At 73.9% G+C, this 56,634-nt stretch carries 50 protein-coding genes (1 of these 50 cut by a window edge); 19 read left to right on the top strand and 31 right to left on the bottom strand.

Translation table 11 applies throughout. The annotated features are described in order from the left end of the window. Positions 1 to 27: 27 nt before the first annotated feature. The 5 genes from IE295_RS01155 to IE295_RS01175 form a co-directional block, all read right to left on the bottom strand. A complete protein-coding gene (locus IE295_RS01155; protein WP_190061498.1) occupies positions 28 to 2,154 on the bottom strand; it encodes a 3-hydroxyacyl-CoA dehydrogenase NAD-binding domain-containing protein in 2,127 nt (708 codons plus the stop codon). Next, entirely contained in the window at positions 2,151 to 3,371 is a 1,221-nt protein-coding gene (locus IE295_RS01160; protein ID WP_190061499.1) for a thiolase family protein, read from the bottom strand. Before IE295_RS01160 ends, IE295_RS01155 begins: the two co-directional genes overlap by 4 nt. Positions 3,372 to 3,584: 213 nt before the next feature. Further along, positions 3,585 to 4,862: an HRDC domain-containing protein gene (locus IE295_RS01165; protein ID WP_190061500.1), complete on the bottom strand. Its 1,278-nt coding sequence runs from the start codon at positions 4,860 to 4,862 to the stop codon at positions 3,585 to 3,587. A 78-nt stretch (positions 4,863 to 4,940) separates the two neighbouring features. Continuing rightward, entirely contained in the window at positions 4,941 to 5,600 is a 660-nt protein-coding gene (locus IE295_RS01170; protein ID WP_071963467.1) for a response regulator transcription factor, read from the bottom strand. Between the two features lie 270 nt (positions 5,601 to 5,870). Beyond that, positions 5,871 to 6,527, bottom strand: coding sequence for a DUF3000 domain-containing protein (locus IE295_RS01175; protein WP_190061501.1), 657 nt, complete (start codon positions 6,525 to 6,527; stop codon positions 5,871 to 5,873). Between the two features lie 91 nt (positions 6,528 to 6,618). Here IE295_RS01175 and hemE point away from each other — a divergent pair, with 91 nt between their 5' ends. Then, positions 6,619 to 7,695, top strand: a complete 1,077-nt coding sequence (gene hemE, locus IE295_RS01180) for a uroporphyrinogen decarboxylase (RefSeq protein WP_190061502.1) — start codon at positions 6,619 to 6,621, stop codon at positions 7,693 to 7,695. 3 nt (positions 7,696 to 7,698) lie between these two features. Here the strand turns inward: hemE and IE295_RS01185 are convergent, their stop codons facing one another. From IE295_RS01185 to IE295_RS01200, 4 genes are all read right to left on the bottom strand, one after another. Next, the gene (locus tag IE295_RS01185) at positions 7,699 to 9,069 is read right to left on the bottom strand and encodes an FAD-dependent oxidoreductase (protein WP_190061503.1); all 1,371 of its coding nucleotides are present in this window, start codon (positions 9,067 to 9,069) and stop codon (positions 7,699 to 7,701) included. A 37-nt stretch (positions 9,070 to 9,106) separates the two neighbouring features. Beyond that, on the bottom strand, positions 9,107 to 9,655 hold the full coding sequence (gene pcaG / locus IE295_RS01190; protein ID WP_190061504.1) for a protocatechuate 3,4-dioxygenase subunit alpha: 549 nt from the start codon (positions 9,653 to 9,655) through the stop codon (positions 9,107 to 9,109). Between the two features lies 1 nt (position 9,656). After that, entirely contained in the window at positions 9,657 to 10,400 is a 744-nt protein-coding gene (gene pcaH / locus IE295_RS01195) for a protocatechuate 3,4-dioxygenase subunit beta (protein WP_190061505.1), read from the bottom strand. Positions 10,401 to 10,494: 94 nt separating this feature from the next. Next, the gene (locus IE295_RS01200) at positions 10,495 to 11,688 is read right to left on the bottom strand and encodes a thiolase family protein (RefSeq protein WP_190061506.1); all 1,194 of its coding nucleotides are present in this window, start codon (positions 11,686 to 11,688) and stop codon (positions 10,495 to 10,497) included. Between the two features lie 114 nt (positions 11,689 to 11,802). On the opposite strand from IE295_RS01200, the gene hemG reads away from it, so the two are divergent. Next, entirely contained in the window at positions 11,803 to 13,248 is a 1,446-nt protein-coding gene (gene hemG / locus IE295_RS01205; RefSeq protein ID WP_190061507.1) for a protoporphyrinogen oxidase, read from the top strand. Continuing rightward, positions 13,241 to 13,954: a hydrogen peroxide-dependent heme synthase gene (hemQ, locus tag IE295_RS01210; protein WP_190061508.1), complete on the top strand. Its 714-nt coding sequence runs from the start codon at positions 13,241 to 13,243 to the stop codon at positions 13,952 to 13,954. The genes hemG and hemQ overlap by 8 nt, the downstream gene beginning before the upstream one ends. Before the next feature lie 46 nt (positions 13,955 to 14,000). Here the strand turns inward: hemQ and IE295_RS01215 are convergent, their stop codons facing one another. The 3 genes from IE295_RS01215 to IE295_RS01225 all read right to left on the bottom strand — a co-directional run bounded on the left by IE295_RS01215 (position 14,001) and on the right by IE295_RS01225 (position 17,570). Next, a complete protein-coding gene (locus IE295_RS01215; protein ID WP_190061509.1) occupies positions 14,001 to 15,563 on the bottom strand; it encodes an alpha/beta hydrolase in 1,563 nt (520 codons plus the stop codon). 166 nt (positions 15,564 to 15,729) lie between these two features. After that, complete coding sequence (locus IE295_RS01220) at positions 15,730 to 16,758, bottom strand: DUF1996 domain-containing protein (protein ID WP_190061510.1); 1,029 nt, start codon at positions 16,756 to 16,758, stop codon at positions 15,730 to 15,732. 5 nt (positions 16,759 to 16,763) lie between these two features. Continuing rightward, positions 16,764 to 17,570, bottom strand: a complete 807-nt coding sequence (locus IE295_RS01225) for a DUF4142 domain-containing protein (protein ID WP_190061511.1) — start codon at positions 17,568 to 17,570, stop codon at positions 16,764 to 16,766. A gap of 364 nt (positions 17,571 to 17,934) precedes the next feature. Between IE295_RS01225 and IE295_RS01230 the strand changes: the two genes are divergently transcribed. Further along, complete coding sequence (locus tag IE295_RS01230; RefSeq protein WP_190061512.1) at positions 17,935 to 18,624, top strand: nuclease-related domain-containing protein; 690 nt, start codon at positions 17,935 to 17,937, stop codon at positions 18,622 to 18,624. Between the two features lie 28 nt (positions 18,625 to 18,652). Here the strand turns inward: IE295_RS01230 and IE295_RS01235 are convergent, their stop codons facing one another. Further along, positions 18,653 to 19,054, bottom strand: a complete 402-nt coding sequence (locus IE295_RS01235; protein WP_190061513.1) for a BlaI/MecI/CopY family transcriptional regulator — start codon at positions 19,052 to 19,054, stop codon at positions 18,653 to 18,655. 121 nt (positions 19,055 to 19,175) lie between these two features. Between IE295_RS01235 and IE295_RS01240 the strand changes: the two genes are divergently transcribed. After that, on the top strand, positions 19,176 to 21,290 hold the full coding sequence (locus IE295_RS01240) for a transglycosylase domain-containing protein (RefSeq protein ID WP_190061514.1): 2,115 nt from the start codon (positions 19,176 to 19,178) through the stop codon (positions 21,288 to 21,290). A gap of 24 nt (positions 21,291 to 21,314) precedes the next feature. Here IE295_RS01240 and IE295_RS01245 read toward each other — a convergent pair whose 3' ends face one another. Both IE295_RS01245 and IE295_RS01250 read right to left on the bottom strand, forming a co-directional pair. After that, entirely contained in the window at positions 21,315 to 22,580 is a 1,266-nt protein-coding gene (locus tag IE295_RS01245; RefSeq protein ID WP_224322942.1) for a polysaccharide deacetylase family protein, read from the bottom strand. A gap of 43 nt (positions 22,581 to 22,623) precedes the next feature. Next, positions 22,624 to 23,346 carry a peptidyl-tRNA hydrolase gene (locus IE295_RS01250; protein ID WP_190061515.1) on the bottom strand — a complete coding sequence of 241 codons (723 nt, stop codon included), beginning with the start codon at positions 23,344 to 23,346 and terminating at the stop codon, positions 22,624 to 22,626. A 23-nt stretch (positions 23,347 to 23,369) separates the two neighbouring features. Here IE295_RS01250 and IE295_RS01255 point away from each other — a divergent pair, with 23 nt between their 5' ends. The 4 genes from IE295_RS01255 (at position 23,370) to IE295_RS01270 (ending at position 27,129) form a co-directional block, all read left to right on the top strand. After that, a complete protein-coding gene (locus IE295_RS01255; protein WP_190061516.1) occupies positions 23,370 to 24,215 on the top strand; it encodes an ABC transporter ATP-binding protein in 846 nt (281 codons plus the stop codon). Further along, on the top strand, positions 24,212 to 24,880 hold the full coding sequence (locus IE295_RS01260) for an ABC transporter (RefSeq protein WP_190061517.1): 669 nt from the start codon (positions 24,212 to 24,214) through the stop codon (positions 24,878 to 24,880). The genes IE295_RS01255 and IE295_RS01260 overlap by 4 nt, the downstream gene beginning before the upstream one ends. A gap of 94 nt (positions 24,881 to 24,974) precedes the next feature. Then, positions 24,975 to 26,768: a malto-oligosyltrehalose trehalohydrolase gene (gene treZ / locus IE295_RS01265; protein WP_190061518.1), complete on the top strand. Its 1,794-nt coding sequence runs from the start codon at positions 24,975 to 24,977 to the stop codon at positions 26,766 to 26,768. Positions 26,769 to 26,838: 70 nt separating this feature from the next. Next, positions 26,839 to 27,129 (top strand): hypothetical protein, encoded by a 291-nt coding sequence (locus IE295_RS01270; RefSeq protein WP_190061519.1) that lies wholly within the window; start codon positions 26,839 to 26,841, stop codon positions 27,127 to 27,129. A 34-nt stretch (positions 27,130 to 27,163) separates the two neighbouring features. Here the strand turns inward: IE295_RS01270 and msrB are convergent, their stop codons facing one another. The 4 genes from msrB to IE295_RS01290 form a co-directional block, all read right to left on the bottom strand. Continuing rightward, positions 27,164 to 27,571 carry a peptide-methionine (R)-S-oxide reductase MsrB gene (gene msrB / locus IE295_RS01275; protein ID WP_190061520.1) on the bottom strand — a complete coding sequence of 136 codons (408 nt, stop codon included), beginning with the start codon at positions 27,569 to 27,571 and terminating at the stop codon, positions 27,164 to 27,166. 26 nt (positions 27,572 to 27,597) lie between these two features. Beyond that, positions 27,598 to 28,992 carry a UDP-N-acetylmuramate--L-alanine ligase gene (gene murC, locus IE295_RS01280; protein ID WP_190061521.1) on the bottom strand — a complete coding sequence of 465 codons (1,395 nt, stop codon included), beginning with the start codon at positions 28,990 to 28,992 and terminating at the stop codon, positions 27,598 to 27,600. An 81-nt stretch (positions 28,993 to 29,073) separates the two neighbouring features. Next, complete coding sequence (locus IE295_RS01285; RefSeq protein ID WP_190061522.1) at positions 29,074 to 29,715, bottom strand: response regulator; 642 nt, start codon at positions 29,713 to 29,715, stop codon at positions 29,074 to 29,076. Beyond that, complete coding sequence (locus IE295_RS01290) at positions 29,712 to 30,950, bottom strand: sensor histidine kinase (protein WP_190061523.1); 1,239 nt, start codon at positions 30,948 to 30,950, stop codon at positions 29,712 to 29,714. Before IE295_RS01290 ends, IE295_RS01285 begins: the two co-directional genes overlap by 4 nt. Positions 30,951 to 31,125: 175 nt before the next feature. Here IE295_RS01290 and IE295_RS01295 point away from each other — a divergent pair, with 175 nt between their 5' ends. Continuing rightward, the gene (locus IE295_RS01295) at positions 31,126 to 32,190 is read left to right on the top strand and encodes an ABC transporter permease (RefSeq protein WP_190061524.1); all 1,065 of its coding nucleotides are present in this window, start codon (positions 31,126 to 31,128) and stop codon (positions 32,188 to 32,190) included. Continuing rightward, positions 32,187 to 32,954, top strand: coding sequence for an ABC transporter ATP-binding protein (locus IE295_RS01300; RefSeq protein WP_190061525.1), 768 nt, complete (start codon positions 32,187 to 32,189; stop codon positions 32,952 to 32,954). The genes IE295_RS01295 and IE295_RS01300 overlap by 4 nt, the downstream gene beginning before the upstream one ends. Here the strand turns inward: IE295_RS01300 and IE295_RS01305 are convergent. Together IE295_RS01305 and IE295_RS01310 are read right to left on the bottom strand one after the other, a co-directional pair. After that, positions 32,903 to 33,400, bottom strand: coding sequence for an indole-3-glycerol phosphate synthase (locus tag IE295_RS01305; RefSeq protein ID WP_190061526.1), 498 nt, complete (start codon positions 33,398 to 33,400; stop codon positions 32,903 to 32,905). The two genes, IE295_RS01300 and IE295_RS01305, sit on opposite strands and share 52 nt — an antisense overlap. Positions 33,401 to 33,601: 201 nt before the next feature. After that, on the bottom strand, positions 33,602 to 34,375 hold the full coding sequence (locus tag IE295_RS01310; RefSeq protein ID WP_190061527.1) for a pyrimidine reductase family protein: 774 nt from the start codon (positions 34,373 to 34,375) through the stop codon (positions 33,602 to 33,604). Between the two features lie 72 nt (positions 34,376 to 34,447). Between IE295_RS01310 and zapE the strand changes: the two genes are divergently transcribed. Continuing rightward, positions 34,448 to 35,575 carry a cell division protein ZapE gene (zapE, locus tag IE295_RS01315; protein ID WP_372478789.1) on the top strand — a complete coding sequence of 376 codons (1,128 nt, stop codon included), beginning with the start codon at positions 34,448 to 34,450 and terminating at the stop codon, positions 35,573 to 35,575. Positions 35,576 to 35,609: 34 nt separating this feature from the next. Then, positions 35,610 to 36,494 (top strand): polysaccharide deacetylase family protein, encoded by an 885-nt coding sequence (locus IE295_RS01320; RefSeq protein ID WP_224322943.1) that lies wholly within the window; start codon positions 35,610 to 35,612, stop codon positions 36,492 to 36,494. A 55-nt stretch (positions 36,495 to 36,549) separates the two neighbouring features. On the opposite strand, the gene treY is transcribed toward IE295_RS01320, so the two are convergent. Together treY and glgX are read right to left on the bottom strand one after the other, a co-directional pair. Next, positions 36,550 to 38,955 carry a malto-oligosyltrehalose synthase gene (treY, locus tag IE295_RS01325; RefSeq protein ID WP_190061529.1) on the bottom strand — a complete coding sequence of 802 codons (2,406 nt, stop codon included), beginning with the start codon at positions 38,953 to 38,955 and terminating at the stop codon, positions 36,550 to 36,552. 45 nt (positions 38,956 to 39,000) lie between these two features. Then, positions 39,001 to 41,133, bottom strand: a complete 2,133-nt coding sequence (gene glgX / locus IE295_RS01330; RefSeq protein WP_190061530.1) for a glycogen debranching protein GlgX — start codon at positions 41,131 to 41,133, stop codon at positions 39,001 to 39,003. 281 nt (positions 41,134 to 41,414) lie between these two features. On the opposite strand from glgX, the gene IE295_RS01335 reads away from it, so the two are divergent. The 3 genes from IE295_RS01335 (at position 41,415) to IE295_RS01345 (ending at position 44,649) form a co-directional block, all read left to right on the top strand. Then, on the top strand, positions 41,415 to 42,665 hold the full coding sequence (locus IE295_RS01335; RefSeq protein ID WP_224322944.1) for a DUF5919 domain-containing protein: 1,251 nt from the start codon (positions 41,415 to 41,417) through the stop codon (positions 42,663 to 42,665). Between the two features lie 134 nt (positions 42,666 to 42,799). Continuing rightward, complete coding sequence (locus IE295_RS01340) at positions 42,800 to 43,504, top strand: 3'-5' exonuclease (protein WP_190061532.1); 705 nt, start codon at positions 42,800 to 42,802, stop codon at positions 43,502 to 43,504. Positions 43,505 to 43,710: 206 nt separating this feature from the next. After that, the gene (locus tag IE295_RS01345) at positions 43,711 to 44,649 is read left to right on the top strand and encodes a zinc metalloprotease (RefSeq protein ID WP_224322945.1); all 939 of its coding nucleotides are present in this window, start codon (positions 43,711 to 43,713) and stop codon (positions 44,647 to 44,649) included. A 10-nt stretch (positions 44,650 to 44,659) separates the two neighbouring features. Here IE295_RS01345 and IE295_RS01350 read toward each other — a convergent pair whose 3' ends face one another. Further along, on the bottom strand, positions 44,660 to 45,532 hold the full coding sequence (locus IE295_RS01350) for a phosphotransferase enzyme family protein (protein ID WP_224322946.1): 873 nt from the start codon (positions 45,530 to 45,532) through the stop codon (positions 44,660 to 44,662). 94 nt (positions 45,533 to 45,626) lie between these two features. Between IE295_RS01350 and IE295_RS01355 the strand changes: the two genes are divergently transcribed. Together IE295_RS01355 and IE295_RS01360 are read left to right on the top strand one after the other, a co-directional pair. Next, positions 45,627 to 46,835 (top strand): macrolide family glycosyltransferase, encoded by a 1,209-nt coding sequence (locus tag IE295_RS01355; protein WP_224322947.1) that lies wholly within the window; start codon positions 45,627 to 45,629, stop codon positions 46,833 to 46,835. A 112-nt stretch (positions 46,836 to 46,947) separates the two neighbouring features. Further along, a complete protein-coding gene (locus tag IE295_RS01360) occupies positions 46,948 to 47,586 on the top strand; it encodes a LysE family translocator (RefSeq protein ID WP_190061534.1) in 639 nt (212 codons plus the stop codon). Between the two features lie 13 nt (positions 47,587 to 47,599). Here the strand turns inward: IE295_RS01360 and IE295_RS01365 are convergent, their stop codons facing one another. Then, entirely contained in the window at positions 47,600 to 50,452 is a 2,853-nt protein-coding gene (locus IE295_RS01365) for an NACHT domain-containing protein (protein WP_190061535.1), read from the bottom strand. Positions 50,453 to 50,509: 57 nt separating this feature from the next. On the opposite strand from IE295_RS01365, the gene IE295_RS01370 reads away from it, so the two are divergent. After that, positions 50,510 to 50,659: a hypothetical protein gene (locus IE295_RS01370; RefSeq protein WP_190061536.1), complete on the top strand. Its 150-nt coding sequence runs from the start codon at positions 50,510 to 50,512 to the stop codon at positions 50,657 to 50,659. Here IE295_RS01370 and IE295_RS01375 read toward each other — a convergent pair. The 6 genes from IE295_RS01375 to cysD form a co-directional block, all read right to left on the bottom strand. Continuing rightward, complete coding sequence (locus IE295_RS01375) at positions 50,649 to 51,401, bottom strand: sirohydrochlorin chelatase (RefSeq protein ID WP_190061537.1); 753 nt, start codon at positions 51,399 to 51,401, stop codon at positions 50,649 to 50,651. The two genes, IE295_RS01370 and IE295_RS01375, sit on opposite strands and share 11 nt — an antisense overlap. Before the next feature lie 12 nt (positions 51,402 to 51,413). Further along, positions 51,414 to 52,310 carry an ABC transporter permease gene (locus IE295_RS01380; RefSeq protein WP_190061538.1) on the bottom strand — a complete coding sequence of 299 codons (897 nt, stop codon included), beginning with the start codon at positions 52,308 to 52,310 and terminating at the stop codon, positions 51,414 to 51,416. Further along, positions 52,297 to 53,130, bottom strand: a complete 834-nt coding sequence (locus IE295_RS01385) for an ABC transporter ATP-binding protein (protein ID WP_190061539.1) — start codon at positions 53,128 to 53,130, stop codon at positions 52,297 to 52,299. Before IE295_RS01385 ends, IE295_RS01380 begins: the two co-directional genes overlap by 14 nt. Positions 53,131 to 53,185: 55 nt before the next feature. Continuing rightward, positions 53,186 to 54,295 (bottom strand): aliphatic sulfonate ABC transporter substrate-binding protein, encoded by a 1,110-nt coding sequence (locus tag IE295_RS01390; RefSeq protein ID WP_190061540.1) that lies wholly within the window; start codon positions 54,293 to 54,295, stop codon positions 53,186 to 53,188. 210 nt (positions 54,296 to 54,505) lie between these two features. Then, positions 54,506 to 55,837 (bottom strand): sulfate adenylyltransferase subunit 1, encoded by a 1,332-nt coding sequence (locus IE295_RS01395; RefSeq protein WP_190061541.1) that lies wholly within the window; start codon positions 55,835 to 55,837, stop codon positions 54,506 to 54,508. Between the two features lies 1 nt (position 55,838). Next, positions 55,839 to 56,634, bottom strand: partial view of a sulfate adenylyltransferase subunit CysD gene (gene cysD / locus IE295_RS01400; protein ID WP_190061542.1) — the 3' portion only. 122 nt of this gene lie beyond the right edge of the window; 796 of the gene's 918 nt are visible here — the last part of the coding sequence; its start codon lies beyond the right edge, outside the window — the gene reads right to left on this strand; it ends in the stop codon at positions 55,839 to 55,841.

The following is a 56,634-nucleotide window of genomic DNA, read 5'->3' on the forward strand; positions in this document are numbered from 1 at the left end:
CACCCCCTCGTGCGTTCGTTCCGTGCCTTACGCCGGGACGCTCGCCACGCCCTCGGCCAGGAAGCGGCGGCCGATGACGCGCTCGGAGACGCCCTCACGGTCCAGGTACGGCGTGATGCCGCCCAGGTGGAAGGGCCAGCCGGCGCCGGTGATCAGGCACAGGTCGATGTCCTGGGCCTCGGCGACGACGCCCTCGTCGAGCATCAGGCCGATCTCCTGCGCGACCGCGTCCAGGACGCGGGCGCGGACCTGCTCCTCGGTCAGGACGCTGTCGCCCTGCACCAGAAGGGCGGCGACCTCCGGGTCCAGCTCCGGCTTGCCGGAGTCGTAGACGTAGAAGCCGCGCTTGCCCGCCTTGACCACGGCGGCCAGGTTGGGGGAGACCGTGAAGCGGTCGGGGAAGGCGCCGTGCAGCGTCTCGGAGACGTGCAGGCCGATCGCCGGGCCGACCAGCTCCAGCAGCACCAGCGGGGACATCGGCAGACCGAGCGGCTCGACGGCCTTCTCGGCGGTGGCCACCGGGGTGCCCTCGTCGATGACGTTCTGGATCTCGCCCATGAAGCGGGTCAGGATGCGGTTGACGACGAACGCCGGGGCGTCCTTGACCAGCACCGCGGTCTTCTTCAGCTTCTTGGCGACGCCGAAGGCGGTGGCCAGCGAGGCGTCGTCCGTCTGCTCGCCGCGCACGATCTCCAGCAGCGGGAGGATCGCGACCGGGTTGAAGAAGTGGAAGCCGACGACCCGCTCGGGGTGCTTCAGCTTCGAGGCCATCTCGGTGACGGACAGCGAGGAGGTGTTGGTGGCGAGGATGGCGTGCGCCGGCACGACCGCCTCGACCTCGGCGAACACCTTCTGCTTGACGCCCATCTCCTCGAACACGGCCTCGATGACGAAGTCCGCGTCGCCGAAGGCGGCGGCCTTGTCGAGGACACCGGTCACCAGGCCCTTGAGGCGGTTGGCCTTGTCCTGGTTGATGCGGCCCTTGCCGAGCAGCTTGTCGATCTCGCCGTGGACGTAGCCGACGCCCTTGTCCACGCGCTCCTGGTCGATGTCGGTCAGCACGACCGGCACCTCGAGGCGGCGGGCGAAGAGCAGCGCGAGCTGCGAGGCCATCAGGCCGGCACCGACGACACCGACCTTGGAGACCGGGCGGGCCAGCGACTTGTCCGGGGCGCCGGCGGGGCGCTTGCCGCGCTTCTGCACCAGGTTGAAGGCGTAGATGCCGCTGCGCAGCTCGCCGCCCATGATCAGGTCCGCGAGGGCCTGGTCCTCGGCGTCGAAGCCCTGGCGCAGGTCGCCGTTCTTGGCGGCGGCGATGATGTCCAGCGCGCGGTAGGCGGCCGGGGCGGCGCCGTGCACCTTGGAGTCGGCGATGAAGCGGCCGCGCTCGACGGCCTGGTCCCAGGCCTCGCCACGGTCGACCTCGGGGCGGGCGACCTCGAGCTCGCCCTTGAGGACGGAGGCCGTCCACAGCAGCGACTGCTCGAGGAAGTCGGCACCCTCGAAGATCGCGTCGGCGATGCCCAGGTCGAAGACCTGCTTGCCGCGCAGCTGCTTGTTCTGGTTGAGCGAGTTCTCGATGATCACCGAGACCGCGCGGTCCGCGCCGATGAGGTTCGGCAGCAGGGTGCAGCCGCCCCAGCCCGGGACCAGGCCCAGGAAGACCTCGGGCAGCGAGAAGGCGGGGATCGCCTTGGAGACCGTGCGGTAGGTGCAGTGCAGGCCGACCTCGACGCCGCCGCCCATCGCGGCACCGTTGTAGTACGCGAAGGTCGGGACGGCCAGGGAGGACAGGCGCTTGAAGACGTCGTGGCCGCCCTTGCCGATGGCCAGCGCGTCCTCGTGCTTCTTCAGCAGCTCGACGCCCTTGAGGTCGGCGCCGACCGCGAAGATGAACGGCTTGCCGGTGACGCCGACGCCGGTGATCTCGCCCGCCTTCGCCTCCGCCTCGACCTGGTCGATCGCGACGTTGAGGTTGGCGAGGGACTTGGGGCCGAACGTGGTCGGCTTGGTGTGGTCGAAGCCGTTGTCCAGCGTGATGAGCGCGAAGCGCCCGGCGCCGGGGAGGTCGAGGTGGCGCACGTGCGCCTGGGTGACGACCTCGTCGGGGAACAGCTCGGCCGCGCCCTTCAGGAGCTCAGCGGTGGTGCTCACTTGTTGCCTCCGTCGAAGTGCGGGTTCTCCCAGATGACCGTGCCGCCCATGCCGAAGCCGACGCACATCGAGGTGATGCCGTAGCGGACGTGCGGCTGCTCCTCGAACTGGCGGGCCAGCTGCGTCATCAGACGCACGCCGGAGGAGGCCAGCGGGTGACCGAAGGCGATGGCGCCGCCGTACTGGTTGACGCGCGGGTCGTCGTCCGCGATGCCGTAGTGGTCCAGCAGAGAGAGCACCTGGACGGCGAAGGCCTCGTTGATCTCGAACAGACCGATGTCGTCGATCGACAGGCCGGCCTTGGCCAGGGCCTTCTCGGTCGCCGGGACCGGGCCGATGCCCATGACCTCGGGCTCGACGCCCGCGAAGGCGTAGGAGACCAGGCGCATCTTGACCGGCAGGCCCAGCTCGCGCGCCACGTCCTCGGCCGCGATCAGGGAGGCGGTGGCACCGTCGTTGAGACCGGCGGCGTTGCCCGCGGTGACCCGGCCGTGCGGACGGAAGGGGGTCTTCAGGCCGGCCAGGTTCGCCAGCGTGGTGCCCGGGCGCATCGGCTCGTCGGCGGTGGCCAGGCCCCAGCCGGTCTCGCCGCCCTCGGGCGAGGTGCGGCGGACCGAGATCGGCACCAGGTCGGCCTGGATCTTGCCGTCGGCGTAGGCCTTGGCGGCCTTCTCCTGGCTGCGGACCGCGTACTCGTCGGCGCGCTGCTTGGTGATGTGCGGCAGACGGTCGTGGAGGTTCTCCGCGGTCATGCCCATGAACAGGGCGGACTCGTCGACCAGCTTCTCCGAGACGAAGCGCGGGTTCGGGTCGACGCCCTCGCCCATGGGGTGACGGCCCATGTGCTCGACGCCGCCGGCCAGGGCGATGTCGTAGGCACCGAGGGCGACGCCGCCCGCGACGGACGTCACGGCGGTCATCGCGCCGGCGCACATGCGGTCGATGGAGTAGCCGGGGACCGACTGCGGGAGGCCCGCGAGGATGCCGGCCGTGCGGCCCAGGGTCAGGCCCTGGTCGCCGATCTGCGTCGTCGCGGCGATGGCGACCTCGTCGATCCGGGCCGGGTCGAGGTCCGGGTTGCGGCGCAGCAGCTCCCGGATGACCTTGACGACCATGTCGTCGGCGCGGGTCTCGTGGTAGATGCCCTTCGGGCCCGCCTTGCCGAACGGGGTGCGGACGCCGTCGACGAAAACGACGTCCCTAGCGGTACGAGGCACGTTGGCTCTCCTCCAGGTGCGGATCGCTGCGCGCGGGCATGCCAGATACGGCTCCGCCGCGGTGCGGGCTGACACCGTCATGCTACTTGCGGGTAACCATGCTGCCCAGACCCTTCGGCGGGAGCGGCGAAGGTCACACTCCGCAGTCGGCGCCGGGTACGCGAAAGCCCCGGCCCGCCGGGCCGGGGCTTTCGCGGGGGTCGACGGGCCGGGTCAGGCCGCGGTCTCCGCGAGGGCCTTCACCAGAACCGGAGTGACCTGCTCCACCTGCCACGCCCGCGCACCGTGCGCGAAGAGGATCTCCGCGACGGTGTCCGGGGTCGCCACCTTCGGCGGCTCCCAGCACAGCCGGCGGACCGTGTCCGGGGTGATCAGGTTCTCCTGGGGCATGGTGAGCCGCTCGGCGAGCTCCGAGACCGCCGCGCGCGCGGCGGTCAGGCGGGCGGCGGCCACCGGGTCCTTGTCCGCCCAGGCGCGCGGCGGGGGCGGGCCGGTCAGGGGCTGGCCGGGCTGCGGCAGTTCCGCCTCGGGGAGCGCCTTGGCGCGCTCGACCGCGGACTGCCACTGCTCGAGCTGCTTGCGGCTCATCCGGTTCCCGAAGCCGGGCAGGGCGGCGAGCGCGTGGGCGTTCGGCGGCATGTTCAGGGCGGCCTCGACGATCGCGCCGTCGCCGAGCACCTTGCCGGGCGAGACGTCGCGGCGCTGGGCGATGAGGTCGCGCGCGGTCCACAGCTCGCGCACCACGGCCATCTGGCGGCGCCGGCGCACCTTGTGCATCCCGGAGGTGCGGCGCCAGGGGTCCTTGCGGGGCGGGGCCGGCGGCGCGGAGGCGATGGCGTCGAACTCCTGGCGGGCCCACTCGAGCTTGCCCTGCCGGTCCAGCTCCTCCTCCAGCGCGTCGCGCAGGTCGACCAGCAGCTCCACGTCCAGTGCGGCGTAGCGCAGCCACGGCTCCGGCAGCGGGCGGGTGGACCAGTCGACGGCGGAGTGGCCCTTCTCCAGGGCGTAGCCCAGGACGTTCTCGACCATGGCGCCGAGCCCCACGCGGGCGAAGCCCGCGAGCCGTCCCGCCAGCTCCGTGTCGAAGAGCCGCGTCGGCGTCATCCCTATCTCGCGCAGGCAGGGCAGGTCCTGCGTGGCGGCGTGCAGCACCCACTCGGCGTCGGCGACGGCCTTGCCGAGGGTGGACAGGTCGGGGCAGCCCACCGGGTCGACGAGCGCGGTCCCGGCGCCCTCGCGGCGCAGCTGGACGAGGTAGGCGCGCTGGCCGTAGCGGTAGCCGGAGGCGCGCTCGGCGTCGACGGCGACGGGGCCGGTGCCCGCGGCGAAGGCCGCGACCACGGCGGCCAGGGCGTCGGCGTCGGCGACGACCGGGGGGATTCCCTCGTGCGGCTCCAGCAGGGGGATCGGCGCCGAATCGACGTCGTCCGGGGGGCCGCCCCCGGTGGTTCGCAGTGCAGTGTCTTCTGCGGTCTCTTGGGCGTCGGTCACCGCTCAAGGGTATCCGTGGATGGCAAGCGCCCGTCGCCGGAACGTTCCGGCGACGGGCGCGGCGCGCCGGGGAGGCGGTCAGTGGATGATGCCGGTGCGCAGCGCCACCGCCACCATCCCGGCCCGGTCGCCCGTGCCGAGCTTGCGCGCGATGCGGGCGAGGTGGCTCTTGACGGTGAGCGCCGACAGGCCCATGGAGACGCCGATGGCCTTGTTGGACTGGCCCTCCGCAACCAGCCGCAGGACCTCGACCTCGCGTCCGGACAGTTCGCGGTAGCCGCCGGGGTGGCCGGGGGCGCCGGGCGGGCGCCGCTGCATCCGGGCGGCGGCGGAGCCGATGGGGGCGGCACCGGGGCGGCCGGGGACGCCGAGGTTCGTGCGGGTGCCGGTGACGACGTAGCCTTTGACGCCGCCCGCGAGGGCGTTGCGCACCGCGCCGATGTCGTCGGCGGCGGAGAGGGCCAGGCCGTTGGGCCAGCCCGCGGCGCGGGTCTCGGAGAGAAGGGTCAGGCCGGATCCGTCCGGAAGGTGGACGTCGGCCACGCAGATGTCGCGCGGGCTGCCGATGCGCGGCCGGGCCTCCGCGATGGACGACGCCTCGATCACGTCGCGCACTCCCAGCGCCCACAGGTGGCGGGTGACGGTGGAGCGGACCCGGGGGTCGGCGACGACGACCATGGCGGTCGGTTTGTTCGGGCGGTAGGCGAGGCTAGCGGGTTGCTCGAGGAGTACGGACACCAGGCCTCCAGTTGGGGGAGTGGCGGGGACGGGTGCCGACTTGGGGATAAGCCGGGGCGATCCGTATGGGAAGGGTCACAAGGTCCTTCGGCAGCGAAACGGTCCGGCTTTAGGGAATGATCACGAATTGATGAGTAACAATTCGGGCAATTCAGACGGTTGACCGATCAACTTGCTTCGCGTTGCGACACGGATCCGCAGTTCAGCGGCGCGCGGCGGCGTACATCGTCGGTACATCGCCGTACGAGGGGGGAGGAGCGGGGGCGCGGCTCAGCGGCTGTGCGGACCCCGACGCTGCGGCAGCGTCACGATGCCCGCCTCGGGCGCGCCGCCCGGCGGCAGCCCCGCGATCTGGCACAGCAGGTCGCACCACGCCGACAGGTGGGCCGCCGTGTCCGGCACGCCCGTGGCCCCCGGCCCCGCGGGCGGGACCGCCGGCGACCACGACGCCCGGATCTCGATCCGCGTCGAGGGCTCCCGCTCGCGCAGCCCGCCGAAGTAGTGGGAGCCCGCCCGCGTCACCGTGCCGCTGATCGCCGCGTACGGCACCCGGCGCGCCTCCAGCGCACCCGTGAGCCAGGACCAGCACACCTCCGGCAGCAGCGGGTCCGCCGCCATCTCCGGCTCCAGCTCCGCGTGCACCAGCGTCACCATGCGGAACGTACCGCCCCACGCGTCATGCCCCGCCGGGTCGTGCAGCAGGATCAGCCGCCCGTCCGCCAGCTCCTCGTCGTCCACGACGACCGCCGCCTCCAGGGCGTAGGAGTACGGGGCCAGCCGCTGGGGCGGCGGGGTGGCGTCCAGCTCGATCTCGGGCCGCAGGCGCACCCCTTGCAGCCCCGCGACCGCCTGCCGGAAGACGGACGGGGTGCCCTCCCCATCCGCGTCGTCCGGACCGTCCGAGAGGTGTCCCTGCGCCGCAGCCATGCCCGGAAGACTAGGCGGAACCACCCCCGGTTCCGGGTAGGGACACCCACACGGGCGGGTCACTCGTTCGGCCCGTGCGAAGATTTGGGGCATGAGTGAGCGCAGCCAGCAGCAGACGGGCCGCACCGCGGCACACGACGCGGTCCACGATTCGGCGTTCCTGAGGGCCTGCCGCCGCGAACCCGTCCCGCACACCCCGGTCTGGTTCATGCGGCAGGCGGGGCGCTCGCTGCCCGAGTACCGCAAGGTCCGCGAGGGCATCCCCATGCTCGAGTCCTGCATGCGGCCCGACCTCGTCACCGAGATCACCCTGCAGCCGGTGCGCCGCCACGGCGTCGACGCCGCCATCTTCTTCAGCGACATCGTGGTGCCGCTCAAGGCCATCGGCGTCGACCTCGACATCAAGCCCGGCGTCGGCCCCGTCGTCGCCGAGCCCGTGCGCACCCGCGCCGACCTCGAGCGGCTGCGCCCCCTCGACCCCACCGACGTCCCCTACGTCACCGAAGCCATCGGCATGCTCACCGCCGAGCTGGGCGCCACCCCGCTCATCGGCTTCGCCGGCGCGCCGTTCACGCTGGCCAGCTACCTCATCGAGGGCGGCCCGTCGCGGACGTACGAGAACACCAAGGCCATGATGTACGGCGACCCCGAGCTGTGGGCCGACCTCGTCGACCGCCTCGCCGGCATCACCTCCGCGTTCCTGCGCGTCCAGATCGAGGCCGGCGCGAGCGCCGTCCAGCTCTTCGACTCCTGGGCCGGCGCCCTGGCCCCGGCCGACTACCGCCGCTACGTCATGCCGGCCTCCCGCAAGGTCTTCGACTCCGTCGCGGGCTACGGCGTGCCGCGCATCCACTTCGGCGTCGGCACCGGCGAGCTGCTCGGCCTGATGGGCGAGGCCGGCGCGGACGTCGTCGGCGTCGACTGGCGCGTCCCCCTGGACGAGGCCGCCCGCCGCGTCGGCCCCGGCAAGGCGCTGCAGGGCAACCTCGACCCGACCGTCCTGTTCGCCCCGCGCGAGGCGGTGCGCGCCAAGACCGACGAGGTCCTGGCGGCGGCGAGCGGCCTCGAGGGCCACGTCTTCAACCTCGGCCACGGCGTGATGCCGACGACCGACCCGGACGCGCTCACCCACCTCGTCGAGTACGTCCACGAGCGCTCGGCGCGCTAGGGCCTAGCGGATCGCGGTGGCCGCCTTCCGGGCGGCCACCAGCACCGGATCCCACACGGGCGAGAACGGCGGCGCGTACCCGAGGTCCAGCGCCGTCATCTGCTCCACCGTCATCCGCGCGGTGAGCGCGACCGCCGCGACGTCCACCCGCTTCGCCGCGCCCTCCCGCCCCACGATCTGCACGCCCAGCAGCCGGCCCGTGCCCCGCTCGGCCAGCATCTTCACCGTCATCGGGCGGGCGTCCGGGTAGTAACCCGCCCGGCTCGTCGACTCGATCGTCGCCGTCACGAAGCGCAGGCCCACCGCGCGGGCGTCCTTCTCGCGCAGCCCCGTGCGGGCGATCTCCAGGTCGCACACCTTGCTGACGGCCGTCCCCACCACGCCCGGGAACGTGGCGTACCCACCGCCCACGTTGGTGCCGATCACCTGGCCGTGCTTGTTGGCGTGGGTGCCCAGCGCGATGTGCCGGGTGCGCCCCGACACCAGGTCGAGGACCTCCACGCAGTCACCCCCCGCCCAGATGTTCCCCTGCCCGCGCACCCGCATCGCCAGGTCCGTCAGCAGCCCGCCCGACTCGCCGAGCGGCAGCCCCGCCGCCGCGGCGAGCGACGTCTCGGGACGCACGCCCAGGCCGAGGACGACCACGTCGGCGGGGACGTCCCCCGCTTCCGTCGCCACCCCCACGGCCTCGCCGTCCGCTCCGGTGTGAATGCCCGTCACGGACGTGTCCGTGACCACCTCGATGCCCATCCCGCACATCGCCTCGCGGACCAGCGCGCCCATGTCCGGATCCAGCGTCGCCATCGGCTGCGCCGAACGCTCCACGACCGTCACCGCGCAGCCCCGCCGGACGAGGGCCTCCGCCATCTCCACGCCGATGTACCCGGCGCCGATCACCACCGCGCGGCGGCCCGCCGTCCGTTCCAGGCCCTCCAGCAGCGCCCGCCCGTCCTCGAGGTTCTGCACCCCGTACACCCCGCGCGCCTCGATGCCCTCGAGCGGCGGGCGCACCGGCCGGGCGCCCGTGGCCAGGACCAGGTCGTCGAAGCCGTGCCAGGACTCCTGGCCCGACGTCAGGTCCCGGGCCCGCACCCGCTGTCCGTCCACGTCGAGCTCGGTCACCTCGGTGACCATGCGCACGTCGATGCCGCGCTCGCGGTGCGCCTCGGGCGTCCGGGCGACGAGCGCCTCGGGGCCGTCGACCACGCCGCCGGTCCAGTAGGGGATGCCGCAGGCGGAGTACGAGGTGAAGCGGCCGCGCTCGAACGCGGTGATCGCCAGCTGCTCCCGGTCCCGCAGCCTGCGGGCCCGGGACGCGGCCGACATGCCCGCCGCGTCGCCCCCGACGACCACCATCCGCCGCTGCCCGGCCATCGCGCCTCCCGTCGACCCACCTCTCGTGCGGCTCACGCTACGGGGCCCCGCCGAAGTGGAGGAACACCGTCTCCGCGTGGTGCTCGTCCCCCTGGAGGCGGACGTCGAAGCGGTACGAGCGCGGCCGCGCCGCGTCGTGGGCGGCCAGCAGCGTGGCGCGCCGCTCGGCCGGCAGCGCGGCCAGCAGCGGGTCGTCCCCGGGCGGGCGGACGTAGACGCGGGTGAAGAGGTGGTGGGGCAGCCCGCGGGCGAAGAGGCACAGCGCCAGGTAGGGCGCCCCGCCCGGCAGCAGGGTGCGCAGCGCGTAGTGGCCGTCCTCGCCGGTGGACACGCGTGCGAAGCCGGTGAAGGCGTCCCCGTCACGGCGCGGGCCGGCGGCGGCACCGGCCGGCGAGCCGTCCGGCGCGGCCTGCCAGAACTCCAGCAGCGCGTCCGGCACCGGCGCGCCCGGGCCGTCGAGGACGTACCCGTGCAGGGTGACCGCGTCGGGGTGGCCGGCGGGGGCGAGGTCGGCGCCGCCGGGGAAGGGCAGGGCCATGGCGAAGTAGGGCCCGATGGTCTGGGAGGGCGTGGGGGCCAGCGGCATGTCAGCGGCCCCCCTGCGCGGGGACGGACGCGGGGGCCGTCCAGGTGGCGGCCGGACCGTCCAGAACGATGTCCCAGTGGTAGCCGAGCGAGAGCTCCGGTTCGTTCAGGTCGGGGTCGTAGACGGCGACCAGCCGGCGCCGGGCGTCCGGGTCGGGGAGGGCGTTGCGGATGGCGTCGTAGGGCAGCAGCGGGTCGTTCGGGAAGTACATCTGGGTCACCAGGCGCTGGGTGAAGGCCGTGCCGAACAGGGAGAAGTGCAGGTGGGCGGGGCGCCAGGCGTGGGGGTGGGAGGCCCAGGGGTAGGCGCCGGGCCGGATGGTGGTGAAGCGGTAGCGGCCGCTGTCGTCGGTCAGGCACCGGCCGGTGCCCGTGAAGTTGGGGTCGAGCGGGGCCCGGCGGTCGTCGAGGCGGTGGGCGTAGCGGCCGGCGGCGTTGGCCTGCCACAGCTCCACCAGCTGGCCGCGCACCGGACGGCCCCTGCCGTCCAGGACCCGGCCGCTGACGGTGATGCGCTCGCCCAGCGGCTCGCCCGGGTGCTGCCGCGTCAGGTCCGCGTCGAACGGGCCGACGTCACGGGTGCCGAAGAGCGGGCCGGCCAGCTCGACCGCGCCGGGGGCGAGGACGACCGGCACCGGTGGCTGCCGGGGTCTGCGCTCGACGACGCCGACGTACGCCGGCGCCTCGCCGAAGCCGTCCACACGCCGGGTCTCTCGCCGTTCCCGTGCCGGTCCGTTCGCTGCCATGGCCTTGCCCTACCCCGGTCCGGCACCCGTGATCCCCGCCCGGACGGCCGTTATCGGTCAGGCTCGCCGGGGCGCGGCCGGCCGGGGCGGGCGGTCAGCGCTCGAGGACGAGGGCCTGGCCCTGACCGACGCCGATGCACAGCGCCGCCATCCCCGTGCCCGACCCGGCGGCCGCCAGCTGGTGGGCGACCGAGCCCGCCAGCCGGGCCCCGGAGCAGCCCAGCGGGTGGCCGATCGCGATCGCCCCGCCGCGCGGGTTGACGACGTCCGGGTCGAGCTCCGGCCACTCGGCCAGGCAGCCCAGCGCCTGCGCGGCGAAGGCCTCGTTGAGCTCGAGGACCGCGAGGTCGGCGAAGGTGCGGCCGGCCGCGGCCAGCGCCCGCCGCGCCGCCTCCACGGGACCGAGCCCGTAGAGGTCCGGCTCGATGCCGGTGACGGCCGACGCCCGCACGCGGGCCAGCGGCTCCCGGCCCGTGGCCGCGAGGCCCGCCTCGTCGCACAGCAGCAGGGCCGCGGCGCCGTCGTTCAGCGGCGAGGAATTGCCCGCGGTGACCGTGCCGCCGTCCATGCGGAACGCGGGCTGCAGCGCGGACAGCGCCTCGAGGGAGGTGCTGTCGCGGATGCACTCGTCGCGGGTCAGGTCCACCCCGGGCAGCGGCACGACCTCGCCGTCGTAGGCCCCCTCCTTCCAGGCCCGCGCGGCCTTCTCGTGGCTGGCCAGCGCGAACGCGTCCTGGCTCGCCCGGGTGATGCCGTGCCTGTCGGCGATGCGCTCCGCGCCCTCGCCGAGGGAGACGGTCCAGCGCGGGGGCATCCGCGGGTTCGTCATCCGCCAGCCGAGCGTGGTCGAGTACATCTCCTGGGGGCCCGCGGGGAAGGCCCGGTCGGGCTTGCGCATCACCCAGGGGGCGCGGCTCATCGACTCCACGCCGCCCGCGATCACCACGGAGGCGTCGCCGACCGCGATGGCGCGGTAGGCCTGGACGACCGCCTCCAGGCCCGAGGCGCACAGCCGGTTGACGGTCGCACCCGGCACGGTCACCGGCAGCCCGGCCAGCAGCACGGCCATGCGGGCCACGTCGCGGTTCTCCTCGCCGGCGCCGTTGGCGTTGCCGAGCACCACGTCGTCGACGCGGGCCGGGTCCAGGGCGGGCGAGCGGTCGACCAGCGCCCGTACGACGTGGGCCGCGAGGTCGTCGGGACGTACGCGGGAGAGGGCGCCGCCGTACTTGCCGACCGGGGTGCGGACGGCGTCGACGATGTACACATCCCGGATGCGGTCGTTCATGGGGTCTCCGTCAACGTTCGGGTGATCGTGTGCGCGCGAGTCTTCGGCCGGGCGCCCGGCGGTGTCAATGGGGTGGCCCCGAGAGGGCCGACGGCGGTCTGAGACAGTGGGGCCATGAGTTCAGCGCACTCTCCCTCGCGGCACGTGGTGGTCATCGGCGGCGGCATCTCGGGGCTGGCGGCGGCCCACCGGCTGCTGGAGGGCGGTGCGCGGGTGACGGTCCTGGAGGCGTCGGACCGCGTCGGCGGCAAGCTGTACGCCGGGGGGATCGCGGGCATGCCCGTGGACCTGGGGGCCGAGTCGATGCTGGCGCGGCGGCCCGAGGCCGTGGGCCTGGCCCGTGCCGTCGGGCTCGGCGACCGGCTGCAACCGCCGGCCACCGCCACGGCGGGCATCTGGTCGCGCGGCGGTCTGCGCCCCATGCCCAAGGGGCACATGATGGGCGTGCCCGGAGACCTCGCCCCCCTGGCCGCGTCCGGGGTCCTCTCCGACGAGGGCGTCGCCCGGGTCGCCCGGGACGCCGAGCTGCCGCGCACCGAGGTCGGCGACGACGTCGCCATCGGTGAGTACGTGGCCGCGCGGATGGGCCGCGAGGTCGTCGACCGGCTGGTGGAGCCCCTGCTCGGCGGCGTGTACGCGGGCGACCCGTACCGGATCTCGATGCGGGCGGCGGTCCCGCAGCTCTTCGAGATCGCCCGCACGCACCGCTCGCTCATCGAGGGCGTGCGCGAGGCCCAGGCGCGCGCCGCCGCGCGGCCGGCGGCCGACGGCCCGGTCTTCATGGGCCTCGACGGCGGCATCGGCACGCTGCCGCTCGCCGTCGCGGACGCGGTGCGCGCGGCCGGCGGGGCCGTCCGCACCGGCGCCGAGGTCACCGGGCTCGCCCGTGGCACGGACGGCTGGAGCGTCGCCCTGGGCGGGGAGACGCTGACGGCCGACGCCGTCGTCGTCGCCGCCCCGGCCGGGCACACGGCCCGTCTGCTCGCCCCCCACGCCCGGGCGGCCGCCGACGAGCTGGCGGCGGTCGAGTACGCCTCCATGGCCCTGGTGACCATGGCCTTCCGCCGGGACGACGTCGAGGGGCTGCCCGCAGGCAGCGGCTTCCTCGTGCCGCCCGTCGACGGCCGGAAGATCAAGGCCTCCACGTTCTCCAGCAACAAGTGGCGCTGGAACGCGGACGCCGACCCGGACCTCTTCGTCCTGCGTACCTCGATCGGGCGGTTCGGCGACGAGGGCGACCTGGAGCGCGAGGACGCCGAGCTGGTGGCGATGTCCCTCAAGGACCTCGGCGAGGCCGTGGGCCTCGGCGCCACGCCGGTGGAGACGCGCGTCACCCGCTGGCACCAGGGGCTGCCGCAGTACCCGGTGGGCCACCTCGACCGGGTCGCCCGCATCCGCGAGCACGTCGCGCGCCTGCCGGGGCTGCGCGTCTGCGGCGCCGCCTACGACGGCGTGGGCATCCCGGCCTGCGTCTCGAGCGCGCACCGGGCGGCCGACGAGCTTCTCGCGACCCTGGCCGAGGGCGCGGGGGACGGCAGGGGAGAATGGAGACATGACTGACGCGCAGAAGACCCCGAACGCCGGCAAGAAGGCCAAGGACCTCAACGAGGTCATCCGCTACACCCTCTGGTCGGTGTTCAAGCTGCGCGACGTGCTGCCGCAGGACCGCGCCGGCTGGGCCGACGAGGTCGAGGAGCTCTTCGCCCAGCTCGCCGAGAAGGACGTCACCGTCCGCGGCACCTACGACCTGTCCGGCCTGCGGGCCGACGCCGACGTGATGATCTGGTGGCACTCCGAGACCTCGGACGCCCTCCAGGACGCGTACAACCGCTTCCGCCGCACCCGGCTGGGCCGCGCGCTGGAGCCGGTGTGGTCGAACATGGCCCTGCACCGCCCCGCCGAGTTCAACAAGTCGCACATCCCGGCCTTCCTCGCCGACGAGACGCCGCGCGACTACGTCAGCGTCTACCCCTTCGTGCGCTCGTACGACTGGTACCTGCTGCCCGACGAGGACCGCCGCCGCATGCTCGCCGACCACGGCAAGATGGCCCGCGGCTACCCCGACGTCCGGGCCAACACGGTCGCCTCGTTCTCGCTGGGCGACTACGAGTGGATCCTGGCCTTCGAGGCCAACGACCTCTACCGCATCGTCGACCTCATGCGGCACCTCCGCGCCTCCGAGGCACGCATGCACGTCCGCGAAGAGGTGCCGTTCTACACCGGTCGCCGCAAGGCCGTGGCGGACCTGGTGGCCGGGCTCGCCTGACGCGGACCCGGTGGCGGGGCTCTCCTGAGCCCCGCCGGGGGGTTCCTTACGTCGTCGCGCGCGGTTCCGCGCGCGGTGCGCAGTAGGCGCGCCGCGCCGGGAGCTTGCCGTCGAGCAGGTACTCCTCCAGGTAGCGGTTGACGCAGGCGTTGGGGCCGCCGCCGATGCCGTGGGTGCCGGCGCCGCGCTCGGTGACCAGGGCCGAGCCGCCCAGCCTGCGCTGCAGCTCGAGCGCCCCCTGGTACGGCGTGGCCGCGTCCCGCTCGGCGGCCAGCAGCAGCACGCCCGGCAGCCCGGCCTTCCGGTCGGTCCTGACGTCGAGCGGCTTCTGCTGCGGGCCCTTCCAGAACGCGCACGGCAGGTTCATGAAGGCGTTGCTCCACGTCTCGAACGGGGCCTTGCGGGCCAGCCGGTCGTTGTCGCGCTCCCACGTCGGCCAGGAGTGCGGCCATGGGGTGTCGTTGCACTCCACGACGGTGTAGACGGCGTTCTCGTTCTCGGCGGCCCGCGCGCTGTCGGCGTGCGGCGCGGCCAGCGCGATCAGCGGCTTGTCGTCGCCGCGCAGGTACGCCGAGAGCGCCTGGGCGTCGCGGGCCCAATGGCTGTCGGCGTAGCCGGACTTCAGGAAGGCGGACTGCAGCTGGCCCGGGCCCACCGTGCCGCCCGCGGGCCGCTTGGACAGGCGCTTGCTCGCCTTCTCGTACGAGGCCAGCACCTCCTGGGGGTTGCGTCCCAGGTGGTAGACGGCGTGGTGGCGGGCCGCCCAGCGCCGCCAGTCGGCCCAGCGCCGTTCGAAGGCCGCCGACTGGTCGAGGTTGTTGCCGTACCAGACCTTGCGCGGGTCGGGGTTGACGACGCTGTCGAAGACCATGCGGCGTACGTGGGTGGGGAACATCTCCGCGTACAGGGCCCCGAAGTAGGTGCCGTACGACGCCCCCATGTAGGTGAGCTTCTTCTCGCCGAGCGCGGCCCGCAGGACGTCGAGGTCGCGGGCGTTGTTGAGGCTGGTGAAGTGGCGCAGGCCGGCGCCGCCCCGGCGGGCGCAGCCGCGCGCGTACGCCCGGGCCTTGGCGAGCTGCCGCTTCTTGTACGCGTCGGAGGGGTGCTGCGGCGCGTCGGTGGGGCCCTTCTCGAAGCCGGCCGGGTCCACGCAGGACAGCGGCGCGGAGCGGCCGACGCCGCGCGGGGCGTAGCCGATCAGGTCGTACGCGTCGGAGATGTCGCGCCACTGCGGCAGGCGGGTGAGCAGGGGGTAGAACATGCCGTTGCCGCCCGGCCCGCCGGGGTTGAAGACGATGGCCCCCTGGCGCTCGTCCTCGTCGCCGGCCGCGCGGGCGCGGCTGACGGTGAGGCGGATGTGCTTGCCGTTGGGGTGCGCGTAGTCCAGGGGGACGGAGACGGTGCTGCACTCGATGGGGTCGGGCAGGCCCTCGACGGCCGGGCAGTCGCCGAAGTCGATGCCCTTGGCGGCGGCCCGGTGGGCGGCCACGGCCACGCCCCGGGCCTCGGCGAGGCCGGGGTCCAGGGCGTGGGCGGGGGCGGCGGGCAGTCCGGTGAGCCCGGTGAGGATCAGAGATCCGAGGGTTCCGTACAGGGCTGCTGATCTCACGGGGGAATATCCCTTCATATGCAATACGGCAAAAGGGATAATTCGGAAAGCGGAAGGCGAAGTAAAGCACTGGGTGCGATGTCGGACGGGAATGCGCCCGAAGAGAGCCCGCGCCCGGTGCCGAAGGCCGCCCGTCTGTCCGCCGTCCTCCGTGGCCGGCCGCCCGTCAGCCGCAGCGGCGGCCGCCGTTGATGCAGCGCACGGCGGTGTCCATGAGCCGCTCCGGCATGACGTTGGCGAAGTCGGCGTGGTCCGTGACGGGCTTGCGCAGCTGCTCGGGGAAGCTGTCGACGGCGAACACCGGTCCCTGGGGCACGCTGTAGGTCAGCTCCATCCGCAGCTGCGGCACGGGCCGGAAGCCGCCGGCGCAGCGGCCGGTCCGCGGGTCCGGGAAGACGATGTGCGCGCGGTGGTCGCCGCTGTCGGTGTTCCGGCCGTCCCAGCAGCTGGGGAAGTCCAGCAGCCGTACGACCTTGCTGCCGCGCGGGCAGAGCGGGTACGCGTCCGTGAAGTGCCGGCCGGCGACGCCCGTGCAGCCCCAGCGGGCCCGGGCGTTGCCGGGGCCGGAGGTGAACGCCTTGGCGTCGCCGGTGATCACCCGCAGCCCGGGCGGCATGGCGGCGACCTTGGCCGCCGGGTTGCCGCGGAACGTGAGGGAGGCGCTGTCGGGGGTCAGCACGCGGCCGGTGTTGCCGTCGCGGCTCTCGGCGCCCTTCTCGCCGGTCAGACGCAGGACCGGCCAGAAGTAGGCGGACTTGTCGCCCTGGGCGCAGGTGGTGCCCGCGGCGCGCAGCGAGGCGTCGGTGGAGAAGGCGTCGGTGGAGCGGTTGCCGACGTAGTCGTGCAGGTGGTGGGCGCCGTTGGTGACGCCCGGCGTGACGATGAAGTTGTCGGGGTTGCGGTGGCCGTTCTCGTTGCGGCCGCAGCGGGTGGTGAAGACGCCGGTGGAGGCGGAGGCCTGGTTCCGGGGCGGCGGCGCGTCGGGGCGGGCGCGGCGGATGTCGGCGAAGTCGGTGGGGGAGGGGCCCGCGTGGGTGTGACTGTCAGTGGGGGGTGTCACTCTGGGTGACGAGGTCGGGCGGGCGGAGGCGCTGCCGGTCACGGCGGCGAACGTGCCCGCCGAGCCGAGCAGCGCCAGTAAGGCGATGACGATCAGGTGCTTGGCGCCCAGTCGGCGCCGGTGACTGGCCGGCATGGGGATCAGCTCTCTTCGGAGGGAGACGGGGATGAGGGGGAGAGGGATGGGACCGGGGGCGTGGTCGCGGCCGGGTCCGGGCCGGGGGAGGCCGGTTCGGGTGCGTCGTGGGCGTGGGACGCGGCGGGCGGGAGGGCCGGGGTCACGGCGGGGGCGGGCGGCGGCCCGGCTCCCCGGCCGGGCGGAGCCGGCGGGGGCGGGCCGGACGCGAGGGCGTCGAAGTCGACCAGCCCGGTCTCCTCGAGCACCTTCATGTGGTCCAGGACGGTCGTGGCGGCGTCGTCGGCCAGCTCGCGCACCGCGGAGTTGCGGGTGCCCGCGCGCACCTGCCCGACGAGGGCGAAGACCTTGCCGTGGGCGAAGCGCAGGATGTTGGCGAACTCCCGGTCGTACGCCCCGCCGTGCGCGGCGTCGAGCCGGGTCAGCCAGCGACGCTGCTCGGCCGTGGGCTGGCTGGGCAGCTCGAGGCCGAGCCGCTGCCCCACGTCGCGCACGTGCTGGTCGAGGGCGGTGTGGCCGTCGACGAGGTGCCGGCCGGCCAGCTTGACGGCGGCCGTGGTGCCCCGCTCCAGCGCCTGCTGGCCGGCGGGGGTCTCCCAGAGCCCGGCCAGCCGGACCCGTTCGACGAAGTCGCGGTCGGCCGCGGACAGCGGGCCGAACCGCGTCGGGACGGAACCGGCCGTCGGGTCGGCGGCGGCCGCGCCCGCGGCCGTGCCGGTGCGGTCGGCGTAGGACCAGAGGGGGAACAGCAGAGCGGCCAGGGTCGCCGTGAGCGCGGTGACGATCAGGCCGGTGCCGGTGAGGGATCGCATGGGACCTCCTTGTGCGCGACCGCACGCTAGAGGCCCGGAACTGATCGGCAAGCGGATTCGGCGGATCCGTGGGCGGGGGCGGGGCCCGGATTCCCGTGCCGGCCTGCGCGTTCGGTCCGTCCGAGAAAAACCGGAGGGGAATGTGGGCTGCGTCACGGCGCGGGCAAGGCGGCCCGGGGCGGCGGGGGCGGTTGGTACGTTGTGCGGTTTCGCCGGGGGGCGCGGGGGCGTGCGCGGGCGGCGCCGGGATGTGGTGAGGCCCCGCGGTCGGGGGGACGCCGCGGGGCCTCACATCACCCAACGGGTGGTCGATTGGGTTGGTTCCCGCGCTTCTGCGGCAGTATGGCGGGTGGGGGTGATGGGCGTGCGTGAACGGCCGGAAGCGAAGAGGGGCGCGAACGGAAAGCGGTACGACCCCGAAAGGCTCTTTCTGCCCCCCGACGACGATCTCGCCCCGAACAGGCCGGGCGAGACCCTCCGGGCCCGGCTCGAGACCTCCCGGGCGGGCCGGGCGCGCCTGGTGATCGCCCGGCTGCTCGGGCGGCGGCCCGTGGAGGACTCCTGGCGCCGCGCGCTGGCCGCCGAGCAGCTCGTCGGGGCGGAGCTGGAGGGGCTGACGCCGGGCGGCTGGGAGGTCGTGCACTCCATCGTCCTGCCCGGCGAGGCCGTCATCTCCCATCTGCTGATCGGGCCCGGCGGCGTCTTCAGCGTGGCCGCCGAGCAGATCCGCGGGGGACGGGCCGAGGTGGACGACGCCTCGGTCCGGGTGCCGGGGGAGCGCCATCCGCTGCCGTACGTGCGCCGCGCGCGGCACAGCGCGCGCCGGTCCACGCAGGTGCTTTCGCGGGGCTGCGGGTTCCCGGTGCGGGTGCTGCCGGTGCTGGTGCTCGTCGGCGCGGACGGCGTGGAGGTGGCGGACTCGCTGCGGGACGTACGGGTGCTGCGGGAGGAGGAGGTGCCGGGGCTCGGCGCGCTGGGCGGGGTGCTGCACCCGGACCGGGTGGACCGCATCCACACGGTGGCGCGCAACCGGCGGGTGTGGCTCCGGGCGTAGGGGCGCGCGGCCCCCGCCGGGCCGGTGTCTACCAGGGGCCGGGGACGGGTCCGGTCAGCAGCCGGCACAGCAGTGCCGCGTCCTCGTCGGTCAGCCCGTCGGCGAAGCGGGTGAGCACGACCTCCCGGTCGGGGCGGCCGTCGAGGACCTTGTGCATCCGCCGGGCGGCGAGGCCCGCCTCGTCGGTCAGCGGCGCGTAGGCGTAGGCCCGGCCGCGCGGGGTGCGGGTGAGCACCTCCTTGCCGTGCAGCCGCGACAGGATCGTCACCACGGTGCTGTACGTCAGCTCGCCCGAGAGCGTGGCCTGCACCTCGCGCGGGGTGAGCGGGGCGCCCGCCCGCTGCAGTGCGGCGAGGACCTCGCCCTCCAGGGCGCCGCTGGCGCGGCGCCTGCCCTGGCGCGCGACGACGGTGGGGGTGGGCGTTGCCATGGGTGTCGATGATCCTTCGATAAACCTTCGCAAGTCTTCCGCTTGCCTCTACAGGAGTGTAAAGGCTCCCTAAGGTATTGAGAGAACCCTGAGTAATCTGACTGAGCTTCAGATTCCGGTTATGGCAGACTCGCCCCAGAATCGAGCTGTAGACGCAGCGACGGATGTTCGGACGGGGTCGGGTCAAGCGGTGGGCGAGCGACGGAAAAATGGGGCACATGCGAACAAAGGCTCCGTATTTGCCTATGGTCGCCGGGGGAAGCGGGGGACCTCCCGCAGCGTCGCGCTGAACCGTTTCCGTCCCGCCTACCCCCGCCCCGGGCGCACGGGCTACCGCCGCTGGATCCCCTCGTGGCGCCAGGTCCTGGGCTCCTTCGGCATCCTCGCCGGCGCGCTCACGGCCACCGTCGCGATCCTCTACGCGCGCACCGGCATACCCGCCGACCTCAACGCCTTCGCCACCCAGCAGGACAACGTCTACTACTGGGCCGACGGCACCGAGATGGCCCGCACGGGCCCCGTCGACCGGCAGGACACGGCCCTGGAGAAGGTCCCCGAGAAGGTGCGCTGGGCCGCGCTCGCCGCCGAGAACGAGACCTTCTACTCCGACAGCGGCATCTCCGTCAGCGGCATGACGCGCGCCGTGTCCAGGATGCTCACCGGCGGTGACACCCAGGGCGGCTCCACCATCACCCAGCAGTACGTGAAGAACGCCTACCTCAACCAGGAGCAGACCTTCACCCGCAAGCTCACCGAGATGTTCATCGCGATCAAGCTCGACAACAAGATGAGCAAGCCGGACATCCTCGAGGGCTACCTCAACACCAGCTGGTACGGGCGCGGCAGCTACGGCATCCAGCGCGCCGCCCACGCCTACTACGGCAAGGACGTCTCGCAGCTCGACGCCAGCGAGGGCGCCTTCCTCGCCTCCCTGCTCAAGGGCGCCGCCCTCTACGACCCGGCGGTCAGCGCCAAGAACCACGAGCGGGCGGTGGAGCGCTGGAACTGGATCCTCGACCGCATGGTCGCCATCGGCAGGCTCTCGCCCCAGGAGCGGGCCGGCTACACCCGCTTCCCCGAGCCCAAGGCGCCGCCCAGGCCCGCCGGGCTCAGCGGCCAGACCGGCTACCTCGTCGACACCGCCCGCGCCTACGTGAGCGCCCACACCGAGGTCTCCGACGCCGACTTCGACCTCGGCGGCTACCAGATCCGCACCACCTTCCGGAAGCCCGACACCGAGGCGCTGGCCAAGGCCGTCGAGGACGTCCGCAAGGGGCTGGACCCCGACAAGCGCGAGAGCGACAAGAACGTACGCGTCGGCGCCGCCTCCGTGACCACCGACGGGCGCATCCTCGCCCTCTACGGCGGCCCCGACTACCTCAAGCAGGGCTTCAACGACGCCAACTCCACCGTCGTCCCGGCGGGCACCACCTTCGGTCCCTTCGTCTACGCGGCCGCCCTGCGCGACGGCATCCAGCGCGTACGAGGCGGCCCGCGCGTCCCCGTGACGCCCGCGACCCTCTACAACGGCGACGACAAGGTGGCCATCCGCACCCCCGAGGGCCCCTACTGGGACCGCTCGGGGAAGATCGTCAAGGCGTCCAACGACGGCGGCAGGTCCTACGGCCGGATCACCCTCAAGGACGCCGTCGCGCGGTCCGTGAACTCCCCGATCATGCAGCTGGGCATGGACGTGGGCCTGGACCGGGTGGGCAGGGTGGCCGTGCAGACGGGCCTGCTCGCCGAGAGCCTGGGCGCCAAGGTGCCCGCCTTCTCCCTCGGCACCAGCACGCCCAGCGCCATCCGCATGGCCGGCGCCTACGCCACCTTCGCCGCCAAGGGCATGAACAGCGAGCCGTACTCCGTGGAGCGGCTCAGCCGCAACGGCGACCCCGTGGACGTGGAGAAGCCCACCGCCGAGCGCGCCCTGCCCGTGAGCGTGGCCGCGGCGGTGGACGACGCGCTGCACGACGCCGTCCGGCGCGGCACCGCGACGGCGGCCGGGGCCGCCGGGCCCGGCGTGGCGGGCACGAACGGCACGGGCCCGGACAACAAGTCGGCGTGGTTCGCCGGCTACCGCGGCCGGACCGCGACCGCCGTCTCGCTCTTCCGCATCGACCCCAGGACCCAGGAGCCGCTGCGGCTGGACGGCCTGGGCGGCGCCGCCGCGTCGGTGCGCGGGAGCACGTACCCCCTCGCCATCTGGACCCGGTACATGAGCCACGCCGGGAAGTGAGAGGGGGCCGGCGGCCCGCGCCGGCTACTTGGTGAAGGTCTTCCAGTCCGGGGCCTGCGCGGGGTCCAGCCCGCGCAGCTTCGCCAGCACCTTCGGGTCCTGGGCGTCCAGCCAGTCGGCCACCTGCCGGAAGGAGACGCAGCGCACGCCGTCCCGGCGACAGACGTCCTTCATCACGTCCTCCATGGCCTTCATGTAGATCCCCCCGTTCCAGGTCTCGAAGTGGTTGCCGATGAACAGCGGGGCGCGGCTGCCGTTGTAGACGCGGTTGAAGCCGTTGAGGTACCCCTCGCGCGTCAGCTTCTGCCATTCGGCGCGCTTGGCGGGATCGCCGTTGGTGTTGTCACCGGACTGGTTGAAGAGGAAGTTGAAGTCCATCGAGAGGACCTGGCGCTCGCTCTTGGGGTAGGGCAGCAGCTGCAGCGGGAAGTTCCAGATGCCGTCGTTCTTCGTCGGCCACAGCTGGAAGTCGCCGGGCGAGCTGGCGTCGTAGCGCCAGCCGAAGGTCTTCGCCGCCGGTATCAGCGTCTTCTGCCCCTCCAGGCAGGGGGCGCGGCCGCCGACGAGCTCCTTCTCGTAGTCGAAGGGCAGCGGGTCGACGTTCTTGAAGCCGGTGTTCGTCTTCCAGTTCTGGACGAAGGAGTAGGACTGCTCTATCTCCTTCTTCCACTCCTGCGAGGTCCAGTCCCCGCCGCCGTTCTTGCCGCAGAAGTGACCGTTGAAGTGCGTGCCTATCTCGTTGCCCTCCAGCCACGCGCCGCGCAGCTGCTCCAGGGTGTCCTTGATGTGGGCGTCCGAGGTGAAGTCGATGGCCGCCTCGCCCGGCTTGTGCCGGGGCGGCAGGTACTTCTGCCGGTCCGCCTTCGGCAGCAGGTAGATGCCGGTCAGGAAGTAGGTCATCTGCGCGTTGTTCTGCCGGGCGACCGAGCGGAAGTGGGAGAAGAGCTTGTCGTCGTTCTCCAGCGCGCCGTCCCAGGAGAAGACGACGAACTGCGGCGGCTTCTCGCCCGGCTTCAGCTTCTCGGGCTTGGCCACCTTCGGCTGCGGCCCGGTGTAGGACGTCGAGCCGTCCCCGAGGACCCTGACCTTGCCGTCCCAGACCTCTTCCGGCTTCTTGCCGCCGTTGGCCTCGTTCTTCGCCCCGCCCTCCGGCTCGGGCGAGGAGGCGGCGGAGGCGGCGCCCTTGCGGCCGTCCCCGCCGTCGTCGGCGTGCGTCAGCGCGGCCACGAGGGCCACGGCCACGCACACGGCGCCCAGAGCCGTCCCCCCGTACAGAGACCTCTTCGACAACTTCGTGCTCCTGTGCGCCGGTACATGTGTTTCAGCGCCAGTATCACAGGCCCGTGTGACGGTTCCGCAGGGCGGGATGGTCCGCGACCACCGTGCACGAGCCGGGCGCGATCTCGGTGAACCCCGCGTCGCGTACCACCGGTAGCCCGCTGCCCGTCACTTCCGCCCAGCGCGCCGGATCCGCGGTCCGCACCGACAGCGCGAAGCCGTCCTTCCGCCAGACCTCGCGCGCCGCGTCGTCCAGTGCCCACCACGCCAGCTGGGCCCCGTGCCCGGCCTGCGCCATGGCCTTGCCCGCCGACATCTCCAGCGCCGGGTTCAGCCACAGCACCGGCCGCCCGGCCTCCGGCGCGGCCGGCGGTGCGGGGTCGTCCAGGTCCGTGCCCGACACCTGCAGCTTGATCAGCTCCTTGGGCCAGCCGTCCAGCGGGACCGGCGGGAAGACCCGCACCTCCGCGGCCTCGCCGGGCACCGTGATCCCCGGCAGCGCGCAGGCCTTGCGCCACTCCGCGCCCCGCGCCCGCCGCACCACCTTGCGGATCCGCGCGTCCTGCCAGTCCCGTACGGCCTGCGCCCACTCCCCCTCGTCGGCGGTCGCCCGCTCGTCCGACAGCAGCGTGAGCACCGCCCGCGCCGCCGTCTCCAGGGCGTCGGTACGGGCGGGCGGGGCGGCCTTCTCCACCCGTACGACGAGCGGGAGGACGAACTGCGGTGCGTCGTCGCGGGGGTCCTGGGGGAGGGCGGGGGAGGTGTCTGAGCTGGTCACACCCCCACGCTACCGTGGGGCCCATGAGACTGACGGGGGTCGGGCGCCGCTATGGAATCGGCGGCCCATGGGTGTTACGCGACGTCGGCATGGAGCTCCCCGCGGGCGCGCTGCTGCGCGTCCAGGGGGCCAACGGCAGCGGCAAGTCCACGCTGCTGCGGGTGATCGCGGGCATCGACGCCCCCGACGCGGGACGCGTCGAGGGCCGGCCGCGCACCGCCTACGTCCCCGAACGCTTCCCCGCCGCCCTGCCCTTCACGGCGACCGGCTACCTCACCACGATGGGCCGCGTGCACGGCCTGGGCCGGGCCGCCGCCGCCCGGGCCGCCGGGGAGTGGCTGGAGCGGTTCGGCGCCGGCCACCACGCCCGTACCCGCCTGTCCCAACTCTCCAAGGGCACCAGCCAGAAGGTCGCCGTGGCCCAGGGACTGCTCGCCGCGCCCGGCCTGCTCGTGCTGGACGAGGCCTGGACCGGCCTGGACCCGGCGTCCCGGACCGTCCTCGACCGGGCGGTCGCCGACCGCGTCGCCGACGGCGGCACCGTCGTCTTCGTCGACCACGACCCCGGGCGCCTGGCCGGGCGAGCGGACGCGTTCTTCCGCGTGGAGGCCGGGCGGGTGCGGCGGGAGCGGGAAGCCGTTCCCGTCGCGGAGGACCGCGTGCGGATAGAGGCCGAAGGCCCGGCCGGCGCCGAACTCCCGCCCGCCCTGCCCGGCGATCCCGCGTGCGAACCCGTCCCCGGCGGGCGGCCCGGCGCCGTGCGGCTCACCGTCGGCGCCGCGCACTCCGACGAACTGCTGCGCACGCTCCTGGCGGCCCGGCCGGCCTGGCACATCCACGCCGTGACCCCACGGGAGGCGAACCGATGACCGCACTGCTGCGCTACCAGGCCACGCTGCTGATCCGCTCGCACCGGTGGCTCGCGCCGCTGCTGTTCCACGGCATCCTCCTGTGCATCGGGGTGCGCCCCGGGGAGCCGGTGCTGGACTCCTTCGCGTACGCCGCAGCCGTCCTGCTGCCCACCACCGCCTGGCTGGTGCGGGTCTGCGTCACCAACGAACCCCCCGCCGCGCGCGCCTGCGCCGCCGCGGCCGTCGGCCCCGTCCGCGCCCACCTCGCCGCGCTGCTGACCGCGCTGCTCGCCTCGGCCGCCCTCGGCACGGCCTGCGCCGCCGTCGTCGCCGCGGTCGGCGCCCCGCGCAGCACCGACCACCGGGTGGCCGTCCCCCTGCTGCCCGCGACCCTGGCCGGCCTCGTGGCCGCCCTGGTCTGCGCGCTGCTCGGCGTCGCGGTGGGAGCGCTGTGCAACCGGCCCCTGCTGCGCAGCACGGCATGGGCGGTTCCGGGCACGATGCTCGTGGCGTGCCTGGCGCTGTTCGTCTGGGGATCTCCCGCCAGGGCCGCCCTGAGCAGGCTGACGGCCGGCTCGATCAGCGGGTCCGTGCCCGTGCCGTTGCCGCCCCTGGCCTTCGCGGCCGTGCTGGCGGCGGGCGCCACGGCGGTGGCCTGCGCGGTGAGCCGGCGCCGGGAGTAGCGGGCGGCGGGCCGCAGGGCCCCATCCCGCCGGCGGCCGCCGGACGGCACCATGGACAGCACGAACCCCGGGTCCTTCGTGAGAGGAGCTGCCTGTGCTGTTCGAGGTGTGGGCGCCGGACGCCGCGCGCGTCGCCCTGTGGGCGGACGGCCGCACGTACGCCATGGAACGCGACCCGGCCCGCGCGGGCCGGTGGTGCCGCGAGGCGCCCGCCGCCGACGGCACCCGCTACGGCTTCGCCCTCGACGGGGGACCGGTCCTGCCCGACCCCCGCGCGCGCCGGCTGCCGGACGGCCCCGAAGGGCCGGGCGCGGTCGTCGACTTCACCCGCTTCACCTGGCGTCACCCCTGGCCCGGCCGCCCGCTGCCGGGGGCGGTGCTCTACGAGCTGCACACCGGCACCTTCACCCGCGAGGGCACCTTCGACGCGGCCGCCGCCCGGCTGCCGCACCTGGCGGACCTGGGCGTCACCCACGTGGAACTGATGCCGGTCTGCCCCTTCCCGGGCACCCACGGCTGGGGTTACGACGGCGTGGCCCCCTGGGCCGTGCACGAGCCCTACGGCGGCCCCGACGGCCTGCGCCGGTTCGTGGACGCGGCGCACGGGCTGGGCCTGGGCGTCGTCCTCGACGTGGTGCACAACCACCTGGGCCCCTCGGGCAACCATCTCCCCGCGTTCGGGCCGTACTTCACCGACACCCACCACACGCCCTGGGGCGCCGCCGTCAACCTCGACGCCCCCGGCTCGGCGGAGGTACGGGCGTACCTGACCGGCAGCGCGCTGGCCTGGCTGCGCGACTACCGCCTCGACGGGCTGCGGCTGGACGCGGTGCACGCGCTGGCCGACACCGGGCCGAAGCACTTCCTGGCCGAACTGTCCGCCGCGGTCGACGCCCTCGCCGCCCGGCTGGGGCGGCCGCTGTTCCTCATCGCCGAGTCCGACCTCAACGACCCGGCCACCACCACCCCGCGCGAGGCCGGCGGCCTGGGCCTGCACGCCCAGTGGAACGACGACTTCCACCATGCCCTGCACACCGCCCTGACCGGCGAGTCCCAGGGCTACTACGCCGACTTCGCCACCGACCCCACCCACGCCCTGGCCAAGACGCTGCGCAGCGGCTTCTTCCACGACGGCACCCACTCCGCCTTCCGCGGCCGCCCCCACGGCCACCCGCTCGACCCGGCCACCACCCCCGCCCACCGGCTCCTGGCCTACTCCCAGACCCACGACCAGGTCGGCAACCGCGCCCTGGGCGACCGCCTGTCCGCGCACCTGACGCCGGGCCGGCTGGCGTGCGCGGCGGCCCTCGTGCTGTGCGCGCCCTTCACCCCGATGCTGTTCATGGGCGAGGAATGGGGCGCGCGGACCCCCTGGCAGTACTTCACCGACCACACCGACCCCGGCCTGGCCGAGGCCGTACGCACCGGCCGCCGCCGCGAGTTCGCCGCCCACGGCTGGCCCGCCGCCGAGATCCCCGACCCCCAGGACCCGGCCACCCGCGACCGCTCCTGCCTGGACTGGACCGAGCCCGGGCACGCCCCGCACGACCGGCTGCTCGCCTGGTACCGCGATCTGATCGCCCTGCGGCACGCCGAGCCCGCGCTGACGGATCCGCAGTGGGACTACGACGCCCTGTCGGTGACCCCCCGGGGCACGGTGTCCTTCCGGCGCGGCCCGCTGGTCGTCGCCGTCAACCTCACGGACCGGCCCGTGCGCCTGCCACTCGTACCGGGCGGCGCCCGCGCGGAGGTCCTGGCCGCGTGGCGGCCGCTCGACCCGCCGGACGGGGACGGCGGCACGACGCTGCCGGCGGAGTCCGCCGTGGTCCTGCGATGCGAGGGGCGGTTGCGGCCCACTGGGGCCGGAGAGACGCTGGAAGGGGCGTGACCGCTCCTTCGCGAGCGCGGGTCCACGGCGCCGGGCGCGGCGCGCCGCCGCAGCGAAGGAGTGAGGAGCCATGCGCACACTGCTCAGGGCCCGGATGGACACCCGTGCGGGGAACGAGGCGCTCCGCAACGGCACCATGTCGAAGGTCGTCGAGGAGCTGATCGAGCGTCTCCACCCCGAAGCCGCCTACTTCACCGCGCTGGACGGGGGCCGCTCCTGCCTCCTCGTCTTCGACATGGAGGACGCCTCGCAGATGCCCGCCATCTGCGAGAAGCTCTTCACGGAGATGGAGGCCGAGGTCGAACTGCACCCCGTCATGAACGCGGACGACCTGAAGAAGGGCCTCGCCGCCCTGCGCTGACCCTTCCGGCTCTCCGGCTCTTCGGCCTTCGCGGTCAGCCCTCGTCCGGCCGCAGGCGCAGCGAGATGGAGTTGATGCAGTACCGCTGGTCCGTGGGGGTGGGGTAGCCCTCGCCCTCGAAGACGTGGCCCAGGTGGGAGCCGCAGCGCGCGCAGCGCACCTCGGTGCGGACCATGCCGTGGGAGCGGTCCTCGATGAGCTCGACGGCGGAGGAGTCCTTGGGGTCGAAGAAGCTCGGCCAGCCGCAGTGGCTCTCGAACTTCTCCGTCGAGCGGAACAGCTCCGCGCCGCACGCCCGGCAGGCGTAGACGCCCGCCGCCTTGGTGTCGGTGTACTCACCGCGGAAGGCGGGCTCGGTGCCGGCCCGGCGGAGCACCTCGTACTCCGCCGGACTCAGCTCGGCGCGCCACTGCTCGTCCGTCTTCTCGACCTCGTATGCCATGTCGCACGCCCTCCGCGGTGTGTCGGTCAGCTCTCCAGGCGGGCCAGGATCTTCGGACCGAGGTCCGTGACGTCGCCCGCGCCCATGGTGAGAACGAGATCACCCGGGCGGGCCATTCCCGCGATCACGTCCGGGATGGCCGCCATGTCGTGCTCGGCGCGCACGTCGGCGCCGGCGGCCACCGCCGCGTCGATGATCAGGGCGCTGGTGATGCCGGGGACCGGGTCCTCGCGGGCCGGGTAGATGTCCAGGACCACGGAGGCGTCGGCCAGGGCCAGGGCCTGGCCCATCTCGGTGCCGAGCTCCTGGGTGCGGCTGAAGAGGTGCGGCTGGAAGACCACGAGCACCCGGGAGCCGGCGGCGGCGCCGCGGATGGCCTCGAGGTCGGCCGTCATCTCGGTGGGGTGGTGGGCGTAGGAGTCGATGACCTGGACCCCGGCCGCCTCGCCCTTGAGCTGCAGGCGGCGCTTGACGCCGGTGTACTTGCCGAGTGCGGAGGCCAGGTTGTGCGCCGGGATGCCGAGGGCGACGCCCGCGGCGAGGGCGGCGACGGCGTTGTGCGCGTAGTGGCTGCCGGGGACGGAGACGGCGAAGGTCAGCATCTTGCCGTTCAGCAGCACCGTGACCTCGCTGGCCAGGCCGCGCGGGGTGACCTTCAGGACGCGGACGTCGGCGTCCTCGGCCGCACCGTAGGTGACGACCTCGATGTCGTGACGCCCGGAGATGCGCTCGGTGAGCTCGCGGGCGCCCGCCTGGTCGGCGGAGACCACGAGCGTGCCGCCGGGACGAATCCGGCCGACGAAGGTCTCGAAGGATTCGTAGATCTCCTCCATCGACGCGTAGTTGGCGTGGTGGTCCAGCTCCACGTTGAGGACGATCGCGACCTCGGGCGCGTACTTGTGGAAGCTGCGGTCGCTCTCGTCCGCCTCGGCCACGAAGATGTCGCCGCCGCCGTGGCGGGCGTTGGAGCCGGGGCCGTCGAGGTCGCCGCCGATGGCGTACGACGGGTCGAGGCCCAGGGCGTCGAGGGAGACGGCGAGCATCGACGTGGTCGTCGTCTTGCCGTGCGTGCCGGCCACGGCGATCGGGCGCAGGCCGTCCATCAGGCGGGCGAGCGCGTCCGAGCGGTGGACGACCGGGATGCCGCGCTCGGCGGCGGCGGCCAGCTCGGGGTTGTCGGCGCGGATGGCGCTGGAGACGACGACGCAGCTGGCGTCCTCGGCGAGGTGGCCGGCCGCGTGCCCGATGTGGACCGTCGCCCCGAGCTCGCGCAGCGCGCCGGCGGTCTCGGACTCCTTCGCGTCGCTGCCCGCGACGGCCGCGCCGCGCTGCGCGAGGATCTTCGCGATGCCCGACATCCCGGCGCCGCCGATGCCGATGAAGTGCGGTCGGTCCATCGTCGTGGGGACGGCCGGTGCCATATGCGGTGCTCCCTGGAGGGTCGTGGTGCAGCTACAGGCACCGATTGTTGCACCCGCCGCCGACAGCGCGGTCCACGCCCGTCACAGAGGCCGGACCAGCCCGGCCGCCAGGCCCGCCGCCACGGCGGCGGTGCGGCTGTCGACGCCGAGCTTGCCGTAGATGTGCACGAGGTGGGTCTTGACGGTGGCCTCGCTGATGAAGAGGCGGCGGGAGATCTGCCGGTTGGCCAGGCCCTCGGCCAGCAGGCCGAGGATCTCGGTCTCGCGCGGCGACAGGGCGGGCCGCCCCCCGGACCGTACGCGGCCCAGGAGGCGGGCGGCGACCGGCGGGGCGAGGACCGTCTCGCCGCGGGCGGCGGCGTGCACGGCGGCGGCGAGCTCCTCGGGCGGGGCGTCCTTGAGGAGGTAGCCGGTGGCCCCGGCCTCGACGGCGGCCAGGATGTCCGCGTCGGTGCTGTAGGTGGTCAGGATCAGCACGGCGGGCGGGCGGGGCAGCGCCGTGATGCGCCGGGTGGCCTCGACGCCGTGCATGCCGTCGCCCATCTGGAGGTCCATCAGCACCACGTCCGGCCGGACGCCGTCCGCCAGCAAGCGCAGCGCCTCGGCGCCGTCGGCGGCCTCCCCGGCCGCCTCCACGTCCGGCAGCTCGTCGACCAGGGCGCGCAGGCCGCGCCGTACGACGGGGTGGTCGTCGACCAGGAGCACCCTGATGAGCCCGCTCACGCCGCCGCCCCCAGCGGCTCCGGGCCCGTCGGCAGGGTCGCGGCGATCGCCGTGCCCTCGCCGGGGGCGGACTCGACGACGAGGGTGCCACCGAGCTCGGCGATGCGTTCGCGCATGCCGTGCAGGCCGAAGGTGCGCCGCCCGTCCGCCGGGCCGTTGCCGGGCACGAAGCCGACGCCGTCGTCGTAGACGTCGAGGGTGACCTGGCCGTCGAGGTAGGCGAGGGTCACGGCGGCGTGGTCGGCCCGCGCGTGCCGGGCGACGTTGGCGAGCGCCTCCTGGGTCAGGCGCAGCAGGGCGACCTCGGTCTCCACCGGCAGCGGGCAGGGCTCGCCGTCGAGGCGGAAGGCGGCCGTGGGGAGCGTGCGGGCGGTGACCCGGCGCAGCGCCTCGGGCAGCGGGGCGTCCTCGAGGGCGGGCGGGGTGAGCTCCTGGACGAAGCGGCGGGCCTCGGCGAGGTTGTCGGAGGCGGTGCGCCCGATCTCGCGGACACGCGCGCGTGCCGCGTCGCCTCCCGCCGTCTCGGCGGCCCGGGCGAGCAGCACGATGCTCGACAGGCCCTGGGCGAGCGTGTCGTGGATCTCGCGGGCGAGCCGCTGCCGCTCGGCGAGCCGGCCCGCCTCCCGCTGCGCCGCGGCGAGCTCGTCCCGGGTGCGCACGAGGTCGTCGATCAGCAGCTGGCGCTTGCGGCTCTCCCGGTAGAGCGCCGCGTAGCCGTAGGCGGTCAGGATCGCCACGCAGGCGCCCGCGACCGGGCCGATCACCTTGGCCGCGGTCAGGCCGCCCGGCGCGCCGGCCTGGGCGGCCACGACCGCGGCGGTGGCGGCGACGACGGCCGGGTGCGCCCAGCGCACCGGCAGGGCGTGCAGGAACAGGAAGAACAGCGGGAAGGCGACGTAGCTGAAGCCCCGGTCCATGGCCAGCAGGAGCAGCCACAGGCCCGTGACGGCGGCGAGCCAGGCCCCGGGCCGGCCGGCGCGCCGGACGATTCCGGCCCCGTACGCGGCGGCGAGCACCGCGCCCACCGGAAGGACGGCCGCCGGCGCCCGGCCGAGGAGGGCCGGGGCCAGGGCCACGCCGAGCAGGGCGTAGAACGCCGCGTGCAGGGCGAGGCGCACCAGCCGCAGCGAGGGCACGTCGCCGGCGCCGGCCGCGAGCACCCCGGACGGCGGACGCGGCGCCACGCGCGCGTGCCCGGCGGCCGTGGCGCGGGCGAAGGGGCTGGTCGGTCTCATCCCGTCGAGCGTACGGGCCCGCGCGGGGGCCTCCGGCCGCCCGGCCGTCAACCGTTCGATTGATTTTCGGGTGCACCGGACGGACGAGCAGGGGACCACTCCTTGCCCCGATGCCGGCGGGCGCCCGCCCCGGAAGGCTGGACGGCGTCCCGCACCAGGCCCCGGGAGGCTCTCGTTGTTCGTCGCGCTCCGTGACATCCGCTTCGCCCGAGGACGGTTCGCCCTGATGGGCACCGTCGTCGCGCTGATCACCACCCTGGTGGTCTTCCTCTACGGCCTGACCGACGGGCTCGCCCGCGAGGCGACGTCCGCCGTGGCCTCCCTGCCGGCGGACCGGATCGTCTTCGGCGCCCCGGCCGGCGCCGAACCCGAGGTGTCGTTCTCCAACAGCACCCTGGACGAGCGGCAGCTGGCCGCCTGGCGCCGGGCACCGGGCGTGCGGTCCGCCGAACCGCTGGGGGTGGCGATGACGCGGCTGACGGCCGCCGGCTCGGCGTCGTCGGTGAGCGTCTTCGGCAGCTCCGGGCGGCTGCGCCCGGAGCCGGTGCGCGGCACGGAGCCCGGGGAGGGCCAGGCGGCCGTGAGCGAGCGCGTCGCGCGCGAGCACGGACTGCGCCCGGGGGACCGGATCACGCTCGGCACCCGGGAGCTGACCGTCTCGGGCATCACCCCCGACCGCAGCCACGGGCACGCGCCGGCCGTCTGGACGACGCTCGCCGACTGGCGCCGGGTGAGCCACCAGGCCGGGCCGACCGCGCTGGCGGTGACCGGCGGCGGCAGCCCCTCGGGGGACGCGGCGCGCACCACCCGGGCCGCCGGGCTCGACGACGCGCTCGAGGGCATCGACGGCTACGCGGCCGAGCACGGCACCCTCCGCCTCGTGCAGGGCTTCCTGTTCGTGGTGAGCGCGCTGGTGGTGGGGGCCTTCTTCACCGTGTGGACGGTGCAGCGGCGCCCGGACGTCGCGGTGCTCAAGGCGGTGGGCGCGAGCGGCGGCTACCTGCTGCGGGACGCCCTGGGGCAGGCCGCCGCGGTCCTCCTCGCCGGAGCGGCCCTCGGCGCGGGCGCCGGGGCCGCGGGCGGCGCCCTGGCCTCGGCGGCGGTGCCCTTCGAGCTGGGCGCGGCCACGGTGGCCGTCCCGGTGGCGGCGATGGTGCTGCTGGGGCTGGCCGGGGCCGCGCTCGCCGTACGCCGCATCACCTCCGTCGACCCGCTGACCGCGCTGGGAGCCAACCGATGACCACCGTGCCCACCACCCCCGCCCCCGCCACCGGGGCCGCCCTGTGGCTGGAGTCGGTCGCCCTGACCTACCCGGACGGCGACCGCCGGCTCACCGCCCTGGACGGGGTGACCCTGGCCGTCGCCCCGGGCGAGCTCGTGGCCGTCGCCGGACCGTCCGGCTCGGGCAAGTCGAGCCTGCTGGCGGTGGCGGCGACGCTGCTGCGCCCGGACGCGGGACGCGTGGTCGTCGCGGGGCGGGACACCGCCGGGATGAGCGCCGGGGAGCGGACGAGGCTGCGGCGCGAGCGGATCGGCGTCGTCTTCCAGCAGTCGAACCTGCTGCCCTCGCTCACGGCCGAGGAGCAGCTGCTGGCCGTGGCGCACCTGCGGGGCGAGAAGGTGCGGGCCGCCCGGACCCGGGCGGCGGAGCTGCTGGAGTCGGTGGGGCTGGACGGGGCGAAGCGGCGCCGCCGCCCGCACCGGTTGTCCGGCGGCGAGCGGCAGCGCGTGAACATCGCCCGCGCGCTGTGGGGCGAGCCGGCGGTGCTGCTGGTCGACGAGCCGACGTCCGCGCTCGACCACGAGCGCGGGGAGCGCGTCGTGGGGCTGCTGGCCGAGGTCACCCGGCGGCACCGCACCGCCACGGTGCTGGTCACGCACGACCGGGCGCTGCTCGGCCGGGCGGACCGGGTGCTGACGATGAGCGACGGCCGGCTGTCGGACGGCCCGGCTCACTCCTCGGCGCCGACGGCGGGCTCCTCGTCCTCGTCGTTGTGCGCGTAGAGCTTGAGGACCGGCACGCCGACCTTGTGCCGGGCGCGGGAGGCCCAGTCGCGGTGGAAGAACTCCTCGACCAGGTGCGGGGCGGTCAGCACGATCACCTCGTCGGCGTGGGTCTGCTCGACGACGGACCGCAGCAGGTCCAGCGGGTGGTTGTCGATGATCTGTCCCACGGCCTCGCAGCCCGCCTCCCGCAGGCTCCGCAGGGAGTGCTCCAGGGCGAGGGCGGCGGGCCGCAGCGCCTCCTCGCCCTCGGGTTCGTCCGCCTCGTGGACGGCCTGCTCCAGCTCGCCGAGGGCCACGTCGTCGATGGCGCGCAGCAGCCGGTCCTCGTTGCCTCTGGGCCGCATGAGGACGACGAAGGACATGGCGTCGTCGTGCAGGGTCGTCACGAAGTCGACATCCGCGGCGGACAGCGGCTGTTCGATCATCAATACGCTCGTGAACACGGTGGGCGCGCCCTTCTTCTCCTTGGGCCACCGGGCCCAACAGAAACCATCCTGCGCGTGCTCCCGTGAGCCCGCCTGTTGTGGTCCACTGCCCTCGGGAAAGCGTCTTGACTCAATTCTGCCCACCGGAAGGGAAGCGGAACAGGGAATTCCGGTGATTGTCGGACGGCTGATCGCCGGACGGCCCGCCGGATCGCCCGTTCAGATCCTCCGGTAGCTGGTGAAGAGAAAACCGCCCTCCTCCAGCACCGATCCCAGCGCGAACCGCTCGGGCACCGCCAGCGGCGGCCCCGCCATGATCCTCGGCGCCGTGCCCGTGGCCACCACGGGCGCCAGCGACAGGCACATCTCGTCCAGCACCCGGGCCGAGGCGAACTGCCCCAGCAACCGGGGGCCGCCCTCCGTGAGCAGCCGCGTCAGCCCCCGCTCCGCCAGCAGGCCGGGGACGCGCGCGGGATCCACCCCGCGCCCCTCGCCCGCCACGATCACCTCGGCACCCGCCGTGCGCGCCGCCTCCATCCGCTCCGCCGGGGCGGCCGCGCCCGTCAGCACGACGGTCGGCACGAGCGGCGAGGTGAACAGGGGGAGCGAGAAGTCCAGGTCGAGCCCGGCGCTCACCACGGCTATGACGGGCGCGGGCCCCTGGCCGAGCGCCGCCCGCCGCGCCGCGAAGGCCTCGCGGGCCCGCGCGGGCCGGTAGCCCTCCTGCCGCACGGTCTCGGCCCCGACCACCACCGCGTCGGCCAGCCCCCGCAGCGTGCCGAAGATCCGCATGTCGGCCGCCGAGGACAGCGGCTGGGAGCGGCCCTCGTGGTGGGCCGCGCCGTCCAGGGAGGAGACCATGTTGGCCCGCAGCCACGCGCTCCCGGCGGGGACGTCGTCCGGGTAGGCGTAGAGCCCGGCCAGCTCGTCCAGCCCCCATTCGCGGTCCTCGAGGTCGGCGGGGCTGAGCGGGGAGGGGAACAGGCGTCGCATAGGCGGCAGTGTGACATGGCTCGCCCCGTGCGCGACGGCCCCCGCCCGGTTCCGGGGCTACGCTGGATGGCTGTGTCGTCCTCCACCGCAGTCCCCTCCAGCGCCACAGGCCCCGCCACCCCCGGCCCCATAGCCGGGGGGACCGCCGACGGGCCCGTCGCGCTCACCTCGCGCGCCCCGCACGTACCCGCCGACCGCCTGGTCGCCGAGATGGTGCCCCCGCCGCGCTTCGGCTCGGTGCGGTTCGACAACTACATCCCCGACCCGAACCAGCCCAGCCAGGCCCAGGCCGTCACCACCCTCGGCGCCTTCGCCGCAGGGCTGGGCGGCGAGGCCGCGGCCGGCACGGGCCGCAAGCGGTGGTTCCGGCGCGAGGCCCGCCCCGCCGCCCCCACCGGCCCCCGCGGCGTCTACCTGGACGGCGGCTACGGCGTCGGCAAGACCCACCTGCTGGCCTCCCTCTGGCACGCCACCGCGGCCGCCCCCGAACGGAAGGCGTTCGGCACGTTCGTGGAGCTGACCAACCTGGTCGGCGCCCTGGGCTTCCAGCAGACCGTGCAGACCCTCAGCGGCCACAAGCTCCTGTGCATCGACGAGTTCGAGCTCGACGACCCCGGCGACACCGTCCTGGTCTCCACCCTGCTCGGCAAGCTCGTCGACGCCGGCGTGGCGCTCGCCGCCACCTCCAACACCCTGCCCGGCAAGCTCGGCGAGGGCCGGTTCGCCGCCGCCGACTTCCTGCGCGAGATCCAGGGGCTGTCCGCGCACTTCCACCCGCTGCGCATCGACGGCGAGGACTACCGCCACCGCGGCCTGCCGCAGGCCCCCGCCCCGTACGACGACGACACCGTCAAGCGGGTGGCCCACGACACGGACGGCGCCTCCTACGACGCCTTCCCCGACCTCCTCGACCACCTCTCCAAGGTCCACCCGAGCCGCTACGGCGCCATGTGCGACGGCATCCGCGCGGTGTGCCTGACCGGCGTCGCGCCGGTGCCGGACCAGTCGACGGCGCTGCGCCTGGTGGTCCTCGCCGACCGGCTCTACGACCGCGAGGTGCCGGTGCTGGCGTCGGGGCGGCCCTTCGACGAGCTGTTCAGCGAGGAGATGCTGAACGGCGGCTACCGCAAGAAGTACTTCCGGGCCATCTCCCGCCTGACCGCGCTCGCGCGCGACGGCAAGGGCCTCGCCGAGGGGTGACGGGCCCGGGTCGCCGGGGCGGTACGGTTCCCCGGTGTTCCCCGAGATCAACTTCCCGCGCGCCGGCGCGGCCCTCGTCGCGCTGCTGTGCTGCGCGCTGACCGCCTGCGGCGGCAGCGGCGGCGGCAAGGGCGCGGACGGCCCCGGGACGGCGGGCGGCCGGAAGGCCGCCACGCCCCAGGCCCCTGCCCCCTCGCCCTCGGTGCGGGCCTCCGCCGCCCCCACCCTTCCCCCCGGCCCCGGCGGCGCCACCCCCGTCTTCTCGCACGGCAGGCGCGACGGCGGAAAGCGCGTGGCCCTGACCTTCGACGCCGACATGACGTCCGACCAGGGCCCGCGCGCGGCGCGCGGCGAGCACTTCGACAACCCCGCGCTCATCGAGACCCTGCGCCGCCTGAAGGTGCCCGCCACGGTCTTCATGACCGGCCGGTGGGCGGAGCAGTACCCCGGACAGGCGAAGTCCATCGGCGGCGACCCCCTCTTCGAGGTCGCCAGCCACTCCTACAGCCACCACGCCTTCACCACGCCCTGCTACGGACTGCCGACCGTGCCGCGCGCCGAGGCCCGCGCCGACGTCGAGCGGGCCTTCACCGCCTTCCGGCGCGCCGGGGTGGAGCACATCGTGCCGTACTTCCGCTTCCCCGGCGGCTGCCACGACGACGGCGTGCTCAAGGAGCTCGGGCCGGCGAAGGTGACGGCCGTGCAGTGGGACGTGGTCAGCGGCGACGCCTTCGCCAAGCAGGCCGGGCCGGTGGCCTCGCAGGTGATCTCGCAGGTCAAGCCCGGTTCGGTCGTGGTGATGCACTGCACGCGCAGCGCCGCCCCGACGACCGAGGAGGCGGTCCGGCGCATCGTGCCGGAGCTGCGGGCCAAGGGCTACGAGTTCGTCCGCGTCTCGGACCTCGTCGCCGGGCACTGACCGACGCGAGGCGCCGGGCACCGGCCGGCGCGGCCACCGCCGGCGCGGGCCGCGCTCACGCCCCGTCGGCCGCCCGCACCAGCAGGGCCACGGGGCTCGCGTTCAGCAGCTCCGCCATCTCCACACGCCCCTGCCACACGCCTCCCGTCAGCAGCTCCCGCCACGTGCCGCCGCCCGGCAGCTCCAGCACCGTCCCCCGCCACCCCCCGCCCTCCGCCAGCCGCCGGGGCAGCCGCGTCGCCACGGCGACCACCTCCCCCGAGCGCCCGAAGGCCACGCAGTGGTCCGCCGCCGGCCCGGCCGCGCCGAGCGGTTCGTACGAGGCGAGTGCCCCGAACCACCGAGGGTGCTCGCGCCGCAGCCGCAGCGCCGTGCGCGTCAGGCGCAGCTTCTCCGCCGGGAGCCCGTCCTCCTCCGCCTCCTCCCGCGGGCCTTCCTCCGGCCCCCGGGGGAAGCGCGGCACCCGCCGGTTGTCGGGGTCGACCAGCGCCCGGTACACCCCTTCCGTCCCCATGTAGACGTCGGGCACCCCCGGCATCGTCAGATGCAGCAGCGCCGCCCCCAGGGTGTTGGCCCGCACGGTCGGCGCGGCCTCCCGCTCGAGCGGGGCCAGGGCGGCCGCTGCCTCCGGCCCGCCGGGGCCGGCGGTCACGAACTCCTCGACCGCGGCCTCGTACGCGGCGTCCGGCTCGGTCCACGTGGTCAGCAGCGCGGCCTCCCGCACGCTCTTGAGCACCGCCGGCACCAGCCGGCCGGCGTCGGCGTCCCCGAGCCCGAAGGCGCTCTGCCACGCCACCCACGCCACGTGCGGGTCGGGGGCCGTGCTGTGGGCCCACAGCCGGTCCATCAGCGCGGCCCAGCGCCCGGGGTGCTCGCTCAGCGCGGCGATCCGCGCCCGCGCGTCCGCGCTGCGCTTGGTGTCGTGGGTGGACAGCACGGTCCCGGTCGCGGGCCAGTCGCGCTGGAGGCGGGCGCAGAAGGCGTGGAACTCGGCCGGGGTGACGGCCGGGCGGTCCGGCACGCCGCCGACCTCCGTGGCGGACAGCAGGGGCGCGTAGCGGTAGAAGGCGGTGTCCTCGACCGACTTGGCGCGCAGGGCGGAGGCGGTCTGGGCGAAGCGGGCGCAGAAGTCCCGCTGGTCCGGCCCCTCGCCGAGCCTTCCCAGGGCCGCGTCCCGGACGAACTCGACGGCCCGCGCCTCCTCCGGCACCGCGAAGGCCGTACGGGCCCCCTGGGCGGCCTCGTCGAGCAGCGCGGCGTCCACCGGTGTGACGGGCAGGCCGGGCACGGCGTAGGGGCGGTAGACGGGCAGCCGGACGAGGGTCTCGCACAGCGCGGTGCGCAGGGCCCAGGGGGCGTGGTCGCGCAGCCGGTGCGAGGACTCGCACAGCCGCCCGGCGGCGCGGACCAGGCGTTCGACCTCGGCGGCGAGCTCGTGGCCGATGACGCGGTAGGCGGCGCGGCGTACGGTCGCGTGCCAGTCGCCGCCGCGGTCGGGGGGCGGGCCGGCGAAGGCGCGGTAGGCGGCGGCCAGTTCCCCCGCGCCGTCGGGGTCGGTGAACAGGCCGTCGAGGTGGCGCAGGGCGTCGTAGCCGGTGGTGCCGGCGACGGGCCAGTCGGCGGGCAGCCGTTCGTCGCCGCTGAGGATCTTCTCCACCACCGTCCACCGGCCGCCCGTGGCGGCGGCGAGCCGGCGCAGGTAGCCGGCCGGGTCGGCGAGGCCGTCGGGGTGGTCCACGCGCAGTCCGTCGATCACTCCCTCGTCCAGCAGGGCGAGCACCGTGGCGTGGGTGGCGGCGAAGACCTCCGGGTCCTCCACCCGCACCGCGATCAGATCGGAAATGGTGAAGAAGCGGCGGTAGTTCAGCTCGGTGCGGGCCAGCCGCCACCAGGCGGGGCGGTACCACTGGGCGTCCAGCAGCTCGGGCAGCGGCAGCCGCTCGGTGCCGGGCCGCAGCGGGAACGCGTGGTCGTGGTAGCGCAGGACGTCGCCGTCCACCGTGAAGTGCGCCAGCTCGTCACCGAGCGGCCCGCCCAGCACCGGCAGCAGCAGCCTGCCGCCGTGCTCGGCCCAGTCGACGTCGAACCAGCGGGCGTAGGGGGAGGCCGGGCCGTCGCGCAGCATGTGCCACAGCGGGCCGTTGAGGTGCTCGGGGGCGGGCAGGGCCATGTGGTTCGGCACGATGTCGAGGATCAGCCCCAGCCCGTGCGCGTGGGCGGTGCGGGCGAGCGCCCGCAGCCCCTCCTCGCCGCCCAGCTCGGCCCGTACGGCGTCGTGGCCGACGACGTCGTAGCCGTGGGCGGAGCCCGGGACGGCCTCCAGGACGGGGGAGAGGTGCAGGTGCGACACGCCGAGGTCGGCGAGGTGGGGCACGGCCCGCCCGGCCTCCCGGAAGGGGAAGCCGGGCTGCAGCTGGAGCCGGTAGGTGGCGGTCGGCGGGGCGGAGGTGTCGCGCTTCACGGGAACATACGTACCCACCCCCGGGCGTCATGCCGCATCCCCGCCTCAGGCGGGCCGCTGGAGCACCGCCAGGCTGCGGTCGGCGAGCGTCAGCCGCTCCCCGGCCTTGACCTTGGGGCCGCCGGCCGCGGCGCCGTCGGGGCGGGCGGTGTCGACCACGACCTGCCACTGCCGGCCGTGGTCGACGGGGACGACGAACTCCAGCGGCCGGTCGTGCGCGTTGAACATCAGCAGGAAGGAGTCGTCGGTGATCGGCTCGCCGCGCGGGCCCGGTTCGGAGATGGCGCTGCCGTTGAGGAAGACGGTCAGCGACCGGGCGTGCGCGGCCTGCCAGTCCCCGTCCCGCATTTCCTCCCCTTCAGGGGTGAACCACGCGATGTCGGACAGATCGTCGTGGGTGCCCTGCACGGGCCGGCCGTGGAAGAAGCGGCGGCGCCGGAAGACCGGGTGGTCGCGCCGCAGCCACACCAGCGAGCGGGTGAAGCGCAGCAGCCGGCGGGCCCGGGCCGCGGCCTCGTCGCCGTCCTCCGGCTGCGGCCAGCGCACCCAGGAGATCTCGCTGTCCTGGCAGTAGGCGTTGTTGTTGCCCCACTGGGTGCGGGCGAACTCGTCGCCGTGGCTGAGCATCGGCACGCCCTGGGAGACCATCAGCGTGGCGATGAAGTTGCGCATCTGCCGCTCGCGCAGGGCGAGCACCGCCGGGTCGTCGCTCTCGCCCTCGGCCCCGCAGTTCCACGAGCGGTTGTGACCCTCGCCGTCCTGGTTGTTCTCGCCGTTGGCCGCGTTGTGCTTGTCGTTGTACGAGACCAGGTCGTGCAGGGTGAAGCCGTCGTGACAGGTGACGAAGTTGATGGAGGCCAGCGGCCGCCTGCCGTCGCCCTGGTAGAGGTCGGAGGAGCCGGTCAGCCGGGAGGCGAACTCCGCCAGGGTGGCCGGCTCGCCGCGCCACAGGTCCCGGCAGGTGTCGCGGAATTTCCCATTCCACTCGGTCCACAGGGGCGGGAAGTTGCCGACCTGATAGCCGCCCTCCCCGACGTCCCACGGCTCGGCGATCAGCTTCACCTGGCTGACCACCGGGTCCTGCTGCACCAGGTCGAAGAACGACGACAGCCGGTCCACCTCGTGGAACTGCCGGGCCAGCGTCGCCGCCAGATCGAAGCGGAAGCCGTCCACCCGCATCTCGGTCACCCAGTAGCGCAGCGAGTCCATGATGAGCTGGAGCACGTGCGGGCTGCGCATCAGCAGCGAGTTCCCGGTGCCGGTGGTGTCCATGTAGTACTGCGGGTCGTCCGTCAGCCGGTAGTACGAGCAGTTGTCCAGGCCCCGGAAGGACAGCGTGGGACCCAGGTGGTTGCCCTCGGCCGTGTGGTTGTAGACCACATCGAGAATGACCTCGATGCCCGCCGCGTGCAGCGCCCGCACCGCCGACTTGAACTCCAGCACCTGCTGGCCCCTGTCGCCCCACGACGCATAGGCGTTGTGCGGGGCGAAGAAGCCGATGGTGTTGTAGCCCCAGTAGTTGGCCAGCCCCGCGTCCACCAGCCGGTGGTCGTTGACGAACTGATGGACCGGCATCAGCTCGATGGCGGTCACCCCCAGCTCCGTCAGGTGCTCGATCACCGCCGGATGCGCGAGCGCCGCGTACGTCCCGCGCACCTCCTCCGGCAGGGCCGGATGCAGCATCGTCAGGCCCTTCACATGGGCCTCATAGATGACCGTACGGTGATAGTCCGTCCGCGGCGGGCGGTCGTCGCCCCAGTCGAAGTACGGATTGACCACCACCGAAGTCATCATGTGCGGCGCGGAGTCCATGTCGTTGCGCTTCTCCGGCCGGCCGAAGTGATAGCCGTAGACCGCCTCCCCCCAGTCGACCGCGCCGCTGACCGCCTTCGCGTACGGGTCGAGCAGCAGCTTGGCGGAGTTGCAGCGCAGCCCGCGCTCCGGCTCGTACGGGCCGTGCGCCCGGAAGCCGTAGCGCTGACCGGGCATCACTCCCGGTAGATACGCATGCCACACGAAGGCGTCGCTCTCGCGGAGCTCCACCGCCGTCTCCGAGCCGTCCTCGTGCAGGAGGCACAACTCGATGCGCTCGGCGGCCTCGGAGAAGACCGCGAAGTTGGTCCCGGCGCCGTCGTACGTGGCGCCGAGTGGGTACGCCTGTCCCGGCCAGACCTGCATGAGCGAAAGTGTTCCACTCCGAGCGGCTCTTTCCGCAGATCTTCCCCAAAACCCCGGAAGGAAGCCGCCACCGGTCCTCCCGGCTCGGCCGACCGGGTGAGGCCGGCACCCCGTCCACCCTTCTGGCTATGAATCAGATCACGTCCGGCGCCCCGCCGTCGGACAACCCCCACGTTAGGCGGCCGAGTTGTTCCGGGACCCCGGCGGGCGCGGGTGCACCGCCTCCCGCCCGCACAGTAACCTGCCTTGATCGTTGGACGGGGGCGGAAGGCGGTGCACTGGTGAGCTCGGGCGGGCTGGAGCTGCCCCCTGGAGACGGAAGTCCCGAGGGAGACGGCTCGACCGACACGCCACCGGGCGTGATGTCCCTGACCCGCCCGCGGGAGATCGGGGCGGAACTGGACTGGGGCGCGGAGGCCTGGGACGAGGTGCGCACGCGCGCCCGCCGGGCCGGGCGCGCCTACATCTGGCTGAACCTGGTCGAACAACGGCTGCGGGCGGTCGTCGCCGCCGTGCTGCGCCCGGTCTACGAGCCGGTGCACGGCGACGAGGAATGGGTCGTCGCCGCCGCCGGGCCCGCAGGCCAGGAGTGGGTCCAGCGGGCCGTGGCCGTGCGGGAGGTGAGCCGCCGCAAGGGCTACCTGCTCGACCCGGCGGACGACAACGTCCTCAGCTTCCTCACCCTGCCCCAGCTGCGCGAGCTGCTCGTCCAGCACTGGCCGTGCTTCGAGCCCTACCTGGACGACCGGCGCGAACTGGAGCTGGCCCTGGACGAGCTGGAGGTGGCCCGCAACGTCGTCTCCCGCAACCGCGCGCTCTCCGAGAACGTCCTCGCCCAGGCCGAACGGGCCTCGGCCCGGCTGCTGGACATCCTCGGCGGCGGCACCGGCACCCATGCCCGGTCCGCCGACCGGCTGCCCGTGGACGCCGTCGAGGACCTCGTGGGCGACCGCTTCGCCGACGTCGTGGGCGTCCACCCGGACCGGGTGCGGCTGCAGCGCCAGCTGCCCGTGGAGGACCTCTTCGGCAGCGCCCGCCGCCTCGACGCGGTCGGCATAGGCCTGAACCTGCTCGTCCAGAACTACTCCGGGCGGCGCCTGGTGCGGCTGGCCGAGTCCGGCTGCCGGGCCCGGCTGCTCTTCCTCAACCCCGCCAGCAGCGCGGTGCGCCGCCGCGAGCGGGAACTGGGGATCAAGAAGGGCGAGATGAGCCGGTCCGTGGAGATGAACATCATGCACATGCGGCGGGTGCGCGACCGGCTGCGCGACACCGCCGCCTTCGAGATCCGGGTCTTCGACGAGACCCCGCGCTTCACCGCCTACCTCGTCAACGGCGACGGCTCGGACGGCCTGGCCGTGGTCCAGTCCTACCTGCGCAAGGCCCGCGGCATGGAGTCCCCGGTGCTGGTGCTGCGCGGCGGCGGCCGCGACGTGCTGCGCCAGGGCCGGGGCGCGGACGAGGACGGCGGGCTCTTCGAGACGTACCGCGAGGAGTTCGAGGGGGTCTGGGCGGACTCGCGCTCGGTCTCCTGAGGGTGCTCCGCGTCCGGTGCCGGTTCGGTGCCCGACCGGTGTCCGCCCAGGTGCTCGCTCCCGACTGGTTGTCAGTGGGCTGTGCGACGCTGGGACACCAGACGGGGGAAGCACCACCGAAGGGGGAAACCGCCATGGCCTGGCACGAGGAGCCGCTGATCGGCTTCGACCTGGAGACGACCGGCACGGACCCGGCGCGGGCGCGGATCGTCACCGCGGCGGTCGTCGAGACCAAGGGCGGGGACGTGGTCGCCGGCCGGCTGTGGCTGGCCGACCCGGGCGTGCCGATCCCGGCCGAGGCGGCGGCCATTCACGGCATCACGAGCGAGCGGGCCGCCGCCGAGGGGCGGCCCGCGGCCGAGGTCGTGGAGGAGATAGCCGCCGTCCTCGCCGGTCACTGGGTGCTGGGCGTGCCCGTCGTGGCGTACAACGCCTCGTTCGACCTCAGCCTGCTGGAGGCGGAGCTGCGGCGGCACGGGCTGCGCTCGCTCGGCGAGCGGCTGGGCGGGGCCGGGATCGGGCCCGTCGTCGATCCGTACACCATCGACCGGCACGTCGACCGCTACCGCAAGGGCCGGCGGACGCTGGAGGCGGTGTGCCGGGAGTACGGCGTGGTGCTGGACGGCGCCCACGAGGCGGAGGCGGACGCCCTGGCGGCGGTCCGCGTCGCCCGGGCGACGGCCCTGCGGTATCCCCGCATAGCCGACGCCGGGCTGTGGGAGCTGCACCGCGACCAGGTCCGGTGGTACGGCGAGTGGGCGGCCGGATATCAGAAGTGGCTGCGACGGCAGGGGGATCCGCAGGCCGTGGTCGACGCGTCCTGGCCGCTGCGGGGCTAGCGGGGCGGGCGGGGCGCCTCACTGAGGGGCGGATGCGGGCCGGACAGGGGCCGGATACGGGACAGATGCGGAAGGTGCCTTGGCACTTGTTCCGGATTCTGTGATGTCCCTGGATGTCAGGGCTGTCCGGGTCTACGGTATTCCGTACCGGGCCCGCGCTACCCCCCATCACCGCCGCGTCACGCGGCGATCCGAGGAGGCGCACCGTGCCCCAGAACGAGGAGCCCCCTGCCCGGCCGCCGGAAGGGCTGCTCTGCGGGACCATGGAGGTCCACCGCAGGCTGCTCACCGAGAACGCCGCCTACGCCACCGCCCGTACGGCCATCGAGAACCACGCGTTCGCCTACGAACGAGGCGACGCGCGCACGGCCCGTACGGGCGTGACCTGCGTCCCGGTCGTCGTCCACGTCGTCCACGCCACCGACGAGGAGAACGTCGACGACGCCCAGGTCCTCAGCCAGCTCGACGTCCTGAACCAGGACTTCCGCAAGCGCAATCCGGACGTCGCCGGGGTGCCGGAGGTCTGGCGGGAACTCGTCGCCGACAGCCGGGTCGACTTCCGCCTCGCCACCGTCGACCCGGACGGGCAGCCCACCACGGGCATCACCCGCACCCGTACGCACGTGGCCGGCTTCGGCACCGACGACGCGGTGAAGTTCACGGCTCAGGGCGGCCGGGACGCCTGGCCCGCCGACCGCTACCTGAACGTATGGGTCTGCCTGCTCGAGGGCGGCCTGCTGGGGTACGCCCAGTTCCCCGGCGGCCCGGCGGCCACCGACGGGGTGGTCGTCCGGCACTCCGCCTTCGGTACGAACGGCACCGCCACGGCGCCGTTCGACCTCGGGCGCACCGCCACCCACGAGGTGGGCCACTGGCTGAACCTCCACCACATCTGGGGCGACGACGGCACCGGCTGCAGCGGCAGCGACTTCGTCGCCGACACCCCCAACCAGGGCGGCCCCAACTTCGGCAGCCCGGTCTTCCCGCACGTCTCCTGCCGCAACGGCCCCCACGGCGACATGTTCATGAACTACATGGACTACGTCGACGACGCGGCCATGTTCATGTTCACGACCGGCCAGGCCAGGCGCGTGAACGCCACCCTCGACGGTCCCCGCTCCACCTTCCCCACCGGCCCCTGCTGAGGGCCGGGCCTCAGAAGGGGTACCAGCGCACCGCCGGGTCGCCGTCCCGCAGGGAGGCGACCCGGCGCCCGAACTCCGCGAGCGCCGCCGGGTTGCCGGGCGCGTGCTGCGCCACCCACGCGCAGCTCGCCGTCTCCCGGGCGCCGCGCAGCACGGCACAGCCCTCCCATTCGCGCACGTCCCATCCGTAGGTGTGCACGAAGGAGTGGTACGCATCCGGGTCCAGCCCGTACCGGTCGCGGCTGAGGGCCAGTACCACCAGGTCGTGCTCCCGCAGGTCCAGGGCGAAGGTCTCCAGGTCCACCAGCACCGGGCCGCCGGGCCCGATGTGCACGTTGCGGGGGAGGGCGTCGCCGTGGATGGGACCCGGCGTCAGGCGGGGGGTGAGCGCGGCGGCCGCGGCGGCGAAGCCGTCCCGGCGCTCGCGCAGGTAGTCGGCGTCGGCCGGGTCGATCGCGTCCCCGGCCAGCCGCAGCCAGCGCTCGACGCCGCCGAGCAGGTCGCGGTGCGGCAGCGCGAAGTCCGGTGCGGGCAGCGCGTGGATCCGGCGCAGCAGCTCCGCCAGATCGGCGGGGGCCGCGGGGCGCGTCGCGGCGGGGAGCCGGTGCCAGAGGGTGACCGGATGGCCGTCGGCCACCAGCGCCTCGGGGTCGGCGGCGCGCACGGCGGGCACCTCGGCCTCGGCGAGCCAGGCGGCGACCCGCAGCTCCCGGCGGGCGCGGTCGAGGAGGGAGGCGTCGCGGCCGACCTTGGCGACGAGGTCGCCGGCCGCGAAGACGGCGTTCTCGCCGAGCGAGATCAAGGTCGCGTCCGCCGCCGGCAGGGCGGTGCCGGCCGCCGCGAGGAGCTCGCGCGCCCGGTGTTCCGTAAATGCTGTGTCCACCACGCAAGTGTCTCCCGGGGCGGGGGAGGGCGGCGCACGGGTTTGGCGCAAAACCTCATTGAACGATACGTATCGTCTCGCATAGTGTCGCGACATGACTATGCCCACCGGCCAACGCCCCGCCCACATCGCGATGTTCAACATCGCGGCCGCCGGACACGTCCGCCCCAGCCTCGACGTCATCCGGGAGCTCGTCGACCGCGGCCACCGCGTGACCTATGCGATACCCGAGTCCTACGCGGACCTCGTCGCCTCCACCGGCGCCGAGCCGAAGATCTACGACTCGAGCCTGCCGACGGAAGCGGACCCGGACAACTGGGGAGCCGAACCGATCGACCACATGGAACTCTTTCTCGACAACGCCATCCACTCACTGCCCTCCCTCGCCGCCCTGTACGAGGACGACGTGCCGGACCTCGTCCTCTTCGACAGCCTCACCTACGCCGCCCGGGTGCTGGGCCACCGTTTGAACGTGCCGACCGTGCAGCTGTGCCCGCACCTGGTGCCCTGGGAGGGCTACGAGGAAGAGATGATGGCCACCTTCGGCCCGATGATGGAGACCGCGCAGGGCCGGGCCTACGGCGAGCGCTTCACGGGCTGGCTCAAGGAGAACGGCATCGACGATGCCCCCGACCGCTTCATCATGCGGCCCGGCCGCCGCGTCGTCCTCATCCCGCGGGCCATGCAGCCGAACCTCGACCGGGTCGACATGACGCTCAACACCTTCGCCGGCTCCTGCCAAGGCGACCGCGCCGACCAGGGCGGCTGGGAGCGCCCCGAGGACGCGGAGAAGGTCCTGCTGATCTCCCTCGGCTCCGTCTTCACCAAGCGCCCCGACTTCTACCGCGAGTGCCTCGCCGCCTTCGGCGACCTGCCGGGCTGGCACGTCGTCCTGCAGATCGGCAAGCACGTCGACGCGGCCGACCTGGGACCGATTCCCGCCAATGTCGAGGTCAGCTCCTGGGTGCCGCAGCTCGCCATCCTCCAGCAGGCCGACGCCTTCGTCACCCACGCCGGCATGGGCGGCTCCAAGGAAGGGCTGGCCTGCGGAGTGCCGATGGTCGCCGTGCCCCAGGCCGCCGACCAGTTCGCCAACGCCGACGCCCTCGCGGAACTGGGCGTGGCCCGGCACCTGCCGAGCGAGGAGGCCACCGCCGAGGCCCTGCGCGAAGCCGTCCTCTCCCTCGTCGCCGACCCCGCCGTGGCCGAACGCTCGGCGGCCCTGAAGGCCGAGCTCGCGGCGGAGCGCGGCACTCCGTACGCGGCCGACCTGATCGAGGCGGAACTACGGCCTTCCAGGTAACCCCTGGTACGGTCCCGTCCCAACGGCTGTCGCGCCCAACCCCCACGGGGCGCGACAGCCACTCGCGGTTAAGCTCCGGCCAACGCCATTCCGCGAGAGGAGCCCCGCCCCCATGACCGCCGCGATACTCGGCTTCGCCCTCTTCTCCCTCCTGGTGGCCATGGCCCCGGGCCCCGACACCCTCCTGGTCCTGCGCAACTGCCTGCGCGGCGGCCGCCGCACCGGCAGCGCCACGGCCCTCGGCGCGGCCGTCGGCTCCCTCGCCTGGGGCGTGGCCGCGGCCTTCGGCCTCGCGGCGGCACTCCAGCGCTGGGACGCGGCGTTCACCGTGGTGCGCCTCGCGGGCGCCGCCTACCTCGTCCTCCTGGGCGCCCAGGCCCTCTGGGCCCAGCGCCGCGGCGCGCCGACTCCTGCTTCGGCTGTCGATACGCCGGCCGGGGACGGAGCCCCGGGCGTCGCGGAGGCGTTCCGCCAGGGCCTGCTGAGCTGCCTGCTCAACCCCAAGGTCGGCGTCTTCTTCGTCGCCGTCGTCCCCCAGTTCCTCCCGGAGGGCGGCTCCCCGCTGGGCACGACGCTGCTCTTCGGCGCCATCGACGCGGTCGTGGCCGCCGCCTGGATGTTCCTGGTCACCCTCGGCGCCACCCGCATGCTCACCTGGCTCCGCCGCCCCCGCGTCCACCGCAACCTCGAACGCACCACGGGCGGCGTGCTGGTGGCGATGGGGGTCGGGACGGCTGCGGAGTCGGTCTGAGCGGTCGGGTGGGTCAGGCGCGGGGCTCGGGGAAGACGGTGACGGTGCCGGGCGGGAAGAGGTCGAGGCCGAGGACCTTCTGGGCCTCGCTGACGTGGATGTCGAGGAGCCCGAGGCCGGCGAGCGGGGTGAGGTCGACGGAGACGGGCGAGGCCGCGGTGGAATAGATCCTCAGCGATAGCAGGTTCGGAAAGACCTCCTCCACGGGCGTTAGGCCGACGGGTGATGTGGGGTTGGAGAGCGAGAGGGTTCTCACCTGCGGGAGCCGTGGGTTCTTGAAGAGCCGGGACATGTCCTGCTCGACGAGCCGCAGGTGTGTCAGCTTGGGCAGGTTCGTGAGGTCCTCGCGCTCTTCCTCGGGGAAGGCGGGGGCATGAAGGCTGAGGAACTCCAGCGCGCTGAACGCGTCCAGTCCCGTCAGCGACCGGGACGCGTTCCGTTGCCATACGTACAGCTCACGCAGGCGGGGCATCACGGGCAATGACGACGTGTGCGACCGGTGCACGGGAAGGTCGATGTTCAGTACCTCGAGCTGGGGGAGCTCGGACACACGGCGCAGATCGTGAGGCCGGGTGTCCCACACCAGTAGATCGGTCAGGGGCAGCCCGTCGAGCGGCGACAAATCGGTGATCTCGGAGCACCTGGACAACTGGAGTGTGTGCAGCCTCGGCAGACTCCGGAGAAAGCCCACGTCGGTGACCTGGTGGTTATTGGACAGGTTGAGCCTCACCAACTGGCCCGCATCGACTGCCGCCATGATGTCGGCCGTGGAGAAGTCGCCGACGAAGGAGAGGTTCGACTTCTGTGGCAGGCTCGGCAGGAGCTCCAGGGCGGCACGGTTCCGGACGGGGATGGCGCATTCGGCGGGCAGGTGACGGATGACCTCTTCCGCGTACTCCTCGGGGTCGAACGAACTCCAGCTCCCGGACAGTGCCAGGCAGACACGTCGGCTGGAGCTCGCACGGTACCGCTTGAGCAGGGCCAGTGCCGCGTCTCCGCCCACGACCGTCGCGGTCTTGACGACAGCCTCCGCCTCCTGCTTCGTCAGGCCTTCCGGTCCCGGCAGCAGGTCGAGGATCACCGGCCCCACCATGGCGAGCGCCTTCGCCTCCGCGTAGGTACGTGGCGGCAGCAACGCCGCCCCCCGCTTCTCCACTGCCGCCCGGATCTCCGGGTCCAGCTCGGTGGCCTGCTCCAGGCAGGCCATGGCGAGCAGGTGCAGCAGCCGCTTGTAGTGACCGGTCGCCTGGTCGCCCTGCGCCACGAGCCGGCGCAACAGCGTCGCCCGCTCGTCGGGCCGGGCATGGGCCACGGCCATCCGTACGACGTCCTCCCACTGGTCGTCGTGCGCGTTCCTCACCAGCAGGCCGAGATCCTGCCCTTCCACGGCTGCCTTCGCGCCCAGGAAGTCCTGGAAGGTGCGGTGGACGAAGTCGACGGTGTCTGCCGTCGGCCTGCGCAGCAGCCCGCTGCGGGAGACCAGGTGCGCGAGGACCCGCGCCGCGTCGCCCTGCCCGGCGACGGCCGGCATCGCCGGAAGAGCGTCCTCGACGACGGCCAGGGCGGTCTTCTCCGCCATCTCCGCCTGGCCGTTGCGGATGAGCCAGTACGCCAGCCGCTGCAGCAGCTGCACCGCCTCGTGCTGTGTGAGACGGATCCCTTCCGGTGCCTCGATGCCCCGCTCGTCGTCCCGGCGGAACAGCAGCATGGACAGCGCCGCCTCGTACAACTCCATGCGGCTGCGCGGGAGATGTCCCCGGCGATCGCGGTGGAGCGCGCACATCAGGGCGCACATCAGCGGGTTGGTGGCCAGCTGGCCCAGCGGACGCTGGGCCCGGACCGCGTCCTTGAAGCGCTCCTCGAGCTCAGGGCCCGCACCCGCCGCCTTGTGCCAGCGCGTGGCGAAGACGTGGACGTCCTTGCGGTTCATGGGGCGTACGGTCAGTTGCGCGAACCCGGCGCCCCCGAGCCACCCCTCGGGCACGGCCGTGGGCCGCGTGGTGACGAAGAAGCACGAGTGGGGGTAGGCCGCGATCAGGGCGCGGAGCCACTCCTCCGTCTGTCGGCGCCGCTGAGCGGGCACCTCGTCGATGCCGTCGATGAGGAGGAGCCCTCTTCCGCTGTCGAGCACGCGGTCCGCCCAGCCCGGGGGCTGCTGCGGGGCCAGCAGGCACCCGGCGGCTTCCAGGAAGTGGGCCGGGCCGGGCAGGGCGCTGCCGCGGTCGAGTCTGCGCAGGGGCAGGAGGAACGGGATGGTCCCGCGCAGATGGGGGAGCGCGTCGGACGAGGTCTGCCGGGCGGAGGTGACGGCGAGCCACTGCAGCAGCGTGGTCTTGCCGCTGCCCGCGAGCCCGCGGATCAGGCCCCGCCGTTTCTCCGCGAGGGCCAGCTCGGCCCGCTCCACGACGGCGGAGGCGTCGCGATCCCTGAAGGAATTGTCGCGGTCGCTCGCCAGCTCCAGGCTGAGGTAGGCCGTGTCCAGCGGCCAGCACGCCGCCCCCGCGCCCCGCAGGTCCAGGCCGACGACGGTGAGCCGGCCGTGCTGCTTGACGACGTACCCCCGATAGCGCTCCTCGAACGCCGCGTCCTCGGCGCTGATGCGCGGGGCAGTCGGTGCCGTCTCCCCGGCCGCGATGTCGCGCAGCGCCAGCAGCCGGGCCGGGTCGGCGCCCAGGGCCTTGGCGAGGGCCACCACCGTGTCCTCCGTCGGTACCTTCCGCGCGTTGAGGGTCAGGCTCACCGTGGTGTGCCCCAGCCCCGCCCGTCGCTCCAGCGCCTTGTACGTCAGTCTCCGCTCCATCCGCAACAGGCGTAGAGAGGCCGCCAGTTCGGCCAGTGCATCGGACGCCCGTGGAACATCACCCATGCGTTCATCTTCGTGTGCGTGAACGCCGGCGAATGCGGAATCAGGGAAGTTCGGCGCATGAACCTCGAACTGATCGTTCTCCTCCTCCTGTTCACCGGAATCCACGCGATCCTGACCCGGCCGGACGGGACCACAGCGGACCGGGCCGCCGTCCTGATCGCCCTAGCGAACGTCCTCACCCTGGCCCACACCCTGCTCAGGCGGTAGCCGTCAGGAGTGCCGGTGCGGCTGCCCGCGCCTCGTCGTACCGGCGCAGGATCAGCGAGACCACCTCCGGCGCCGGGCCCAGGACGTCCGCCAGGACGTCGGCCCGCGCCGCCCGGGCGCCGGCGGCGATGCGGTCCGGGAGGCGGCCGGGGGCGAGGACGTACGGCGCCACGGCGACGTGCCGTACGCCCTCGGAGCGCAGGGCGCGCACGGCGTCCTCCGTGCGCGGGGAAGAGGCGGAGGCGAACGCGGGCCGCACGGCGCACCAGCCGGTGTGCCGCCACTCCCGCGCGATTTCTGCGATCACCGCGATCGCCTCCGGGTCGGAAGAGCCCGCCGAGGCCAGGACGACCCCGGTCGAGGCCCGGTCGCCGGGGCGCACCCCGGCCTGGCGCAGCCGCCGTTCCAGCGCGGCCGTCAGCAGTGCGGAAGGGCCGAGAACGTCCGCCCGGCGCACGGTCAGGGCGGGCAGGGTGGACGTCGCCCGGGCGAGGACGGCGGGGAGGTCCGCCTTGGCGTGGAAGGCGCGCGTCAGCAGCAGGGGGAGCGCGACCACATCGCTCGCGCCCTCCGCCGCCAGCCGCTCCAGCACCCGGGGCACGCTCGGCGCGCAGAAGTCCAGGAAGCCGGTCTCCACGCGCAGGCCCGGCCGGCGGGCCGCCACCCGCTCGCGCAGGGCGGCGACCGTCGCCGCGTGCCGCGGGTCGCGGCTGCCGTGGGCCACGAGGAGCAGAACCGTCACGACGCGCCCCGGCTACCGCACCGCCAGCCCGCGCGTGCGCAGCACCCGGCGCTCGAGCGGGCTGAAGACGATCAGGTCGATGGCGATGCCCACGAACAGGATGAGGAGGATGCCGAGCAGCACCCCCGGCATGTCCGAGTCGGTGCGGGCGTTCTCCAGGTACTGGCCCAGCCCCAGGCCCAGATCGGGCGAGGAGGCGATGAGCTCCGCCGCCATCAGCGAGCGCCAGGAGAACGCCCAGCCCTGCTTCAGGCCCGCGATGTAGCCCGGCAGCGCGGCCGGCAGCAGCACGTGCCGGGCACCGCGCGCCCCGGTCGCACCCATCGTGCGCCCGGCCCGCAGGTACAGCGGCGGCACCTGGTCGATGCCCGACACCAGGCCGTTGGCGATGGACGGCACCGCGCCCAGCAGGATCACGGCGTACATCGCGGCGTCCGTGATGCCCAGCCAGATCACCGCGGCCGGCACCCAGGCCACCGACGGCAGCGACTGCAGCCCCGACAGGATCGGCCCCAGCGCCGCCCGGACGAGCGGCACCCGCGCCACCAGCAGGCCCAGCGGCGTGCCGATGGCCAGCGCGGCCACGAAGCCCAGCAGGCCGCGCGAGACGCTGGTCCAGACGATGTCGAGCAGCGTCCCGTTCAGCCACAGCTCGCGCAGGCCGCCCCACACCGCCGACGGGTCCGGCAGCTTGTAGTCGTCGGTGACCCCGGCCAGCACCAGCAGCTTCCAGACGGCCAGCACCAGCAGGGCCGCCGTGACGGGCGGCAGCACCTTGTGCAGCAGCACCTGCCGCAGGGGCGTGCGCCTGACCTGGACGGAGTCCAGGGCATCGAGGCCGGCCTCCAGTCCCGCGAGGTCGCCCTCGGCGCGCCGGCCACCGGCCGGGGCGGTCTCAGTTCCGGCCATGTCGGCGGATCTCCCCCCGCAGTTCCTCGGTGATCTCCACCGACAGGTCGGCCACCGCCGCGTCCTCGATCCGGCGCGGCTGCGGAATGCCGACCTCCCACTCGCGCACGACCCGGCCCGGCCGGGACGACAGCAGCACCACGCGCTCGCCGAGCCGCACCGCCTCGCGGACGTTGTGCGTGACGAAGAGGACCGACAGCCGCGTCTGCGACCAGATGCGGGTCAGCTCGTGGTGCAGCACGTCGCGGGTGATGGCGTCCAGCGCCGCGAACGGCTCGTCCATCAGCAGCACCCGGCTGTCCTGGGCCAGCGCCCGGGCCAGCGCGACGCGCTGCCGCATGCCGCCCGACAGTTCGTGCACGCGTTTGCCGTACGAGCCGCCCAGCCGCACCAGCTCCAGCAGCCGTTCGGCCTCCTCCCGCCGTTCGGCCCGCGGCACCCCGCGCAGCCGCAGCGCCAGCTCGATGTTGCGGCCCGCCGTCAGCCACGGGAACAGCGCGTGCTCCTGGAACATCAGCGCCGGGCGCCCGCCGGGCACCTCGATCGTGCCGGCGGACGGCCGGTCCAGGCCGGCCACCAGGTTCAGCAGCGTCGACTTCCCGCAGCCCGAGGCGCCCAGGAGGCACACGAACTCGCCGGGGCGCACGTCGAGGGTGATGTCCTCGAGCACGGGCCGCTCGGCGCCGGGACGGCCGTAGCTCTTGTGGACGTGGTCGATGCGGACCGCCGTCCGTATGCCGTCGTCGAGGACGGCCGTGGCGGACGGATCGCCGGTCGTGTGGAAGGGACCGGGAGTGTCAGTGCTCAGTGCCGGTGCCATCCGGCCACCTCCTGATCGGGGAGCGGGCCTACGGGCCCCGACTGCCGCGTACACGTCACTGCCTGCCGAGCTTCGCCGCGTCGACCGAGGGCCTGCCCTCGGCCGTCAGGACCTTGTTGAGCGGGCGCAGGTCGTAGATGCCGGACAGATCCGGCTTCTCCAGCAGCCCCGCCTTGACGGCGTGGTCCGCCTGTGCCCCCAGCGTCGTGGCCAGCGGGTCGTCCGTCGTCGTGATGGACTGCCACGCCGGGTCGAGCACCTCGGCCGGCAGCTCCTTGCCGCCCAGCCGCTTGAGGGCCGCGTTCACCGAGGCCTTGGCCCGGTCCGGGTTCGCCGCGATCCAGGCGTTGGTGCGCACCGAACCGCGCAGCACGGCCTCGACCACGTCGGGGTGCGCGTCGAGGAACTTCTGCGACACGATCACATTGGTGATCACGAACTTCTTGTCCTGCCACAGCGTGCTCTCGTCCAGCAGCACCTTGCCGCCCTGCGAGACCAGCTTGGAGGCCGTCGGCTCGGGCACCCAGGCGCCGTCCACCGAACCGGACTTGAAGGCGTCGGGCGTCACCTTGTTGTCCGTGCGGACGACCGAGACGTCGCCCTTGCCGCTCTGCGGATCGACCTTCCAGCCCTGCTCGGCGATCCAGTTCAGGAACGCCACGTCCTGCGTGTTGCCCTTCTGCGGGGTGGCGATCCGCTTGCCCTTGACGTCGTCCAGCGAGGTGATCTTCTTCGGGTCGACGACGAGCTTCACCCCGCCCGACGCCGAGCCCGAGATGATCCGCAGGCTCTTGCCCTTGGACTTCACATAGCCGTTGACGGCCGGCGACGGGCCGATCCAGCCGATGTCGATGGAGTCCGCGTTGAGCGCCTCGATCTCCGACGGTCCCGCGTTGAAGGTGGTCGAACGGAGCTTCGTGCCGCCCAGCGCCTTCTGCAGGATCCCCTCCTGCTCGCCGACCAGCGGCGTGGCGTGGGTGATGTTGGGGAAGTAGCCGATCCGGACGGTGTCGGCCGACAGCTTGCGGCCCTGGGCCGCGGCGTTCGCGCCGTCGTCCTTCTTCTCCGAGCCGTAGCCGCAGGCGCCCAGGGCGCCGAGCAGCAGGGGGAGGGCGGCCGCGGCCGCGAGGACGCGGCGGCGGGGTGGGTGAGCGGCGGCAGACATGAGGGGGGTTCCTCTCCGCGGGCCGGTGCGTACGGCTAGGGCACGCCCGGCGGTTCACTGGGACGTCGGGGACGGGGCAGGGGCTGCGGTACGGACATCAGCGCGCACATCGCCCGACGCCGCCCTGGCCGCTGCCGAGGGCGCCGCTGCCGACACGGCCGCCCTCCTTGTCGAAGGTCGCGAAGACGTCCCGCACGATTCCGGCCATGGTCAGAAGTCCCAGCCCTCGTCGTCGTCGGCCGCCGGCCGCGCGGCCCGGGCCGCGAAGGCCGTGCCCGCCATGCCCGCCGTCAGCGTCGTCCCGTCGGCCGGGTCGATCAGCAGGAACGAGCCGGTGCTCCGGGAGTCGGCGTAGGCGTCGAGCGCCAGCGGCTCGGCCGTGCGCAGCACCACCCGCCCGATGTCGTTGGCGGCCAGCTCGCCGGGGGAGGGGTGCTGGGAGAGGTCGTCGAGGGTCAGCCGGGAGGGCAGCACCTTCACCAGGGCCTTGACGGTGCGGGTGGTGTGCTTGAGCAGGACGCGGTCCCCGACGCGCAGGGGCCGGTCGGCGACGTGGCACACCGTCGCCTCGACGTCCCGGGTGGTGGGCGGCGGGCCGGCGGTGGGGGCGATGAGGTCGCCGCGCGAGACGTCCAGGTCGTCGGCCAGCCGCACGGTCACGGACTGCGGCGCCCAGGCGACGTCGACGCTCTCGCCGAGGGCGTCGATGGCGGCGACGGTGCTGGTGCGCCCCGAGGGCAGCACCGTCACCGGGTCGCCGACGCGCAGCACGCCGGAGGCGAGCCGGCCGGCGTAGCCGCGGTAGTCGGGGTGGGCGGCGCTCTGCGGGCGGATGACGTACTGGACCGGGAAGCGGGCCGGGTCGGCGGTCGGGTCGGTGACCACGGGCACCGTCTCGAGGTGCTCGAGGACGGTGGGGCCGCCGTACCAGTCCATGTGCGCGGACGGGGTCACGACGTTGTCGCCGGCCAGGGCGGAGATGGGGACGGCGGTGACCTCGGGGATGCCGAGGGAGGCGGCGTAGGCGGCGAACTCCTCGGCGATCGGGGCGAAGACGGACTCGGCGTACCCGGCGAGGTCCATCTTGTTGACGGCCAGGACCACGTGCGGCACGCGCAGGAGGGCGGCGACGGCGGCGTGGCGGCGGGTCTGCTCGACCACGCCGTTGCGGGCGTCGACCAGGACGACGGCGAGCTCGGCGGTGGAGGCGCCGGTGACCATGTTGCGGGTGTACTGCACGTGGCCGGGGGTGTCGGCGAGGATGAACCGGCGGCGGGGGGTGGCGAAGTAGCGGTAGGCGACGTCGATGGTGATGCCCTGCTCGCGCTCCGCCCGCAGCCCGTCGGTCAGCAGCGCCAGGTCCGGGGCGTCGTGGCCGCGGCTGCGCGAGGCGTGCTCGACGGCCTCGAGCTGGTCGGCCAGGACGGCCTTGGAGTCGTGGAGGAGGCGGCCGACGAGCGTGGACTTGCCGTCGTCGACGGAGCCGGCGGTGGCGAAGCGCAGCAGCGACGTCGCGCCCGCCGGAAGGGTGCGGTCGGTCATGTCAGAAGTACCCCTCGCGCTTGCGGTCTTCCATCGCGGCCTCGGACAGCCGGTCGTCGGCCCTGCTCGCCCCGCGCTCGGTGAGGCGGGAGGCGGTGATCTCGGTGATGACGTCCTCGGTCGTCAGGGCGACGGAGTCGACGGCGCCGGTGCAGGACATGTCGCCGACGGTGCGGTAGCGCACCAGGCGCCTCTCCACCGGTTCGCCCTCCTTGGGGCCGCCCCAGTCGCCGGGGGTGAGCCACATGCCGTCGCGGGCGAAGACCTCGCGCTCGTGCGCGTAGTAGATCGACGGCAGTTCGATCTTCTCGCGGGCGATGTACTGCCACACGTCGAGCTCGGTGAAGTTCGACAGGGGGAAGACCCGCACGTGCTCGCCGGGCGCGTGGCGGCCGTTGTAGAGCTGCCACAGCTCGGGGCGCTGGCGGCGGGGGTCCCAGCCGCCGAACTCGTCGCGCAGCGAGAACACCCGCTCCTTGGCCCGCGCCTTCTCCTCGTCGCGGCGCCCGCCGCCGAAGACGGCGTCGAAGCGGTGGCGGGCGATGGCGTCCAGCAGCGGCACGGTCTGCAGCGGGTTGCGGGTGCCGTCGGGGCGCTCCCGCAGCTCGCCGCGGTCGATGAACTCCTGTACGGAGGCCACGTGCAGGCGCAGGCCGTGCGCGGCGACCGTGCGGTCCCGGTAGGCGAGGACCTCGGGGAAGTTGTGCCCGGTGTCCACGTGCAGCAGCGCGAAGGGCACGGGCGCCGGCGCGAAGGCCTTCAGCGCCAGGTGCAGCATGACCACCGAGTCCTTGCCG

This window comes from Streptomyces griseocarneus, from assembly GCF_014655595.1.
GTDB classification, from domain to species: Bacteria; Actinomycetota; Actinomycetes; order Streptomycetales; family Streptomycetaceae; genus Streptomyces; species Streptomyces griseocarneus.

Excerpts from the sequence above, each read along its gene's own strand:
- IE295_RS01175 (WP_190061501.1), bottom strand. The coding sequence starts at position 6,527 with ATGGCTGCGGCGCAGGGACACCTCTCGGACGGTCCGGACGACGCGGAT.
- hemE (WP_190061502.1), top strand. The coding sequence starts at position 6,619 with ATGAGTGAGCGCAGCCAGCAGCAGACGGGCCGCACCGCGGCACACGAC.
- IE295_RS01185 (WP_190061503.1), bottom strand. The coding sequence starts at position 9,069 with ATGGCCGGGCAGCGGCGGATGGTGGTCGTCGGGGGCGACGCGGCGGGC.
- pcaG (WP_190061504.1), bottom strand. The coding sequence starts at position 9,655 with ATGCCGCTGGCCCCCACGCCCTCCCAGACCATCGGGCCCTACTTCGCC.
- pcaH (WP_190061505.1), bottom strand. The coding sequence starts at position 10,400 with ATGGCAGCGAACGGACCGGCACGGGAACGGCGAGAGACCCGGCGTGTG.
- IE295_RS01200 (WP_190061506.1), bottom strand. The coding sequence starts at position 11,688 with ATGAACGACCGCATCCGGGATGTGTACATCGTCGACGCCGTCCGCACC.
- hemG (WP_190061507.1), top strand. The coding sequence starts at position 11,803 with ATGAGTTCAGCGCACTCTCCCTCGCGGCACGTGGTGGTCATCGGCGGC.
- hemQ (WP_190061508.1), top strand. The coding sequence starts at position 13,241 with ATGACTGACGCGCAGAAGACCCCGAACGCCGGCAAGAAGGCCAAGGAC.
- IE295_RS01220 (WP_190061510.1), bottom strand. The coding sequence starts at position 16,758 with ATGCCGGCCAGTCACCGGCGCCGACTGGGCGCCAAGCACCTGATCGTC.
- IE295_RS01225 (WP_190061511.1), bottom strand. The coding sequence starts at position 17,570 with ATGCGATCCCTCACCGGCACCGGCCTGATCGTCACCGCGCTCACGGCG.
- IE295_RS01235 (WP_190061513.1), bottom strand. The coding sequence starts at position 19,054 with ATGGCAACGCCCACCCCCACCGTCGTCGCGCGCCAGGGCAGGCGCCGC.
- IE295_RS01240 (WP_190061514.1), top strand. The coding sequence starts at position 19,176 with ATGGCAGACTCGCCCCAGAATCGAGCTGTAGACGCAGCGACGGATGTT.
- IE295_RS01255 (WP_190061516.1), top strand. The coding sequence starts at position 23,370 with ATGAGACTGACGGGGGTCGGGCGCCGCTATGGAATCGGCGGCCCATGG.
- IE295_RS01260 (WP_190061517.1), top strand. The coding sequence starts at position 24,212 with ATGACCGCACTGCTGCGCTACCAGGCCACGCTGCTGATCCGCTCGCAC.
- IE295_RS01270 (WP_190061519.1), top strand. The coding sequence starts at position 26,839 with ATGCGCACACTGCTCAGGGCCCGGATGGACACCCGTGCGGGGAACGAG.
- msrB (WP_190061520.1), bottom strand. The coding sequence starts at position 27,571 with ATGGCATACGAGGTCGAGAAGACGGACGAGCAGTGGCGCGCCGAGCTG.
- murC (WP_190061521.1), bottom strand. The coding sequence starts at position 28,992 with ATGGCACCGGCCGTCCCCACGACGATGGACCGACCGCACTTCATCGGC.
- IE295_RS01290 (WP_190061523.1), bottom strand. The coding sequence starts at position 30,950 with ATGAGACCGACCAGCCCCTTCGCCCGCGCCACGGCCGCCGGGCACGCG.
- IE295_RS01300 (WP_190061525.1), top strand. The coding sequence starts at position 32,187 with ATGACCACCGTGCCCACCACCCCCGCCCCCGCCACCGGGGCCGCCCTG.
- IE295_RS01310 (WP_190061527.1), bottom strand. The coding sequence starts at position 34,375 with ATGCGACGCCTGTTCCCCTCCCCGCTCAGCCCCGCCGACCTCGAGGAC.
- glgX (WP_190061530.1), bottom strand. The coding sequence starts at position 41,133 with ATGCAGGTCTGGCCGGGACAGGCGTACCCACTCGGCGCCACGTACGAC.
- IE295_RS01340 (WP_190061532.1), top strand. The coding sequence starts at position 42,800 with ATGGCCTGGCACGAGGAGCCGCTGATCGGCTTCGACCTGGAGACGACC.
- IE295_RS01355 (WP_224322947.1), top strand. The coding sequence starts at position 45,627 with ATGACTATGCCCACCGGCCAACGCCCCGCCCACATCGCGATGTTCAAC.
- IE295_RS01360 (WP_190061534.1), top strand. The coding sequence starts at position 46,948 with ATGACCGCCGCGATACTCGGCTTCGCCCTCTTCTCCCTCCTGGTGGCC.
- IE295_RS01365 (WP_190061535.1), bottom strand. The coding sequence starts at position 50,452 with ATGGGTGATGTTCCACGGGCGTCCGATGCACTGGCCGAACTGGCGGCC.
- IE295_RS01370 (WP_190061536.1), top strand. The coding sequence starts at position 50,510 with ATGAACCTCGAACTGATCGTTCTCCTCCTCCTGTTCACCGGAATCCAC.
- IE295_RS01380 (WP_190061538.1), bottom strand. The coding sequence starts at position 52,310 with ATGGCCGGAACTGAGACCGCCCCGGCCGGTGGCCGGCGCGCCGAGGGC.
- IE295_RS01385 (WP_190061539.1), bottom strand. The coding sequence starts at position 53,130 with ATGGCACCGGCACTGAGCACTGACACTCCCGGTCCCTTCCACACGACC.
- IE295_RS01390 (WP_190061540.1), bottom strand. The coding sequence starts at position 54,295 with ATGTCTGCCGCCGCTCACCCACCCCGCCGCCGCGTCCTCGCGGCCGCG.
- IE295_RS01395 (WP_190061541.1), bottom strand. The coding sequence starts at position 55,837 with ATGACCGACCGCACCCTTCCGGCGGGCGCGACGTCGCTGCTGCGCTTC.